We start from the raw sequence: 56,268 nt of genomic DNA, 5'->3' as shown, positions 1-56,268 counted from the left end.
GTCTAGCGTGAGGATCGGCCAGCCAGTCCGATCCGAAATTGCCTTTGACATCTGGCTCTTGCCGGCCGCCGGTATCCCATTGACGAGCACCGCCCGCTTACCGCTTCGACCGGTGGCTGCCGATGCATGGACTGAAACCGCGCCAGGAAACGAGAGTGCTGCAAGACCAGCGCCGATCACGCCGGCATCGTCTGCGAGTTCTGCCGCCCGGACTGACGTCTGAAACCATGCTGCCTGTGCTGGAGCATATGCGAGCGCGCGCTCCGCAGCTTTGCCAAGTCCGCCACCCAGCAGCACCATATCTGGATCGAGGGTGGCGGATATCGTATCAATCGCCGCCCGCAAGGGTCCGGCCCAGGCACAAAGCACCGCTAGCGCTTCTTTGTCGCCCCTTTCGCCCAAGGCAAGGATCTGGTCTACCGGTGTGTCTGCTGCATATCCTGCTTCGGCTACATGACGCCGCCACGCTGTGCCCGAACTCTCCGCTTCGACACAACCGCGCCGCCCGCAAACGCATTCCCGCCCATGCCGATCGACCGTGATATGTCCTAATTGCCCGGCAGCTCTGCTACCTCGCACAATCGTTCCATTCTCTGAAATGGCACCGCCAATGCCCGTACCGATCGTGAACATCACCACATTGCCGTGACCTCGTGCAGCTCCAATGGCAATTTCGGCCATGAGCGCCATGCTGCAATCATTGTCGATGATCACGGGGCGGCCGGTAGCCGCTTCGATATGATCGGCGACTGGCACGCAGGAGAGATCGAGATACCCACCCGATAATACCTGGCGCTGCCGCTGATCGACACGCCCGGGAATACCGATACCGATGGCCTTTACAGCGGGCCGGTCAACCCTCCGGATAAGATCGACAATTCGCGCTAAGGCGATTTCAGGATCTGGGTGGCTCTTCTCCGAGACCTTTTCGAGAATTTCCCCGTGAGATGATATGCGCGCGGCACGCAGATTAGTGCCACCGATGTCGACTCCGATAGCCATTGCACTGTCCGGCATAGGGATCATCCGATGGGTCAGGCCGCTTTGTGAACGCCGACGTTGCGGTACCTGGCAATAACAGCCTGGATTTCGCGCAGCCGCGGTACGGCGACAGTTTCAAGTTTTTCGCGGGTGACCATGCGGTCCAGCGAAATGCAATCCTTCCAGAGCGACCGTCCTGCAATCACCCCGGACGCCCCGTTCTGCATCGCGATCTCGACCTGTCCAAGAAATGTTTCATGATCAACACCAGCCGACAATACCGCCCAAGGGACATCTCCGGCAAGTTCGGTGACAGTGGCGCAGGCCTCCGGTGAGCCCGGATAGGGCAATTTCAATACCTTGGCGCCGCAATCCAGTGAAATCCGGGTGCCTTCCTCGACCAGCCATGGAACCTTTGCCGCATAATCCTCAGCGCTTTCGCTATCAAGCCGATAGGTCAGGAACTCGACGACCAAAAGCAGGTCCTCCCTGGCAAAGTCTTCGATGCTCTGGCGCAGGATCGCGATGTTGTGTGTATTGGCTTCCGGCTTGTCGGCGCGCAGATAAACCATGATCTTGCCGCCGGTCGCTCCCAGTTCACGTACTCGGCGTGCCGTGATGTCGGGGACGAGCTTCGACAGCCGGTAACCTTCTGGCGAAGTATCCCAGCCCGAAGCATCGAGACCAATCAATAGCGCCGTATCGCGAGCAATTACACCGTCATCAACGAGATGGGGTACGGCGCAGATGGGATCGACCAACACACAGGAGGCCTTGCTTGCAAGATAACGGGTGATATCAGCCTTTGTCTGGCCAAGAACATCATTGCCGATCTGAGCCTGTGCCTCCGGATCAGTTGCCAGCAGGGTGCGCATGCCGCCGCGCTGATCGCAGGCAATCACCATCATTGCGCCATCCGGACCGCAAATCTGTTGATATCCGCGTAATTCCGCTGTTGTCATCGTCGCCATAGCGCTCTCCTTATGTCGGCCTTTCAGACGAAAGGTGTTTCGAAAAATGTTGCACGTTGCCATCAAAGATCGGGTCCGCAGGGCATGACAGGCACTCACAGCCCCACGATCCTCCATCTGGCGGGTCACGGGGCAATAGTGCTTCTATCGGTGCCGCATTGCGGATTTTGGAATTTTGAGCGACAACATCTTCAACGCTGATTATCGTGTAACACGTTGCAGAAAGGAATTGCAAGCTGTCAACGCAATCTATCCAGGATACGACCGCCGCATCCAAAACAATGCTGCATATGGTCGCCAAGCTGCATTACGAGGCGGAGATGTCGCAGGTGGATATCGCCAAGCGCCTCGGTGTGTCGACGGCGACAATATCGCGCCTCCTTCAGCGAGCGCGTGCCTTGGGCATTGTGCGCATCGAAGTGATTGATCTGATCTCTCCAGAGGAAATCACCGCGGAACTGGTGGATCGCCTGGGTCTCAAAACGGCCGCCGTGGTCGAAACGCCAAGCGCGGGCGCACTCGCTTCCCTTGCGACACCGCTTGGCGCGATGCTTAAGGAAGCCGGCCTTGGAGCCGGTTCCGTTTTCGGTATCGGTTGGGGCCGGGCCATTCGCGAAGTGGTGCGCGCCGGTCTGCCGCGCATTCCCGACATTATTACGGTCCCGGTCACGGGCGGCATGCAACTGTCAGCGCCGCATTTTCAGATTAACGAATTTGTCCGCCTGGCGGCCGAGCAAATGGGCGGCACACCACATTTCCTGCACGCGCCCTACCTTTCTTCGCAAGAATTGCGTGAGGCGTTCTTGAACGACGCGTCGGTGAAGGAAATCCTGGCGCTTTGGGATCGCATGGATGTAGCGATCGTCGGTATCGGACTGCCGCACGCCATCAACCCGCCGGAAGCAAGTGCTGCTACTCCAAGCGAACAGGCGCTGACAAGGGCCGTCGGTGACGTCATTCGCCACTATATTGACGAAAATGGCGCGGTACTGCACTGGGACGGCGAAAACAGCATGATAGCCGCATCTCCAGAACAATTGCGGGCGACACCGCTGGTCATCGGTGTCGCAGCCACTGCGGAAAAAGCACCGGCAATTATCGGCGCGGTTCGTGCCAGGATGATCAATGCACTCGTCACTGACACCAAAACAGCACAGGCTATTCTCGACAGCCTTCCCGCCGCCTGAAACCTCCAGGGCACGGAATGATGATGGTGGGTGGACCCGACACCATCTTCCGGTACAAGTGGCAATCAAAAACGCTTTATAAAACAGCAAAAAAGTGCAAAAAAATGCACGAAATTATTTTCTGGAACGAATTGCACTTGACGAGTGGATAGTATCGACATGATGATGTGCTACCGGACAGATCGAGGAATTGTCAGGGAATTGATGTCAGTTTGAACTTGCTCACCCAGGGAGGAAACCATGGAGCGCCGTTCATTTGTCAAGGCTGCCGCAGCCTTGACGCTCGTTTCTGCATTTGCATTGGCGGGCGCACCTGCCAATGCGCAGGATAAGAAATTTACCATTGCACTTGTTCCGGGTCTGACAACGGACGCGTTTTACATCACCATGCGAAAGGGCGCAGAAGCCGCCGCAAAAGCCATTGGTGCTGAAATCGTCTTCCAGGGCGCTCCGGATTTCAACCCGGTCACCCAGGTGCCAGTGCTTGACGCCGTTATCGCGAAAAAGCCCGATGCCATCCTGATTGCGCCGACCGACAAAGACCAGTTGGTCCAGCCCCTGAAAAAAGCGGCTGATGCGGGTATTCCGGTTATTACGGTTGATACATTCATTGGTTCCGGTGTCTACCAGACCGGAGCAGGCGACTCGGATTTCCCCCTCGCCTATATCGCTTCCGATAATATTCTCGGTGGTGAAATCGCCGCCCGTGCGCTCGCCAAGGCCGTGGGCGAAAAGGGCAAGGTCTACGTATCCAATGTGAAGCCGGGCATCTCGACAACCGACCAGCGCGAGGAAGGCTTCAAGAAGGAAATGGCAGCCAATCATCCGGGTATTCAGGTGTTGGAAACACAATACAACGATAATGATGCCAACAAGGCTGCTTCCCAGCTTCAGGCCGTGTTTGCGCGTAATCCGGACCTCGTCGGCGTCTTTGGCGCCAATCTGTTCTCGGCACTTGGCGGCGCCAATGGCGTGCAACAAGCCGGTGAAACCGGCAAAATCAGAGTCGTTGCATTTGATGCCCCGACCAGTATCGTTGATAATATCAATAGTGGTCTCGTCGATCTCGCCATCGCCCAGCATCCAGCCGAAATCGGCTATTTTGGCGTTATGTCGGCCTATGCGCATCTGACAGGAAATTCCATTCCGACCTCGATCGGCACGGGATTTACCGTCATCGACAAGACGAACGTAACCGACCCGAACGTCGCGAAATACATCTACTCTGACTAATTCGGACATGGCGACCGGTGCTCTTTGAATCCAGAGAGCATCGGCACCTGACAACATCCTGTTTTTAAACAACCATGCTGCGGCTACGCACCGTGTATTGTATTCGGATATATCGATGACATTGACCAGCCTTGAACCGCCGCAAGCGGAAAAATACGTAGCGCCGCAAGCAGATCACGCTGACCAGACCAAGACCTATCTGGCGCGCGTTGCCCAGTTGCGTGCCTGGCTTTTCCTGGCCGGATTGCTCATCACCTTCGAGATATGGTCACGTATCGCCTTTGGCGGGACCTTTGTCTTTTCTTCGTTCAATTGGCAGTCCGTAGCCGTTTTCGCCGTCGCGCCGCTTCTGCTTGCCGTTGGACAGACTTTCGTCATCATCTCCGGCGGCATCGATCTGTCCAGTGGGTTCATCATGGGACTTGCGGCGGTCGTCGCGGCCCATATGACGAATATTGCCGGCCTCTATATGCCGCTGCCCTTCGCCATGCTTTTCGGCATTCTGGTCGCTGTCCTTGCTGCTGGTGTCCCTGGCATTGTCAACGGGCTCCTGATCTCGCGCCTCAAGGTGCCCCCCTTTATTGGCACGCTCGGCATGTTCGGCGTCGCCCGTGGAACGGCTTTTCTCCTGGCGGGAGGCACCACCGTTCCGGTGAAGAACGAGCACTTTGCCATGCTCGGCAATGGCCGCTTCTTTGGCATTCCCTATCTCGTGCTGGTCACGGCGGTCTTCGTCCTGATCATGCATTATCTTCTGAGCCAGACGCGTTTCGGCCAGCATAATTATGCGATCGGGGCCAATGCTCAGGCGGCGCGCCGTGCCGGTATCGACATCAAGGCGCATCTCCTCCGTCTCTACATTCTATCGGCCATGTGCGCTGGGCTCGGAGGCGCTCTCTATGCCGCCCGCTTCACCGCCGGCGCCGCTCAGGCGGGTGAGCCGCTGCTGCTCGACAGCGTTGCCGCGGTCGTCATCGGCGGGGCAAGCCTCTTTGGCGGTTCGGGCTCGATTCTCGGCACGGTCGCCGGAGCACTTGTCATCGCCGTTATTCAGTATGGCCTCGTCTTCCTCGATGTCGAACCGTTCTGGCAGTTTATCGCCGTCGGTATCGTGATCATCATTTCCGTTCTTATCGACCAGGCGCAGCGCCGGTTCAGCGGAGCCAAGCAAGATGAATAGCACCACCCCTCTTCTCGAAGTCCGCAATCTTTCCCGTCACTTCGGTGCAGTCCGCGCGCTCGACAATTGTTCCATGATCGTACGCCCAGGTGAAGTCGTGGCACTTGCCGGTGATAACGGTGCGGGCAAGACCACGATGATCAAGGCGATCTCGGGCGTCTATCCGCCGACATCGGGAGAAATCCTCATCGAGGGCAACCCTGTTTCCTTTTCCTCACCTCAAGATGCGCGCGGCAAGGGTATAGAGACGATCTATCAGGACTTGGCGTTGGCCGACAACCTTACCATCGGAGCCAACATATTCCTTGGACGCGAGCCCATGCGTAAAGCCTTCGGCTTCCTGCCGGTACTGGACCGCAAAGCCATGGCGGAAGCCGCCAAGAAGACAATGGCCATGCTGGACTTCCATGTGAAGCGGCTCGATGCACCGGTCAGCAATTTTTCCGGCGGCCAACGGCAAGCGGTCGCAATCGGCCGGGCCGTTTACTGGAACGCCAAGATTCTGATCATGGATGAGCCGACCGCCGCCCTTGGTGTACCTGAACAGCGCAAGGTAGTAGCACTGATCAAGTCGCTCAAGGCACAGGGCCGCGGGGTGATTTTCATCTCCCACAATCTCCAGGATATTTTTGCTGTCTCAGATCGCATTGTTGTTCTGCGCCGCGGAATTGTCGCCGGGGAAAGAAAGATCAGCGAAACGACCCATGACGAAGTGGTCAAGCTCATGATCGGCGGTTAGGGGCCGCCGCTAACATTTCCCCATGAGTGTTGGCGTGGCCCGCGCTGGTCACGCTTGGGAGTTCGCCGCTTTCCAGGCTGTGGCAGCATCCTCGATCGTGCTTTTAGCTTCCGGGATGTAACGTCCCATGCTTACAAAGCCATGGATCTGATCCTGCAAATGACGATGCGTAACGAGAACGCCCTCAGCTCTCAGCCGATTGGCATATTCCATTCCTTCGTCGCATAGCGGGTCATAAGCTGCGGTCACGATGTAGGTGGAAGCAACACCCACAAGACTGGCAACGCGCAGCGGGGAAACGCGCCAGTCGTCAATATCGGTTGCATCGCGAATGTAATGGTCCCGATACCAGCGCATGGTTGATGCCGTCAGCCCGTATCCCTCGCCCTTTGTCCGGTAGGAGGTATGTTTTTGAGCAGCATCGGTGTTGGGATAAAACAGTATCTGATAATTCACCGGCGGAACATCGCCATTGCGCGCGGTGAGTGCAACGACGGTCGCAATATTGCCGCCGGCACTGTCACCCCCGACGGCAATGCGCGCGGGATCAATTCCCAGCGATCCTGCCTGATCGAAGACGAACCGCATTGCGGCAACGGCATCATCGATACCTGCAGGAAATTTGTGCTCGGGCGCCAGCCTGTAGCCGACCGAAATGACGATAGCGCCGGCGGCATTAGCCAGGGCACGGCAGACAACATCATGCGAATCGAGACCGCCGACAACCCAGCCACCACCGTGAAAATAGACAAGAGCAGGCAAAGGCTTTTCGACCGCCGCGTCCCTTCCGCGATAAAATCTTATTGGAATCGGTCCGTGGGGACCCGGCGCCGTTAGATCATACGACGTGCCCACCTCTGGCGCTTCGGGCTGCCACAGCGGATTGCCCGCGTTGAAGGCCGTGCGTGCCGCATGCACCGTCAAGGTCTCGAATGGTGCACCGCCGATTTCACGCTGCATGGCGAGTACGCGTTGCGCACCTTCATTCAGTTCCATGATCACAAGTTCCTCCCTCGTACCGGCTACACAAGTTCAGGCACCAAGAGCTGCTGCTTCATCTTCGGGAAGTGCCGCCGGTTGCACTCCACTTCCGGGAATATCGATTGCCTTACCGGTTGCGCCCGCTTCGAGGATTGCTTCCATGACCTCCAGTACGTGCAGCGCCAGATCCCCGGATGCACGCGGTTTGCCGCCAGTCGCAATCGCATTGGCGAGGTCAGCGACACCAATCATGCGGTAATTTGCGCGATCAGGCGCGTTGAATGGCCAATTGATCTGACCGTGCAGGCTGTCCGCTGTTGAAAACTCCTGCCATTCGCTGCCCCGTTCGCTCAGCGCCAGCACGCCGCCAAACGTATCAGGATCAGGCAAACGCAGCGAGCCCTCGGTACCGTGTAACTCGATCGGATGATTGGAGTGCTTGAACACATCCCAGCTCATGCCAATGCTGATAACTGCACCGTTGACGAATTCGACCACTGCTTGAATCGTCGTTGGTGTACCAACCTTGAAACTTGTACCCTTGAACGGTCCGTCGGCTGTGATCAGGCGCTCGGCTGAAGCTATACTGGACATCGCTACAACACGTTTTGCCGGGCCAATGAGATTAACCAGCATGGTGATGTAATACGGCCCCATGTCGAGAACTGGTCCGCCGCCAGGCTGATAGTAGAATTGCGGGTTTGGATGCCAATGCTCCATTCCGCGGCCCATCATGAAAGCGGTGCCAGTAACGGGGCGGCCAATCCTGCCGCCATCGACAAATCGGCGCGCCAAGCGGCCGGCGGCACCAAGAAATGTATCCGGCGCCGAACCTATCAGCAGATTACGGCTGCGGGCTTCAGCCACGAGCGTGCGCCCCTCAACGGCGGTGACAGCCAGCGGCTTTTCGGTGAAGACATGTTTGCCCGCTGAAAGCGCCGACATCGAGATATCGAAATGGGCTGTCGGGATCGTTAGATTTAGAACCAGATCGATATCTTCGGATTTCAGGAGCTCATCCACCGATTGAGCGCGTATGCCATATTCGCTGGCGCGAAGCTGCGCCATGTCTGTCGAAATATCCGCGCAGGCAGCGAGCTTAATACCGCGAAAAAGTGCGGAATTGCGCAAATAAGTCATGGAGATATTGCCGCATCCAACGACACCGATGCGAAGGTTTCTGCGTGAAGTGCTCATTGCAGGCTGTTTCCTCTTGGCTCTTGAGCCATCCATTTGAAAATGGATTCAAATAATTTGGATTTATGCGCTCTTTTGCATTCTTGCGCCAAGCCGCGCCATCACTCAAGTCAAAAATGCGACTTTATGCAATTTTATGCAGCAATATGCTTGACTAATGCGCACATTACCGCATACTCCCGTTCCGGTGACATTTCACCTTACTCTGGGAGGAGAGGACTATGTCTGACAAGAAATCCGATACGATTCTGAATAATTTACCGAAATCTGCATCGAAGCTTTTGACCGTTGAAACTGGCAGACGTCAATTCCTGCTTGGCGCGGGGGCATCCGCCGGTGCCCTGGCGTTCGGGCTCCCCCGGCCCGCTCGTGCACAAAGCCGCACGGAGATCACCTTTGCCAGTGCAAAATTCTTCGGCAAAGAAACCATTTCCGATGTGGTGAATGCCTATAATGAGGCGCAGAGCAAGGTTCATGTCACCTATGTCGAGCTGCCACCGCCAAGTGCATCTACCGAAGTGCACCAGGCCCTGGTGCAGCAGCTTGCCCGCCGCACAGGTACACCGGACGTCTTTACGCAGGACGTGGTCTGGATTGCCGAATTTGCCGGTGCCGGCTGGGCACTGCCGCTCGACCAATACTTTAATGCAGACACACAGAAACAATATTTCCCCGGCACGATCGCTGCCTGCACCTATGGCGGCAAACTGACTGCTTTGCCCTGGTTCGTCGATTCCGGCATGTTGTTCTATCGCAAGGATCTGCTTGAGGGCGCCGGTGCGAAAGTACCGGAAACCTGGGACGAGCTTGCAACGGCAGCTGCCGAGATCCAGAAGTCAGGCAAAGCCAAGTTCGGCTATCTCTGGCAGGGCAAGCAGGCTGAAGTTCTCGTTTGCGATGCCGTCGAGGTGATCGCGTCCAATGGTGGATCGATTCTCTCGCCAGATGGAAAAACTGGCATTCTAAACGATGCAAAGTCCATCGAGGCCATTCAATTCCTCTACGACACGATCAACAAGACCAAAATCAGCCCGGCGGACGTTCTCAGCTGGGACGAGGAGCCTTCTCGTCGACCATTCACAGCCGGCCAGTCAGCGTTCCTGCGTAACTGGTCCTATGTTTACGGAATCGCGCAGGACAAGAAGGAATCCCAGGTCGTCGACAAGGTAGGTGTCGCTCCCCTGCCGCACTTCGCAGGCGGGAAGAGCTCGGCCTGCCTCGGCGGTTATCAATATGGTGTCAATGCAGCGACCAAGAACCCCGAAGCTGCCATCGACTTCCTGACCTGGATGTCTTCGGCTGAAACACAGTTGCGCTACGCCCTTCAACTCGGCATCGCCCCAACCCGCCCCGACGTCTATGAAGATGCGAAGCTCGGAGCGGAACAGCCCTTCATGAAGCAGCTGAAAAGCGTCTTCACTGGAGCAACGCCACGGCCCGTTACACCAACTTATGCCCAGGTGACACTTGCCATCCAGTCCGGCGTATCGCGCGCCCTCGTCACCGGTAAGGTCAAGGAAGAACTCGACGCAGCCAATGATCGCATAACCAAGATCGTAGGATGAACACGCGCAGCATCTCCCCCGCAGCCGGCCCCCTTACCGGGGCCGGCTTGTGGCCAGCATCATGGACGCCGATCCTGCTTCTGGTACCGGTGTTCGTCGCCTTGGCGACCGTGTCGGTCTATCCGATCATCAACGGGTTCTGGCTCTCGTTCACCAACACATCCCTGGCTTTGCAGCAATCGGATTTCGTCGGCTTCGAGAATTACGTGTCGATGTGGGGCGATCCTCTATTCTGGAACGCATGGTATCACACGGTCTATTTCACACTCGTTTCTACCCTGCTGGAAACCATTCTCGGCCTTGGCATGGCACTCTTGCTATACGAACCCTTCACGGGCCGCTCGATCGTACGCGCAGCCATGCTTGTTCCCTGGGCGATGCCCACAGTCGTGACATCCAAGATGTTCGGCTGGCTCTTTGACGGCCAGCACGGCCTGATCAACTATCTCCTCCGCTCCGTTGGGCTGATCAGCGAGAACGTCAACTGGTACGGCTCCGTCGACAATGCACTTGGCACGATCATTTTCGCCGACGTGTGGAAAACAGCGCCCTTCATGGCACTCCTCATTCTGGCTGGCCTCCAGACCGTTCCGAAATCGCTGATCGAGGCGGCACATATGGATGGCACCAATGCCTGGCAAACGTTCTGGCATATTCGTCTGCCACTCTTGCTGCCGACCATGCTCATCGCAGGTCTCTTCCGTGCGCTCGATGCCTTCCGTGTCTTCGACCTGGTCTATGTGCTGACAGGCGGCGGTCCTGGGGATTCCACCGAAGTCCTGTCCACACTCAGCTACAAAACCATGTTTTCGACGCTGCAATTCGGCTACGGCTCGGCACTGTCGACGGCCATGTTCATTACGGAAGCGCTTCTCGCCCTCGGCTTCGGATTTTTCATTGTACGTCAGATGCGGAGGCAGGGATGATGCGCAGCGAGACCTTCCGCAAATTGTTTGTCTATGCTGGCGCAATCCTGATCGTCGTCTGGTCGGGAGGGCCCTTCATCTGGCAATTCCTGACGTCATTGCAGCAGGATGCCGCGTTGACGGCAGAAACGCCTTCCTTCTGGCCTTCACCGCTGACCTTCGAGCATTATTACAATGTGTTCTTCGTCAAGCAGTTCCAGTACTATATTCTGAACTCGATCATCGTGGCCGGGCTCACCACGCTGCTTTGCTTGGTAGTTGGTGCGCTTGCTGCTTTCTCCTTGTCACGGCTCGAGGTCAAGAACCGCTTCGGCATTCTTGGACTCATCCTCTCCGTCTCGATGTTCCCGCAAATCGCAATCGTCGGTCCCCTCTATCTGATCGCGTCCAATCTTGGGCTGCTCGATACCTATCTTGGTCTCATCATTACCTATCTGGCGCTTGGTCTGCCCCTGGTGACCTGGGTGCTGTTTGGCTACTTCGAAACCTTGCCGCGCGAGATCGACGAGGCAGCGCGCATGGATGGCGTCGGGCCAATCGGGCTGCTGGTACGCATCATCCTGCCCATGTCCCTGCCAAGCCTTGTAACCACTGGGCTGCTCGCCTTCATCGCTGCCTGGAACGAGTTCATGTTCGCGCTCGCCTTCACCTCGACTATTGATCATCAGACGATCCCGGTCGGCATCGCGAATTTCACCAATCTCTACTACCAGCCGTGGGGCGATATTTCCGCGGCATCGGTTGTGGTCACCGTGCCCCTGGTCGCGCTGGTTCTGATTTTCCAGCGTCACATCATCGAAGGGCTTACGCAAGGAGCAGTCAAGGAATGAATGGCGTGTCGTCAATCCAGAACAAAACGTTGAAGGTTGGCTGCCAGACCTTCACCTGGGAAATGCTGGGCAACAAATGGAGCGGCGGTCCCGACGATCTTCTCCACGCCATCGCAGGTGCAGGCTATGCAGGCATTGAGATAACCGACACGATGATTGGTGATTATTTCGGCAAGCCAGCCGCCTTTGCGAGCGCGCTCAAATCTCACGGCCTGACCCTTGTTGCCTATGCATGCGGCAGCGACAGCGGCTTCACCGAGCCGTCGGCGCTTGCCGACGATCTGGCTTCCGTCGACAGAGCATTGGAATTCGTTGTCCAATTCCCTGGAGCACTGCTCTCCTATGGCAGCGCGACGATCATGAATCCCGGTCCGATCGATGACAAATTCAAGGTCGCAGCGGAGTTCTACAATAGTGCGGGCGAACGTGGAAAACGTGCTGGCGTCGAGGTGGCCCTTCATCCGAGTTCCCACCACAATACACTTCTTGGAACGCGCGCCGATTATGATCGCATCATGGCTCTGACCGACCCGGCGCTCATCGGATGGGTTCCGGACACGGGCCACATCCTGCGCGGAAGGATGGATATTCTCGATACCATCCGCACCTATCTCGGCCGCGTCCGCTACCTGCATCTGAAAGATGTCGATACCAGCGGTAAATGGGCGATGCTCGGTGAAGGCGTTTGCGACACCCGAGCTATTGTCGATCTCGTCGCCGGTGCCCCCAACTTCAACGGCTGGCTAGTGCTTGAAGAGGAATCCGATACGGCAGCGGCTGATCCCGCCGCAGGCGTCCGCCGCAACCGTGAAACCATGCGTCGCCTGGTCGCCTAAGAGTAGAGGTTTGTGAAATGTTGACAAAGCAAGAACGCCGGCTGCGGATTGGTGTCCTCGGCGCCGGGCCCATAGCCCAGTTCGCCCATCTGGAATCCTGCGTGAAAGCACGCAACGCCGATCTTTACGCAATCTGCGATGCTGCTCCCGATCTTCTGGCGCGTATGGCTGCGACATACGAGCCTGAGCGCACCTTTGACGACTTTGCGGCAATGCTGGCCGATCCGGATGTGGAAGCCGTGATCGTTGCCACTTCCGATCCCTTCCATGTACCGATGTCGATCAAGGCCCTCGAAGCTGGCAAGCACGTACTCTGCGAAAAGCCGCTCGGCGTCAGCGTCGAGGAGGTGGAGGAACTGCGTGACGTTGTCAAACGCACGGGCCGTATTCTGCAGGTCGGGCACATGAAGCGTTTCGACCCGGGGCTCGAGGCCGCACATGATTTCATCCAGAACGAGATGGGCCAGCTTCTCGCCTTGAAAGCCTGGTACTGCGACAGCACTCATCGCTACACGATGACAGACGCAGTGCAACCGCTGCCTGTCACCAGCAATCGGCAGCGCAAGCCCCATGGCAATCCAAAGGCCGATCTCAGGCGTTACTATATGCTCGCCCACGGCAGTCATCTCGTCGATACAGCCCGTTTTCTTTGCGGGGAAATTGTTGAGGTCCGCGCGAGATTGCTCGAACGTTTCGGAGCCTATTGCTGGTTTGTCGAGACCGAATTTGCCGACGGCACACTTGGCCATCTCGACCTGACTGTGGCCGTGCGCATGGATTGGCACGAAGGGTTTCAGCTCTACGGCGAAAACGGCAGTGTTTTGGCCAAGACCTATAATCCCTGGTACTACAAATCGAGCGATGTCGAGATATTTTCGGAGAAAGACGCGACATATCACCGGCCGCTCGGCGCGGATGGACATTTCTTCCGGCGCCAGGTCGAGGGTTTTGCCGAAGCCGTTTTGACCGGCAAACCAATGCGCGGAGCTGACATTGAGGATGGCCTTGCCTCTGTGCGCGCCATGGCCGCAATTGCCGAATCCGCTCGAACGGGCAAGGCTGTCAGTGTTGCCAGCATGACCGGAGCCGTCTGATGCAGGTGGGCATTTTCGCCAAGACCTTCCCGGGTACGGAACCTCTATCTGTACTGAACGCAGTGCGCTCGGCAGGGTACGATTGTGCGCAGTTCAACATGGCCTGCTGCGGCTTGCCCGCAATGCCCGATGCGATCGCCAACGAGACAATCATGGCAATAGAGGAGGCGGTAAAGACGTCAGGGGTCAAGCTCGTGGCGCTCTCCGGGACCTACAACATGATCCATCCGGACAAAACCGTACGGAACGAGGGACTACGCCGCTTGCAGGTGCTGCTCGAAGCTGCGCGCAAGCTCAATATCCCGCTGGTGACGCTTTGCACCGGTACGCGCGATGCCGAGGATCAGTGGAGACACCACCCCGATAACGCCGCGCCGGAAGCCTGGTCGGATCTCATCAGCGAGATGGAAAGCGCCGTCCGCATGGCCGATTTGCTGGGTGTCGATCTGGGCATCGAACCCGAACAGGCGAATGTCGTTACGTCGTCAGAGGATGCAAAGAAATTGATCGACGCGATCGGGTCAAAGCGTATTCGCATCGTCCTCGACCCGGCCAATCTGTTCGAAGTTGCGGATCGTCTGCAAGCACAACGGATTATCGCCGAGGCGATCGATGTCCTCGGTCCAGCCATCGCCATGGCACATGCGAAGGATCGTCATCCGGATGGAAGTTTTGCGACGGCCGGCACCGGCGTGGTCGATTTTGCTGATTTCGTCGCGCGCCTGAAAGCCGCAGACTTCAAAGGCGCGGTGGTAACCCACGGTCTGTCAGCGAATGAAGCTCCGGGCGTTGCCGCCTACCTCCATGGGCTGACCGGTCGATGAGCACGACAACCTTGATCCGCGACGACGTCAAACTCAACCTCCTCGATAGTGGCAGCGGCTTTCCGGTGGTCTTTCAGCATGGGCTTGGCGGCGATGAGGCGCAAGTTGCCGGAAATTTTCCTGATGGCCCCGCCTATCGCCGCCTTACGCTCGAATGCCGTGCCCAAGGCATGTCGGAGCCCGGCAATGCGCGGCCATTTTCAATCTCGATGTTCGCAGCTGATATCCTTGCTGCCTGCGATGCGCGGGGCATCAACCGCTTTGTTGCGGGCGGCATTTCGATGGGTGCGGCGATTGCCCTGCATCTTGCGGTTTACCATCCCGAGCGGATCGTCGGGTTGGTGCTGGCCCGGCCTGCATGGCTTTTCGACCCCGCACCAACCAACATGCGCCCGTTCTCGGAGGTTGCAGCCGTGCTGAAAACCGCGTCGTCTGACATGGCGCGTGAGGATTTCGCGGAGTCGGCGACGGCGCGCGATCTCGCGTTGGTAGCGCCCGATAACCTTGCATCTCTGCTGAAATTCTTTGATCGTTCCGACCCTGCCATAACCTCTGACCTTCTTGGCGGCATCGCCAATGATGGCCCAAACGTAGCACGCCATCAGGCTGCTGCGATCAATATCCCAGCTTTGGTTATCGGTCATGAGATCGACTACGTTCATCCCATCGCTTACGCGCGGGAGCTGGCATCTCTCATTCCAGGTGCGAAGTTCGTTGAAATAGCACCAAAAGCCACGCAGAAGCCCCTGCATGTCGCCCAGTTTCGCCACGCGCTCGACACTTTCCTGCAACATATTCTTGCATCCGAGGAGCATCCTTCATGACCGCGAAAACCGCCCCTGCACGCGACTGGCTGAAGGCCTTGCCGCGCGACCGCCTGCTTGGCGAATTCTCCCTGTGGTCAGCCGATCTTGCCAATCTCGAACGGGATGTCGCGCGCACGGAACCCTTCGTTGACCTCTATCATATCGACGTTGCCGACGGGCGCTTTGCACCCTCCTTCCTGTTCTTTGCAGATCAGGTGGCGCGCATCCGCGCCTTGACGACGAAGCCACTGCATGTCCATCTCATGGTCGAAGGCGACATCGTGCTTGAACAGATCCGCCAGTTCGCGGAAGCTGGAGCTGATCTCATCACCGTTCACGCCGAGAACGGCACGGTAACCGGCGAGGCATTGGCGCTGATCAAGCAGCTTGGCGTCGAGGCCGGCATCGTCCTGCGGCTGGAAACACCGGTCGAAGCGCTCAAGCCCTGGCTTAACGATGTTGCCTTTATCACCTTGCTTGGTACAGCGATCGGCGTCAAAGGACAGGGGCTGTCCGATGAGGCCTGCCCGCGTCTCCTGGCCGCACGCAGATTATTACAGGATGCCGGCCGCGAGGATGTTCGTCTTGCAGCTGACGGTGGCATTCGCGAGACGACGGTACCAAAGCTGCGGGCTGCTGGCGCGGAAACAGTCGTGCTGGGCTCGTTGGCTTTTGGCGATCCGGACCTCAAGGCTCGCACGGGCTGGCTGCATGGGCTGCCAGTTGCAGAGGCGGCACAGTAAATGCACTGCGCGCTCGCCATTGATTTGGGTGGAACGGAGCTGCGTGCAGCTATCGTCGACAGAAATGGCCAGTTGATCGCCTTCGCGGCGACACCTACTGATGCGAGAGGCGGCCCGAACGCTGTCATCGCACAAATCGTCTCATTGGTCGACCAAGTGCGGGTGGAAGCGGGTTCCTGCTCAATTATGGGCTTGGGGATTGGTTCAGCTGGCCCGCTTGATCCGTTAACGGGTACGGTCATTGCACCGCCCACATTGCATGGCTGGCGTGACGTACCTCTGGCGGCAATTCTGCGCGATCGGCTGGCAATGCCGGTGCTCCTGGAGAACGACGCGAATACGGCGGCGCTCGGCGAATGGCGTTTCGGTGCGGGGCGCGGCACACAATCGATGGCCTTTGTGACCGTTTCGACCGGCATCGGCGGTGGCATCATTGCGGATGGCAAGTTGCTGCACGGCCGCCGAGGCCTCGCTGCCGAAATCGGCCACATGACAATTGCGGCTGATAGCGATGAGCTCTGTGCCTGCGGCGCACGCGGCTGCTGGGAAGCAATGGCCTCCGGCACGGCGCTATCGCGCGACGCAACTCGATTGGCTGCATCCGGCGAGGCGTCCCTGCTCAAGAAACTGGCGGGTTCCGGGCCGGTTACGGGGCATCATATTGCCCAGGCCGCGCATGAAAGTGACAAGATTGCGTTGTCGCTCCTTGCCGATGAGGCGCGATGGTTGGGGATCGGTCTTGCCAACCTTCTGCATCTCTATTCACCGGAACGGCTCATCATTGGCGGCGGTGTCGGCAACCTGCTTGAGCTGATGCACGAAGGTATTGAGCGTGTCATCAACGAACGCGCGATGTCGGCTTATCGGGATGTTCCAGTCATTGCGGCCGAACTCGGACGCAATGCCGGTCTCATTGGCGCGGCAAGCATGATCTTCAACGGGCAGCACAAGCCCGAACCAGAAGCGATTCAATAGGAGGGAACCATGGCAACGCTGACACTGAACGACATCAAGAAGACCTACGGTACGGTTCAGGTGATAAAGGGCGTTGACCTCGAGGTTGCAGACCGTGAATTCGTCGTTTTTGTCGGCCCGTCCGGTTGCGGCAAGTCGACGTTGTTACGCATGATTGCTGGGCTCGAGAAGATTTCTGACGGTGAACTTCTGATCGATGGCATTCGCGCCAATGAGGTTGGCCCCGCCGATCGCGGCTTGGCCATGGTGTTCCAGTCCTATGCGCTCTATCCCCACATGACGATTGCGGAAAACATGGGCTTTGCATTGAAGATCGCCGGCACACCGAAAGCAGAACGCGAGGCAAAGGTGAAGGCTGCGGCGGAAGTGCTGCAATTGGGCCCACTGCTGCAGCGTCATCCGAAGGAGCTTTCCGGTGGCCAGCGGCAGCGTGTTGCCATTGGCCGGGCAATTGTCCGCAATCCCAAGGTGTTTCTGTTCGATGAGCCGCTGTCGAATCTTGATGCCGCTTTGCGCGTCCAGATGCGTATCGAACTGATGCGCCTGCACAAGAGTCTTGATGCCACGATGATTTATGTCACGCATGACCAGGTCGAAGCCATGACGATGGCGGACAAGATCGTAGTCCTCAACGCGGGCGAAATCGAACAGGTCGGATCGCCGCTCGACCTCTATCATCATCCCAGGAATCTCTTCGTCGCTGGATTCATCGGGTCGCCCAAAATGAACTTCCTGAAAGCCGAGATAGCTCAATTTGACCCCAGGGGCGTCACACTGACTTTGCCCGATCGCGCCCCGCTCAACGTCCCGGTGGAGCCACGCGGGGTAACCCCAGGAGCCGAGGTCACCATCGGCATCAGGCCTGAGCATCTGCGAATCGATCCGAAGGGCGAGCTACACGGGCAAACATTGATTGCTGAGCGGCTTGGTGGACTTACCGTTCTGCACGTCGATGTTGGGGGGACTATGATCCTGGTCCAGACCGAAGGTGACAATCCAATCCAGCCTGGAGAAGCAGTGCGCCTGTCCTTTGAATCCGATTCTGTGCATGTCTTTGATGCGAACGGAAATGCGCTGCCCCATCTCGCCAGGCACCCACTCCTGGCCGAAAAATTAAGGGTGTCTTAGGACATTGTTCGACCAATTGGGGTAAAGTTGCGTAGTGGGATCAGCCTTCGCAAATCAGTATCTGGACTCCCGCCTGATCGAGAGCCTCCGCTATTTCCTCTGGCGGTTTCGCATCGGTGACGACGTATTGAATACGATGAAGCGGCGCAATATTGGCAAATGCCGTGACGTTGAATTTACTGCTATCAACGAGCACGATGGTTCGCTTCGCGACATCGATCATACCTGCAGTCGCCGTAGCTTCCTCAAGGCGTCCCATTGAAATGCCGGACGGCGAGATTCCGGTAACCCCAATGACCGCCGAGTCTGCGCTGATACCCGAGACTGAGGGAAATCCGATCGTCCCTATCGTGACCTGCGAGACGGACCAATAGGTGCCGCCGATAATATGGATTGAGCTGACAGATGGTTCAGGTGTGATCGGTGGCAAGCGCAGATTGTTCGTCACGACCGTCAGATTGCGCCGCTCCGTCAGCGCGGCGGCAAAATAACACGTCGTTGAGCCGCCATTGATAATAAGAGTTTCGCTGTCACGCACCAGATTTGCCGCAGCCTGTCCGATACGGCGTTTCGCGTCGACATGCTCGTCCATTCGCAGGCCGAACGTTGTATCCACCCGGACAAGCTTGGCGTTGTGAACAGCGCCGCCGTGCGTGCGGACCAGAAGGCCACGTTGTTCGAGCAAATCCAGATCCCGGCGGATTGTGTCGCGCGATACATCGAACAGCACCACGAGTTCGGCAACCGTGACTTGCCCATGTTCCTGAAGGAGTTCGATCAAGCGGTTCTGACGCATGGCAGGCAATGCGTTGCTGTTCGTCTCGGAAACGCCTTGGGAAGGGTTGCGGGAATCATTGTATGCCATGGCGAATAGTTTACAGCTTTGGCCCGACAACGCCACCCAGCAGTCATTTCCGCTCGCTGTTTTCCGTTATGATCTCAGAAGCGCGACGCGGTGCTGTTCCGCCACAATTCAGAATCTGTATTGACGAGCTTACGTGCGGGAATTCGGCATTCTAATGCGTGGCTTCGGCATAGATATCAAGAACACGTGTGATGCTGGCGATCAGAAGGTTATGCGCTGAGGTCTTGAACGAACCGTCAGCAACAGTGGAATCCAGGTGGCCCAGATATTGGCTGATCAAAGGACGGGGGATGTCTACGCCCTCCAGAGCCGTCATCAGCGCACTGGTAGCATCCTGCGCGATATGCGACGGCCAATAGTAACGGATGCGATCGCTGAAGGAAAAATGGCGTTGGATCCTCTGTTCGGCCACTGATCCCGGATAGTAATTCTGCCAGTTGCCGGGCAGTGCCAGCATCGCCCGCTCCATCGCCGATGGCAGGCTTTCGCGTGCTGGATCGGGCACGAGTATATCGGCGATATGACTGAGGCCGTAAAGCGCTTCGCGCAGCGCAAACGTCAGCCACGGACCGACTTTAAGGATCGCAAACCCATCCCCGACAAGCGCTTTCAAAGCCTCAACTGACTGGTAGTCAGTTGAGTGGGCCTCGAACACGAATTGAGGCATATCATCAAGTGCAGCGACGAGTTCTCTGGCATTTTCGGGTTTATACGCGACGACATCGGCATTGCCAAATTCTACACCCGGCTGGACCACGACACCTATTGCGCGCGAAAAGGCCTCGTTCAAACCCAGCTTTGCAAAGGCGGCGCGATGAATATCGACGGTTTTGAGGGCACTCTCGGGCGTCGTTACGTGAAGATGGTCGAGCGCTTCAAGAGCACCGCCGGGAATCGGAACCTCTGTTCCTATGATGTAGACAGGTTTCTCGCCACCTGTCCGCTCGACCGCAACTTCAGCGATGCGTGCCAGATCGGCCGCACGTGACGCGATTATTTGATCGGCAAGACCTGCAAGCTCGCCCGCACAGGCCATACTGGTATCCAGGTGAATCTTGGTGAAGCCCGCGGACGCGAAGGCGTCCATCATCACCGATGCTTTTCGCATCGCTTCATCCGGAGCAAGATGTTTCCAGGGATTAGGCCCAAGATGGTCACCACCGAGAATGAGGCGATCGACCGGGAAGCCCACCTTTTCGGCAATGTCCTCCACAAAGTGTCGAAAACCAGTGGGGGTCATTCCCGTATAGCCACCGTCCTGATTAACCTGATTGCAGGTCGCTTCGATGAGAACGTCCCTATTGTGGGTCTTGCCGTGCAGTAAAGCCGCCTCGATAACCAATGGATGCGCCGAGCAGATCGACGTGATGCCACATCGTTTCCCAGCATGCCGCCGTGCCGGTATGCGCAACATGTTTTCCAGCGCGGCGCTCATGGCTCTGTCCTCCGTGCCGCGGTTTTGATAAAGGTCTCGACGCCTGCAAGAGGAAAAATACCTTCCATCGGCCCCTTGCACGTAACGGCCAATGCTCCGCAAGCCGTCGCAATTTGCAACGCCTCTTCCGTCGCCGCACCACGCAACCAGAACGAAACAAAACCTGCACCGAAGCAGTCCCCCGCGCCGGTCGGATCGATTTCTGTAACGGCAAACCCAGGCGAAACGAGACGTCGGGCTTTGTCATAATAGACCGCGCCCTCCGCACCTTTCTTGATGACAACCGCCGACGGTCCGCGATCCAGCATCTCCTTGACGGCAGACGCCTCGTCGCTCGCGCCAGTAAAGATAAACAACTCTTCCCCGCTCGGCAGGAAGACGTCAGTCAGCGCCAGGACATGATCGAGCGCTGCCCGCATGCCGGGCAGATTGATCATTTCCTTTCGGATATTGGGATCAAAGGAAACAGTGCCGCCCTTCGCCTTTACCGCGTCAATCCCAGCTCGTACGGCGGCAATGGCACCCTCGGAAAACAGCGAGGAACCCATGACGTGAAAATGGTCGGCTCCAGCAAGCAGCATCTTCGCGGATGGACCCACCTCGATCAATCCGGCGGCGCTGTTCTTGATATTATAGACGAAATGACGACTGGAATCGACGTTGTAGGTGACGAAAGCCGTACCGGTAGCGCATCCGGGGTGAACTGCGATCGCTGAGACGTCCACGCCGCAGCTCAGGAGTCGGTTGATGTTCAACTGGCCGAAATCATCGTCACCCACCGCGCTGATAAGACCGGCCGGCTGGCCAAGCCGCGCTGCCTGCGCGATGAATATCGCTGGCGCTCCTGACGGGAAAGGCCCGATCAATGGCCCTGGCTCAAAAAAGCTCTGCCCAATGCGCTCCGCCATGATCTCGACAACGATTTCTCCGGCACTCAGAACTTTTTTCATGGACTCCGGATCTTCTCCCTATAGCCGGTTTCTCGACTCTTCCCGAGAACGTGCCCGCCAGATCTCAAGAAGTTTATGCCTATGCTCCATCTTTTATCGCGTCAATAAAGAAATTAGCGCGCGGAATTTTCCATCGGCTTGCCGCGCATGATCAAGCCCACGAACTGCGGACCCCCCATCAAATTTGCGGCGTGAGAAGACCACTCTGCTCGTCGATTGGCTCAGCGTCGTTGGCCGTATGAGTGGCGTGTGTCAATTTGCATTCTGGATTAAGACGCTGTTTCGCGATCAGGGCACCACTACTACATAACATGAGCCTTCAGCAGCGCCTTGCGCCCCTCACTGTATGAGCAGACGAGCGCACCGAAGACGGCAGCAACGGTCACGGAATAAGGCAGCATTGGTGCCTAATAGGCAGATGTTTCGCCGTTGGCGTCCTGCAGGTCGAACAGTCGCGAGAGCTCCAATTCGACTGCGGTGAAGAAGGCCCCGACCTGCTCATCCTGCTCGTCTTCCGGAACGCCGATCTTGGCCAAGTGCCGGAACAGCCCATCTGCAACCTGGTTTCGGTAGGCTTCTGCTTGCCGGTCTGTCGCCTTGTCCATGATCTTTGCCGCCACGTCGCGGACCTTTGTTACTCGTCGTGTCAGAGGAAATGGAATGACTTGGCATGGCATTGAGGATTCGGCTTCGAACATGCTCATTTTTCTTCCCGGTCCGGCAAGACTTTGCCTGGCAATTGATTCGCCTGACGATAGCGGAAATTATCCTAACAATTTGTTTCGACAGGCCTTTGGCCGGGTTCGCAATTTCGCTACGGCACAGTTACGTAACGAATTCCGCATCGCAAGCTGGCAAACAGATTGTGCGTAACGAGACCATAATGTTGCCGGTTACGGCATGCACGCTTATCAAGTTGGGGTAAAGTGATTCGCATTCGTTACGGCGCAGACAAGCAGACATGGCACTCAGCAATGCAGAGAGGCAGAGGCGGCACCGCGAACGGCAGAAGCAAAAACTCGCCGCTGCTGCGCCCGACCTTGCCGCGCAATATGAAAATGTAGGTGCTGACCTGCGTGAGAAACTCTACACTCTCATCGAGGCGGAAAATGCCCGCCGCGGGCGTTACGTAACTGGACGACCCGTAGAACAGACGGACTTCCGCCGCGTCATTCTCGACATTGCCCTTAATGAAAATCGCTCAGGCATCGCCGACGCGGCACGCATGGTCCTGTTGCAGGCGCTGTGCATGGGCGAAAGTTCGGAGAAGGAAATTCTTGAAGCACGCCGGCACAAGGAAGCCCTGGCCGCCAGGAAAACTGAAAATCGCGAAGTAAAGGAACAGGTGACACCCCTCGTCCATTATGTGCGTGTTCCAAATTTCGGCTGATGCCTTGTTTTACTTCTGTTCCCGTCTTCTGTTAGCCTGATGAGACACAACACTCTCAAACGCTGCAACAACCATGAGGACAAACCCCATGACGCATCCGGCCTTTTCACGATCCAATGTGGCAGTCGTCACCGGGGGTGCATCCGGTATTGGCCTTGCCGCGGCCAAGCGTTTCGCCGCCATGGGGTTGAAGGTTGCCATGGCTGATCTCGCCGGCGAAAAACTCGAAAAAGCCCATGGCCTGGTCGCTAAGCACACCAAACCGGAAAGCGTCATCGCCATCGCGACAGATGTAACCAGCGTCGATAATTTGCAGCACCTGCGACAAACGGTCGAGAAAGAATTCGGCGGCGTCGATATTCTGATGAACAATGCCGGCATTCAGCCCGGCAGCGGCATATTCAACACAGACAATTGGGATCGTATCATCGCGGTCAACTTGTTCGGTATCATTCGCGGCTGCCAGGTCTTCGGCCCGAGGATGGTCCTTCGGAAAAAGCCGGGCCTCATCATCAACACCGGTTCAAAACAGGGCATCACCACGCCGCCCGGCGATCCCGCCTATAATGTCTCGAAATCCGGGGTGAAAACCTTCACCGAGGCGTTGCAACATGAGTTACGTAACACCAAGGATTGTCAGGTAACGGCTCACCTGTTCATTCCGGGCTTTGTCTACACGCCACTGACTGCTGGCGTTCGCACCGAAAAGCCTGCTGGCGCCTGGACGCCTGAACAAACCGTCGATTTCATGCTGGACCGTGTGTCAGCTGACGATTTCTACATTCTCTGCCCGGACAATGATGTGGTCCGCAGTCTGGACGAACGGCGTATCCTCTGGTCGGCCAATGACATCATCCAGAACCGCCCGCCTTTGTCGCGCTGGCACCCCGATTATGAAAGCGAATTTGCCGCTTTCTTGAAAAAGGATTTGTGAGAGGCGACCCCTGGATCTGGATCGGAGCTCGGAGGATTGATGTCGTAAGCAAACCTTGCGCCTTGAAGTGGCGGATGGTCCGGTTCTATGTTGAGGCATCGTTCCGTTGAACAATGTGGATTCACCATGACCTCATCACCCAAAATCCCCTCCGTTGATCCCGTCAAGCTCGATCGCCTTGCGGAAGTCGCCGTCAAGATCGGCCTGCAGCTGCAGCCCGGCCAGGATCTTCTGATCACCGCCCCGCTTGCGGCACTGCCGCTGGTACGCCGCATCACCGAACACGCCTACAAAGCGGGGGCAGGACTGGTGACTCCCCTTTACAGCGATGAAGAAGCAACCCTCATGCGCTACCGCAATGCGCCGGATAACAGTTTCGACCGCTCCGCCGGCTGGCTCTATGAGGGTATGGCCAAGGCTTTCTCCGCAAATACCGCGCGTCTTGCCGTTGCCGGCGATAATCCGATGCTGCTTTCCGCGGAGGATCCGGAAAAGGTTGCTCGCGCCAACAAGGCACAGTCGCGAGCCTATCAGCCAGCGCTGGAGAAGATCGCCGGTTTCGATATTAACTGGAACATTGTGTCCTATCCGAACCCATCCTGGGCAAAGCAGGTGTTCCCCGATCAGGATCCGGAGGTTGCGGTCACCATGCTGGCCGACGCGATCTTTGCCGCCTCGCGTGTCGATATTGACGATCCGGTCAGCGCCTGGCGCGACCATAATGCGTCCTTGCGCAAGCGGACGGAATTTCTGAACGCACGGACATTCTCGGCTCTGCATTTCAAGGGGCCGGGCACGGATCTTACCGTCGGCCTTGCAGATGAACATGAATGGCACGGCGGCGCTTCCGTCGCCAAGAACGGCATTACTTGCAATCCGAACATCCCTACCGAGGAAGTGTTCACAACGCCGCACGCACTTCGTGTCGATGGCCATGTGTCCAGCACCAAGCCGTTGTCACATCAGGGCACATTGATCGAGAATATCAAGGTGCGCTTCGAGGGCGGCAAGATCGTCGAGGCCAAGGCCACGCGCGGCGAAGAAGTCTTCAACAAGGTCTTGGGAACTGACGAGGGTGCGCGGCGTCTCGGAGAAGTGGCACTTGTCCCGCACTCCTCACCTATTTCAGCCTCGGGCTTGTTGTTTTTCAACACGCTGTTCGATGAAAACGCCGCCAGCCATATCGCCCTTGGCCAGTGCTATTCGAAGTGCTTCGTCAACGGCGGGGAGCTGACGCCTGAAGAGGTTGCAGCGCGCGGCGGCAACAAGAGCCTCATTCACATCGACTGGATGATTGGTTCCGGCGAAATCGACGTCGATGGTATCAACAAGGACGGTTCGTCGGTTCCGGTAATGCGCAAGGGCGAATGGGTCTGATTGTTCATTTTAGGATATAAAAAATCGCCACCGCAGGTGCGGTGGCGATTGGTTATTTCGGCCTATTTTCAGGCGACGAGACGTCCAGCTGATTCTGCCTGAGCGTAAGCCTTGCCAAAGCGATTGGCGAGGAATGCATCGAGTGCGATATCTTCCTGCTTGATGAAGCCCTGCTGTGACAGGTCGCCCTTTGCCAGCATGTCGAGCACGGCACAGATGGCCGATGCCGTGGTGATCTGGATGCCGCTATAGAGCTGCGCACCTATGTGGCCACTATAGACCTTGTTCGCATAGGTCTCCTGCAGGAGACGGCCCTTCTTGCGGCCGCTGACCGTGACGAAAATCACGACAACGTCCTGCAGGGTCGATGGCAGGGCGTTTTCCAGAATGTCCTTGAAGACGTCGCGACGGTCGCGCAGCCCAAGGTCATTAAGCAGCGCCTTCATGATGGCCGCATGGCCGGGGTAACGGATCGTACGATAGTTGAGCGTACGCACCTTGCCGAGCAAGGTTTCGCACAATGTGCCCAGACCGCCGGAGGTGTTGAATGCCTCATAGGTCACGCCGTCAAGCGAGAATTCCTCGCGTTCTTCCAGCGGCGGCACTTCCGTTAATTCGCCATCGACGATAGCTTCGCAGGGCTCGCAATATTCGTTGATGACGCCGTCCGTGCTCCAGGTCAGGTTGTAGTTGAGCGCATTGGATGGGTATTGCGGCAATGCGCCAACGCGCATGCGGACGCTTTCCAGCGTATCGAAGCGCTTGGCCAGATCATTGGCGACGATCGAGATAAAACCTGGCGCCAGACCGCACTGGGGAATGAAAGCGGTCTTTGCCGTAGCCGAAAGCTGCTTGACGATGCGCGTGCTGGCCACATCTTCCGTGAGATCGAGATAATGGACGCCTGACTTGGCGGCGGCTTCAGCAATGCGGGTGGTCAGGTGAAAAGGCGCAGCACTGAGCACGGCGAATTTGCCATCGAGAACCTGTTCCAGCGCGCCAGCTTCTGCGATTTCGATCTGCTTTGTCGCAACAACAGAAGAAATCTCAAGCGCCTCGAGCTGGCTCTGTGCCCGGTCGACAACGGTAACGTGGTAATCTCCGGTGTTCGCAAGAAGATTGGCGATCGTCCCGCCAATTTTCCCTGCCCCTACAACAACGATCTCTTTCATCTGATTCCCCTTGGAAATAAAAACTTATATGAATTTCGCAGATTGCTCGGCGAAATGAAGTATGTAAACTGACGATATGACACTCTAATTTTAAACAATATGCCGAGTTAATTTGTCATTATGCTGACAGAAGCCGATCATTCCCTGCTCTCGTTGCTGCGGGAGAACGCCAGGGCCTCGACAGCCGATCTTGCACGCAAGCTCGGTGTATCGCGTACCACTGTGCAAAGCCGCATCGAGCGACTGGAAAAGCGCGGCATGATCCGTGGATACAGTGTTCAGCTATCGCCGGAATATGAGCAAAACCTGGTCAAGGCGCATGTGCTCGTGACCGCTGTGCCCAAACTGGCGACCAAGGTTGAAGCGGCTCTGCGGAAAATCCCATGGGTGAGGACCTTGCATTCGATCAGTGGCCAATTCGATATGATCGTCATCGTCGAAGCGCCATCAATCCAGGAACTCGACAAATTGCTGGATGAGATAGGGGCCCTGGAAGGCGTCGAACGCACCATGTCGTCGATCATTCTCTCCACCCGCATCAACCGCTAAGAACACCTTCGTACATCCTTCTTGACTCTTGCCATCATAGGATTCCATAATAGAACATATCATGAACATTGAAAGGCCACCGTAGTGACAACCGTCGATCTTGCGGCGTTGAGGCGCGACATTGCGTCTCTGAGTGAGCAGAATACGCTGGCCGCGCATCGCTCCGCCTTTGACTTCGGTGACGATGCCATTGACCGCGTCTTCCGGGATGGCCTGCAGCGCGGCGCCGTACACGAAATCTTTGCGGACGAATCCGGTGATGCTGGCGCCGCAACGGGGTTTGTCATTGCTCTTGCCCTGCGCGCCTCTTCGGATCAAAGCCCAATTCTGTGGGTGGAAGAAGATTTTACAGCGCAGGAACATGGTTTCCCCTACGCACCCGGCTTGCAGAATATCGGTCTTGATCCGCAGCGCCTCATCATAGTGCGTTGCACCTCGCCGCAGGATGTTCTGAAAGCCGCCTCGGATAGCCTCGGCATTCGTGGCACGGGCGCCGTCATCATCGCGCCATGGGGCAATCCGAAGTGCCTGGATCTCACTGCCTCACGCAAATTGCTCCTGACAGCACAACAGACGGATGTGCCCGCCTTCCTTCTGAGGCTGGGCGCTAGCCCGGGTGAAAACGCGGCGGTCACTCGCTGGCTGATCCGCGCCACCTCTTCTCAATCAAGCGGGGCCAATGCACCAGGTCATCCGGTGTTTGACGTCACGCTCATTCGTAACAGGCAAGGCATGACCGGCCATTGGACCCTGCAATGGGAAAGTAATGTTCATGTTTTCAAACAGGTCGAACCGGTTTCTGGCGCTGTGGTTTCCACACCTGCCTACCGACCGCCTCAAACGCGAAAATCCTGGGCGCAGCCATACTGACCAGCACCTGATCGTGGTGGACAAACTCGCCAATGCCCTGCGGCTGACCGCTGTCGATGAAAAAGCCGCCAAGGCAGGCCTTTACAAAGGCATGGCCTTGACCGATGCGCGTGCGCAATTCGAGCATCTGGATATCGCTTTCGCCTCGCCCCGCAAGGATGCCGCGCTATTGGAAAAGCTGGCCGATTGGTGCGACCGCTATACACCGCTTGTCGCGCTTGATGAGCCGCATGGCCTCATCCTCGACATGACTGGCTGTATCCATCTTTTTGGCGATGAGATCTCTCTTTTAAAGGACATACACAGGAGGTTTCACAAGCTTGGCATTATCGTTCGCAGCGCGTTTGCTACCAATGCGGCCGCTGCAAGAGCGCTCGCCCGTCATTCAGCGGGCGGCATTATCAGCGAGAACGATCAAGGGTCTAGATTATTCGCTTTGCCGCTTCACAGCCTCGATATCGAGGAAGCACATCTTGCCGGGCTCAAGCGGGCCGGCTTGCGGAGTATTGGCGATGTGGAGGTGCTGCCCCGTGCAGCTCTCACTGCTCGTTTCGGTGTAAATCTGGTGAACCGCCTCGATATACTGTTCGGACGGGCTGGCGAGCCCATTTCCCCACGCCGCCTTGTCCCGGTTTGCATGGTCGAGCGACGCATGGCCGAGCCGCTCATCGCCATGGAAACCATCGAGCATGTGCTTCTATCCTTGAGCGACGAACTCTTCCGCCGTCTGCAGCAACGAGTGGAAGGTGCGCGCGAGGTCGAAGCAAGTTTCTTTCGCGCCGATGGTGATGTGCGCCGGATCAGCATCCAGACCGGGCGGCCTGTAACCGAGACGAAGACCCTCTTCCGATTGCTAAAGGAGCGACTCTCCACACTTAGCGACCCGCTCGATGCCGGTTATGGGTTTGACATTCTCCGGCTTGCAGTAGTCCGTGTCGAGAGACGCCAAGCCATCCAGAAGAGCCTCGACAACAGTGCGCAGGAGACAGAAGAAATCAACACGCTTGTTGACCGGCTTTCCATACGGCTTGGCAACGCCCGTGTCCTTCGCCCTGTTCCTGTCGACACGCACATTCCCGAACGCGCTGTTTCGCTCGAACCCGCTGCCAGGACAAAACAGGATAATGCACTTGAATGGTCGCCGGATTTTCATCCGGGCAATCCGCCAGAGCGCCCCATAAGGCTGTTCCAGCCTCCGGAACGTATCGATGCCACCTTTGAAGTGCCAGACGCCGCGCCGGCGCAATTTGTCTGGCGTCGGGTCCGACACACCATCGTTCTGGCTGAAGGACCGGAACGTATAGCGCCAGAATGGTGGCGCGAACATGCGGGTGCTCTGACTCGGGATTATTATCGGCTGGAGGATAGTTCCGGGAAGCGCTTCTGGGTCTACCGTGAAGGATTGATTGAACGCGGAAACCCTAACCCCCGCTGGTATCTGCACGGGCTTTTTGCGTGATCACCATGCCGGATTACACCGAGCTTTCCGTCACCAGCAATTTTTCTTTTCTGGAAGGCGCCTCCCAGCCGCAAGAACTGGTGAAGGCTGCCGCACTGCTCGGCCTCAATGGCCTTGGCATCGCCGACCGCAATACATTGGCCGGTGTGGTGCGCGCCTATTCGGCCCACAAGGAACTTAAGGAAAAGACAGGCAGCCCCCTACAACTGTTCATCGGGTGCAGGCTGGTGTTCATCGACGGCACACCCGACCTTCTCGTATATCCGCGCAACCGCTTCGCCTATGGCCAGCTCTGCCGTCTTTTGAGCGAAGGCAAGATACGCGCCGCCATCAAGGGCGAATGCCATCTAATATTCGAGGATTTCCTATTTCGTGCAAAGGATTTTCAGATAGCAGTTATGGCACCTGCCAATGCAGATAAGAACCTCGCTGCGTTCCTCAAGAAACTCTCTCTTGCAGCGCCGGGAGCTGTTTGGCTTGGCCTTGCCATGCCGCATAAGGGGGCAGACAGGCGGCATGGCGAACGATTGGCGCGCCTTGCTGCCGAGGCCAATGTTCCTCTTCTTGCCCTCAATGATGTGCTCTATCATACCCCGGCCCGACGGCCGCTCCAGGACGTGCTGACCTGCATTCGCGAGCATGTCACCATCGATACGGCCGGACGCCGATTGGAGAAGAATGCCGAACGGCATTTGAAATCGCCAGATGAAATGCGGCGTCTCTTCCGGCATTTCCCCGCTGCTGTTTTGGAAACGAAGCACTTCATTGAGCCAATCAACTTTTCCCTCGACCAACTGAGATATGACTATCCCGACGAGCCGGTGCCGCCCGGCAAGACACCGCAACAGCATTTGATTGATGAGACATGGAAAGGTGCGGCAAAGCGCTATCCTGAAGGCATTCCTGATAAGGTTTGTGAACTTGTGGAAAAGGAACTGGCACTGATCGGGAAGCTCAATTACGCGCCCTATTTTCTGACAGTCTATGACATCGTCACCCATGCCCGTTCGCTGAATATCTTGTGCCAGGGACGCGGGTCGTCCGCCAATTCCGCCGTCTGTTATTGCCTCGCCATCACCGCCGTTGATCCGGTCAAGATCAATCTACTGTTCGAGCGCTTTCTTTCGGCGGAGCGCAAGGAACCACCGGATATCGATGTCGATTTCGAGCATGAAAGGCGCGAAGAAGTGATGCAATGGGTATACGAGCGCTATGGACGCGACCGTGCTGCCATTGTTGCAACCGTCATCAGCTATCGTCCGCGCAGTGCCATCCGCGATGTTGGCAAGGCTTTGGGATTGACGGAAGATGTCACCGCTGCGCTTGCCAACACAGTTTGGGGCAGTTGGGGAACGACAGTTGAAAAGAACGAAGTGCGCCAGGCCGGGCTGGACCCCGATAATGTCATGATACGCTGTGCCGTCAGGTTGGCGACGGAACTGATCGGCTTTCCGCGTCACCTTTCCCAGCATGTCGGTGGTTTTGTCCTGACCCAGCAGCGGCTCGACGAAACCGTGCCGATCGGCCCCGCTGCCATGGCAGATCGCTCCTTCATCGAATGGGACAAGGATGATATTGATGCGCTCAACATCATGAAGGTTGATGTGCTGTCGCTCGGCATGCTGACCTGCATCCGCAAGGCCTTTGATCTTATTCATCTGCATGGTGGTAACCGCTTTGAATTGGCGACGGTCCCTCAGGAAGATTCAAAAGTTTACGATATGCTTTGCAACGCCGATTCTCTCGGCGTTTTTCAGGTGGAAAGCCGCGCCCAGATGAACATGCTGCCGCGGCTGCGACCGAGAAAGTTTTATGATCTTGTGATCGAGGTAGCCATTGTCCGTCCCGGCCCCATTCAGGGCGACATGGTTCACCCCTACCTGCGCCGGCGCAATAAAATAGAAAAAGTCGACTATCCCTCCCCTTCTCCCAAACATGGCGATAAGGATGAATTGCGCAACGTTCTCAAAAAAACCCTCGGCGTTCCCCTGTTTCAAGAACAGGCAATGCGCATTGCCATCGAAGCGGCAAGATTCACCCCTGACGAAGCGAACAAATTGCGCCGTGCCATGGCGACTTTCCGCAATGTCGGAACCATTCACACTATGCAGGAGCAAATGGTGGAAGGCATGGTTCGCCGCGGTTATGAGCGTAGCTTCGCCGAGAACTGTTTCAACCAGATCAAGGGCTTTGGTGAATATGGGTTCCCCGAAAGCCATGCGGCGAGCTTCGCCATCCTTGTCTACATTTCCTCCTGGATCAAATGTCACCATCCAGCGGCCTTCGCGGCTGCATTGTTGAATTCGCAGCCCATGGGCTTCTACGCTCCGGCACAGATCATCCGCGATGCGCGCGAGCACGGCGTCGAAATGCGACCCGTAGACATTAATTTCAGCGAGTGGGACAACACACTGGAACGCGTTGAACCTGCAAAGCTTGCGTTGCGTCTTGGTTTTCGTCAGGTCGAGGGATTTTCGAAAGTCTGGGCAGACGAAATCTGTGCAAGACGCGAACATCACTACACCGGCATTGAAGAATTGCGCCGTCTGACGCGGCTGGAAAGGCGCGCCTTTGTTCTTCTAGCCGATGCTGATGCGTTTCGTTCGCTCGATATTGACCGGCGCGAGGCGCTCTGGGCAGTCCGCCGTTTTCCTGACAATGAAACGCTGCCCCTGTTTCAGGCTGCTGAAACAAATGAACTGGCAAAGGAAGTCGAGACCAGATTACCGCTAATGAAAATGTCGGAGCATGTAATTGCCGATTATGAGGCGACGCGTCTTTCGCTCAAGGGTCATCCAATGCAATTCCTGCGTGAGAGGTTTATCGCGCAAAATGTCTCGACCTGCAGGCAAGCAAACAGTTTGGGCAATAATCGTCGGGTAAAGCTCGCCGGCGTGATCACCGTCCGCCAGAGGCCCGGCAGTGCCAAGGGGGTTGTGTTCATGACCATCGAGGATGAAACGGGTATCGCCAATATCATAGTCTGGCCAAAATTGTTGGAGAGATATCGCAAGGAGGTCATGGGGTCACGCCTGATATTGATCGAAGGCACAGTCCAGAGCGCTGAAAATGTCGTGCATGTTGTCGCCAGAAAGCTCTTTGACCGCACCGAGGATCTTTATCGTCTTTCCGAGCAGCGCCCCGCGCTGCCTGTGTCACGTAGCGACGAAGTACTTCACCCTGTTCCGGATCAGCCGAGGGCCAGTCATCCACGCAAGGTGCGCATTCTGCCGAAATCGAGGGATTTTCATTAATTCAAGCCTGCTTGCTCTCCTTGGCCAGCGCCGCCCTGTCAATGGCCGTGATCATGCAGATTTCGAGATCGCCCAGGCCATCCTTGATCTCGGACACCGAAATACCAGCAGCTTCCGCATCAGCCGCACACTTTGCGGCCAGTTGCTTCGGTCGCCGGTCGTGATGCGCCATATCCGCCGGACGGCTGGCATCCACATTGGTCGAGATCCAGTTATTGACGAAATCGATCGCTCTTTGGCTCATATTTTCCTCCTTGGCATAGCCAATCCCTTCCGGACAAAACTTCCGGAAGCCGAGAAGGTTGCAAAAATCGCCAACTAGGCGGCTTCATCGGCCCATACCTTGAACTTCGTCAAGAGGTTTGGGCCAAATATATTCGTCAGAGGCACATCCGCCGCGTCGCGCCCATGCGCAACCTTGATCCGGCCTATACGCGGCTCATTATTGCGCGGATCGAAGGTGTGCCATTGCCCACCGAGGTAAACCTCCATCCATGCGCAGAAGTCCATTTCCGCGTGCGGCAAGGGTATGCCGATATCGGTAATATATCCAGTGCAATAGCGTGTTGGGATGTTCAGGCATCGGCAAAAGGCCACCGCAAGATGGGTGAAATCACGGCATACACCACGTCCCTCGAAATATCCCGACGAAGCGGTGCGTGTGGGATTCGAATGTTCGTAGCCGAAGACAATATGATTATGTACAAAGTCGCATACTGCCTGAACACGCCGCCAACCCTCGGGCTCATTGCCGAACAGGCGCCATGCTTCTTCGCTCAGCAAATCGGTTTCGCAATAGCGGCTGCCCATCAGATAAACGAGAGTATCATCGGGCAAATCCTGAACGCGATGTTGGACGGCATCCAACACAATGGGATCCGGTAAACCGCTATCGTTCACAATGGCATTTGTCGAACACATGAATATGCCGGGTGCCGCGAGGACGCGATTGCACCAATTGCCGAACTGGTCGTGATACCCACCGACACTGGCGCCAAAAGTGGCGTGGAATACCTCCACGCCTTCCAAATCCGCAAATCGTGAATGATGGACGTTCAAAATGGCAATCAGAGGCGTTTCCTGCGCAAACTCGAAAGTCAGTTCACACCCCACATTGATTCTCATCGGCAGGTCCTCTTAAAAGTTGGAATTCTGATCTCGATACAAAAAACACAGCACGACAGACTATTGGATAAAAAGCAACCGGCCCAAAATGGACCGGCTGAATCTGACGGCATCAAGGGTATCAGGCCCTGTCGACAACCTTTTTCACAGCATCCTTGGCTTTGCCTTTAGCCTGCTGGGCGTCACCCTTGATTTCCTGCATTTTTCCTTTGGCCTGCATGCTCTTTGAGCCGGTCATCTTCCCGGCGGCCTGCTTGATGTTTCCCGCCGCCTTGTTGGCCATTCCGGAAACTTTGTCACTTGTGCTGCCCATGGGTAGCCTCCCTGAAACGTTCACTTACCAGAGCTAAACGGCACAAACTTTCTCTTGGTTCCGCTTAAGTGAATTATTTGCAAATTATTGAAAAAAATGGAGGAAATCATAGTAGCAGAGACGGCCCGGCACCCACGGGGGAACAGGTACCGGGCCTCATGCTACTGATCAACGCTTCGATCAGCTTCAGGAAAACGTAACAGGCATGTCTTGGTTCCGGTGAAAGAGAGGCACTGGTATAAAATGCGAAATCAAGCTTTTGTCATTCGCAAACCCGCTCAATCGCCGCCTGAATCGACGATTCAACATGGCAGTTGCGTGTCGCTCCTACGATCTTCTCACCATCGACCTTGTCTGCGCATTCCGCCCAGAAACCGATGATGATCTTGATGCGCGCGTTGCGCCGTCTTAACCGGCGGACAAGATAGCGTGCATGAGCGACCGAGGACGTATTGAGATAGCTCACATAGATGGCACTGACGCCAGCAAGATCGAGCTTGCCGATATTGGCGGCCTCGAGCTCATCGTGAGTAATATCGTGGACATCGAAGTCTTCGCGCTCGAGAATATCGCCGACGATCACCGCGGCCGCATCGTCGAGATCGCCGCGCCCGCCGGCGGAGATGATCGTCTTCTGCTTGTCTGATTTCGGCTTTTTATTCGCTGGTGCGTCGTTCTGGTCAACTTCCTCAGCGTCCTCTGCCTCGTCTACTACGTCCTGGTGATCGGAAAGGTTCTCGACCAGCAGGATCATGCTTTGTGCCACACGCGCCCGCCGCGCCGCATCGAGGACACCTCTTCCCCTGTCATACTCGGCTAGGAATAGCGCCGGAATGGCGACCGCCGCATAATAGTCCGCGATTGCTGACGATTGCAGATATTCTTCGGCCTTCTCCGTCGCCTCATCCGGATCACCAGACAAAAGCCGTTGATAAAGCTGTTGTGGCGGCAGCAGCACCGGTTCATTTCCGAGCAATACATCGAGGAATTCGAACGTTGGTACATGCCGTCCGAGAACCACGAGGCAGACCGTAAGGGGCGTGGAAAGAATGAGCCCGATTGGCCCCCAGATCCATGTCCAGACAATCGCCGCCATCAAAATGGCAACGGGTGAAAGGCCAGTCTTCGAGCCATAGAGCAGCGGTTCCATGACATTGCTGCTGATCAGCTCAAGTACGACGAACAGCGTGGCTGTCCAGACCAGAAGCATCCAGCCAGGGTCGACTGCAAGCGACAGAATCAAGGGAAAAGAAGCTGCGATTATTGGCCCGATATAGGGCACGAAACGCAGCACGATCGCCAGCATTCCCCACAACATCGGATTGGGTATGCCGATGAACCACAGTCCGATGCCGATCGGGACGCCGAAGCTGATATTGATGATCAATTGCATCAGCAGATATTGACCAACGCGTTTTCCCGCGTCGTGCAGCGCCGTCGTCGTCCGGTGGATGTCGCTCGCCCCGACCAGCTTGATGAAGCGATCACGCAAATCTTCCCGGCGCATCAACATGAAGATGACGACAACGATAACGATGCCGATTGTCGCCATCGGCTGGATCAGTGGCCCCGCAAATGTCTGTAGGAGGCTCAGCGGATCAGGTGGCGGATAGCGGATCTCCACAGGAACAGGCTTGTTTGGGTCCTGTCCGCGCAAAGGCGGCTTCTCCTGCTGCGTTTCAACATTCTGTGGGGGTTGCCGCTGTGGGTCGGGATTCTTGACGTCATCGCCTAGGGTGAATCGCTCGACCTCATCGGAGCGACCTATTTCCTCACTGAACCGCTTGAACATGCGCGCGCCTCGGTCGAAGATGCTGTTGCCCGATTGCGCATCCTTGATCGTGCGAATCTTTGTCTCGATATTGTACTGATAACTGGGCAAGTTCTGCGCCAATACGGTAAGCTGGCTCACCACGATGCTGACGAAAATGAAAATCACCAAAAATGCTGTCACGACCACGCTTATAACCGCAACAGCCTTTGGGACGCCGGAACGGTACAGACGAGTGACCAACGGTGACAATGCAAACGTCAGAAGCAGCGCCAGTGCCAGCGGCACGAAGATATCGCGGGCAAAATAAAGCGCCGCGACAATGGCAATTGCCACAACGACTGGCGGAAACTGCGTCCGGCTGCTCGCGTCCCCGGAGCTAGTTGTGTAAATCGACCTTTGCGTGACCCGCTCGACGGCGCGCGGCGACTTCCCTCCGACATTCTCAGAAGGCATGAAAGTCCCCCGGCATGAAATTCATGGATACCCGTCTCCGTTGAAACCGGGACAGGAACGAAGTCGGCTCAGTTTGGTTGCATCTGCTTCGCGAATCTTCATGGCGGCCCAATGGGAACCAGTAGCCGGTTGGAACCAAAACTCAATTGGCGTGTTTCGGCACTGTACAGTTTCCCAATGGGAGGAAAAAATGCCCATTACGACAATTCTGATTATCATTCTTATTTTGGCGTTGGTTGGCGTCTTACCGACTTGGCCGCACGCCAGAAATTGGGGGTATGGTCCGTCCGGCCTGCTTGGCATCGTTCTTGTCGTGCTTTTGGTACTGCTCTTGATGGGCCGCATTTAGCGGGACCGTTTTAAACCTCCCCCTGATGCTCAGGGGGATTTGTGAAGGAGTTTTCTGACATGATGCGTGGTGCTTTGCTTTGGCTCATTGGCTTGCCGCTTCCGATCATCCTCATTCTATGGCTTTTGGGCTATCTGTCGTAGAAGTTGTAAACGCGCGAGCCGCTGCAACCATGCAGTGGCTCTCGTGGCATGGAACAAATCACTGCAACTGGCGTTTCCGGACCCTATACAGCTGTTTTCTCAAGGAGTTCTCCCATGGCTACTGCCACTTCAAAAATTCGCAAGGCAGTCGATGATGCGACTGACACCAATCCCGATTTGCAAGCGCAGGTTGCTGCGTTGAAGGAAGACATTGCGAATATTGCTGCAACACTCGCTAAGATCGGTAGAAATTCTGCGAAGGACGCGACACGCAGTGCAGCCAACTCCTATGAAACCGCGAAGCTCCGCGGCGAGGAGACACTGGATGATATTCGTTCGCAAGCACGCGAGCTCGAAGATCAGCTTGCCGAGACTGTTCGCGAAAACCCTTTGACAACGATTGCTGTCGCCGCCGGTGTAGGCTTCCTTCTGGCACTGATTGCCCGCCGCTGACATGTTGAAACTGTTGACACCGTTTTTGACCAGCCTGGCGGCCGGCGAGGTCGGTCTAGCTGTAACCAGAGCCAAGCGACGGGCGATCTTCATGGCTGCCGTAGCGATCCTTGCGGCGATCGGCGTGTTTTTCCTGCTAGTCGCCGCCTATATCATTCTTGCCGAGCGGTATGGGGAAATGCGCGCTTCCCTGACCCTTGCCGGATGCGCTTTCGGTTTGGCAATTTTTGCCTATATCATCATGAAGATTTCCGAAGCCGCTACGCGCAAGCATCAGCGTAATCGCAGCGCGATCGACACATCTACCCTTCTGACAATCGCCGCACTTGCGGCTGCACCAACCGTCCTGCGTTCAAGGGCGCTGCTCATGCTTGCGGTTCCGGCGATTGCATTTGGCGGTCTTTCCCTGCTGACCAAGAAGAAGAGGCCACGGCCAAGGGATACCTCGTCAGCGGGCGACGGGATTTAAATGGTCGCGATCGGCATGGAGATCAAAGCCTCCATACCGGTTTCGGGATAACTTAACCTGACGCTGCTCGACAAAACCTTGTCCAGGCTGCGCTCGATCAGTCTCTCCCCCAGCCCCCGTATCTGCGGCGGAACCACTGGTGGACCGTTGGATTCGATCCAATGGATAACAACGCGGGATTCGTTCAACCCTGTCTCCAATTGCCAGGAAACCCGTACACGCCCGCTAGCAATCGAAAGAGCACCATGCTTGGCAGCGTTGGTGGCAAGTTCATGCAACGCAATGCCCAGACCAAGGGCATGGTCGGGTGGCAGCACCATATCCTCGCCGGAAAGTTCGATCTGTGCGGGATCATAAATGGCATAGGGCTCCACTTGCTTGGCGATCAGATCGACCAAGCCAATACCGCTCCACTCACGATCGGAAAGCAATGTATGGGCTTCGGAAATCGCGCGTAAGCGTCCTGAGAACGCCTCCATGAACTCCGCGGGATCCGATGTGCGATTTAGCGTCTGTCTTGCCAGCGATTGCAACATCGCCAGTGTATTCTTTACCCGGTGATTCAACTCTCGCAGCAGAAGCCGCGTTTTCTCGGCTGCATTCTTGGTGTCGGTTATATCGATATTCACACCAACCGCGACAACCGGCTTCCCCGCCGCATCCCGCTCGAAAATGCGTCCGCGGCCAAGAAGCCATCGACCTGATGAAGCTGCGCGAAACTCACCGACATAATCTTGATTATGTACAAGCGCCCGGATGAAGGCAGATTTCATCCTGGGGAAGTCGTCTGCGTGCATTGCGCGAAATACGTCTTCGCCAGTCATGGGTTCGTCGTCGCGCAAACCCAACATGGAATAGGCCATCCTGTTACCTGTGAATATTCCTGTGCGCAAATCCCAAACCCAACTGCCGACATTGCCCACTTCAAGCGCCATCGCGCTGCGATCTTCGTCCAGATGCAGTGTTGCAATCGCATCAGCACCCAGGCGGGAATCTCGTTTAAGCTCGATGAGAGATCCTGCAAGTTTGGCCGATTGCACAAGCTGCTTCTGCTGCATCAGGCCGAATTCAAGTCTCGGCTCATCCGACATCACACTCAACGCGCCTATGCATTCACCCGAAACACAAATCGGCGCGACGGCGACAAATCGTATCTTTGGTGAATGGGTAACCGCATCGATTTCAGCAAAACGAACATCTTCAGCGGCATTGAGGACGACCAGACAATTCGGCTCAGGAGCAATGAGTGAACTCGCCTCGATTATCCAGATGTTCGCGGCACCAAGGCCACCAGTGCGAGATAATACCCGGCTCTGCCTATCATGGACCAGCGAGATTTGCGCGCCACCTGTACCAGACATGGAGAGTGCCAGTTCCGTCAAACTGCTCAGGTCACTGTCTTGCTGGACCTCAAGCGTTCTCAACGTCGAAAGAACATCGCGACGAGACGCTCCTGATAAATATTCGAACGTGTTTTCTGAAATGTCCCTTGCTCTCATATCTACGCGACGTCCCTCAATGAGGCGCCCTATACTCAAAATCGAAACGCTTTCCCCATCAACGCAACCATTTCGGCTTTGTTCCTTGTGGGGAACAATTAATCGGCAGCTTCGTTTCTGTTCAGCGACCAAAGGAGACCGACATGCAGGAACCCAACGACATTCTTTCCGACGAAAGTCTGAGCAGAATTCAAAAGATTGCCAAACTGGAAGAACTCTTGAGCGAAGCTCGGGGCCTGCAACGCGCGGCCACGGAAGGCGGCATGGATCCGAACGATGGCGTGACTAGGAATTTGCGCGATATCGAATTGGCTCTTGATCAATTGAACGCCGCGACACCTGAGACAGGCGCAGCGACGCTCTGACTGAACTGATTATTCATCGACTTCTGCATCGTCTGGGGGCTCTACCTCAGTGAGCGACGGGAAATCGAGGGTCACTATCGTGCCGCCACCGGGATTGGCAGAATAGGTGGCCGATCCGCCGAACTGTTGACAAAGCTGATTGACAATGAGCGACCCCAGACCGGGTGACTGCCTGTGCGGCCTTTTCGGAATGCCAACACCGGTATCTGCAATCTTCAATCGCAATATGCCATCATCGCCGTGCCAGAGATTGATTCTTATTTCTCCTGATCTCCTGCCCGGAAATGCATGTTTTATGGCATTCATCGTCAATTCTCCGATGATAATTCCAAGTGTCGTTGCGTCGCGAGAGCTGAGGTTGATTGGCGCAAGGTCGGCTTGAATACTGATATCGCGATCATGGACGTTAGCTTCTTTGATGTCTGCGATAACATCAGGCAAATACTCATCCGCTCGCACTGTTTCGTGATCCGCTCCAAGCCGCAAGCGCCTATGAGCGGACGATATTGTTTGGATTCGGTCGCGAGCCGCTCCAAGTGCACCGCGGATTTCCTCGGAGGACACGTCGCGCATCTGGATACCGAGCAGTGACGATACCGTCGCAAGCGAATTTCCGATGCGGTGATCCGAGTCCTGCAGCAATGCTTCCACACGCGCTCTTTCCCGCTTTGCGACAAGCATGGCCTTTTCCAATTCCGCCGTCCGGCTCTGCACCATGTTTTCAAGAAGGGATTTTTCGGAAAGCAGGGCTGACTGACCTTCCGTCAGCCTGCGGACATAGCGGCTCGTGCGGCTTGCAAGAATGAAAGCCAGGATGAGCGCGCCGCCAAGCGATGAAAGCGATGCGATTGTGAGCCAGCTTCTCATCCCGTCCATTGCAATATTTCGCTCGATTAGCCTTCGATCTTCTTCACCAAGGAAACCGTCGATAGTCTTGGTGATCTCATCAAGCTGGCCAATGCCGAAACTCGGTCCAAGAGAAGCCAGAGCCTCGGCGTCCTTGCCTGTAAGGGCAAACGAAACCGCCGTCTCAACCGTTGCTTGCTTTTCCTTCACCATGTCCCGGATTTTGGTTACCATGGCCTGCTGGCGCAGGTTGTCCCTGGTCATTTCCGCAAGGGTATTGAGATTCTCGTCCAGCCGTGCCGCCGAATTCCGGTAAAGATCGAGAAATTCCGCATTCTTGGTCAGGAGGAATCCGCGCTGGTTGCTGTGAGCCTCATTCACGAAAGCCAGCAAACTATAGGCCTGTTCGCGTACCTTGTAGGTGGCGACGACATCATGGATCTGATTGTTAAAACTGCGGGCGAGAATAATGGTCGAGCCAGCCGCACCAATGATCAGGCCGAGCGATAGCATAATCGCCAATCCCCTCAACGGCCTTTGGGAAAAATTCAGAACAAGTTTGCGCCACCAAAGCAAAAAATATTCCTTCCAATCCATGAACGGCCCATACCCATTCAGAGGTTCGCGACTGCCCGAAGCAACGGATCGTTTATTGAACATCCTTTGTTTCGGGTCGCTAACCATTCAAATATACGGTCGAGGCGTAGCCGGCAGACCTTGCCATCCCGATATATCCATCAGTATTTGTTCATCAAGAACTTCGCACCCCCGGTCAAGCCAGCGGAGCGCGCCTCGGCTTGCGAGTTTTTTCAACGTCTTGTTGGTGTGAACGATCGACAGGCCAAGCGTATCCGCCACATGCTGTTGCGTTACCGGTACCGTCAACTTGCCGCTTTTGACCATTCCCACTGATTGGGCGCGTTGAAAAATAAAGGCAAAGAGATAAGCTGCCCGTTCCAGCGCAGTGCGTCTGCCCACGCTCAACAGAATTTCGTCAAGCATCTGCTCCTCGCGGGAGGCAAGCCAGGTAATGTCATAGCCAAGGGCGGGGAAATTGCGAAACAGATTTGCCAGGTTGTCGCGCTGGAACATGCAAAGGATCATCGGCGACAACGCCTCGATAGAATGCTGCATTTTTTTCATCACAGACCCTTGCAACCCGATGAGGTCCCCGGGCAAGACATAGTTGAGAATTTGCCGACGGCCGTCATCCAGTGTCTTGTAACGAAAGCCCCAGCCAGAGAGCACTGTAAACAGGTGCGCGCTGTTGGCGCCTTCCACGAGAACAGTGGTACCGGTATCCGCAACAAGTTCCCCCATCTTGAAGCTGGAAAGGAAAGACACTTCGTCTTTCTCGTGCCGCTGGAAGTGCGAAAAATCCTGCAATGGACATTTTTCGCAGGGAAACTGCCGTGCCGCTGCTGTCGTTTTCATCCTAGCTGCTCAGTTGATCATTGTGCGACACGCTATCATGTCACTTGCAATTTGCTTCAGATTTCTTTGCGATTGATATGTCTTAGTTAAATGACACAATGACACGGGTGCGCGCATAGGTGTTTCTTTGGTCGTGAACGCGGCCTTGGGAGTATCACCTATGGAATTGACCGGCCTGCGGTTACTGGCCCTGGAAGATGAATACCTGATCGGGCTGGAACTGGAACGCATCGCCGAGGAGTGCGGGGCGAAATCCATTCATCTGGTCTCGGCCATAGATGAGCTCACCATCTGGATCGACAGCAAAGCTGAGTGCGACATTGCAATCCTTGAGGTTCAGGCACGCCGCGTTTCCTCCTTGCCGCTAGCCTCGATTTTGCAGCAGCGCGGCGTCCCTATCGTGTTTGCCACTGCTTATGACCAGCAAAGGGATGGCGTTGACGGATTTACCGGCACACCGGTCGTTGTGAAACCTTACGGAAAAAACGAGATAATGAAGGCAGTGACTTCCATCCTGGGCTCCAGCGAGCCAACTAGGGTCAGGCAAACTTGTTTGATGTAACCTGTGTCGCTATTGAATCAGGGCCATAGTCGACTTCGCCCTGTACCTCGAGCAGTTCCTGCAAGCGCGTCCTGGCACGGCTCACGCGGCTCTTAATCGTTCCAACTGCGCATTCGCAAATTTCAGCCGCCTCTTCATAGGAAAAGCCCGAAGCTCCAACAAGAATTATCGCTTCACGCTGGTCATCGGGAAGCTTTTCAAGGGCTTTGCGGAAATCCTGAAGGTCAAGCGCCCCATATTGCGCTGGGTGAACGGAAAGCTGTTCGGTAAAGATACCATCCGAATCCTGAACTTCGCGCCCGCGCTTGCGCATCTGGCTGTAAAATTCATTGCGAAGGATGGTGAACAGCCAGGCCTTGATATTTGTACCGGGTTCAAATGAATCCTGCTTGGCCCAGGCCTTCATGATCGTGTCTTGGACGAGGTCGTCCGCCCGGTCCGGATTACCGACAAGCGAAACCGCAAACGCCCGCAACTTGGGCAGAGACGCAATCAGGCTTTTCTTGAAATCGCTCGATTCATGTACCATTCGGCGGCCTGTTTATTTGGATGATTGTGCATGATTGCGTTCAGCCTCATCAAGCTTCTCCAGAAGATCCAGAAAACGAGCCGGAATTTCCTCCTCCTGTACCGATGCAAAAAGCGCGCGTAGCTTCAAACCAATTTCTGTCTCCGCATTCTTGATGTCGCGGCGACGGACACGCCCCCTTTCGGGAGCGGCAAGGGAGTTCTTTTTGGCGTTCATCATCTAATCTTTGCTGGTGGTTCGTCGCTGCGTTGTTCATGAATTTACGGCCGGGGCACATTAATGACGACAATACCTGACCAAAGGAAAAGTTCCGTTACGGGGAACTTTTTTTTTGCGAATGTGTTCTGGTTGTGAACTCTTTCGTCATCTTGATACCCCCATCGATAACAGGGAACTCGCCATAATGTCATTGTCCACCAGGATAGCCCCACATCTGCCCTATCTTCGCCGTTTCGCCCGCGCCATCACTGGCTCCCAGTCTTCGGGCGATGCCTATGTAGCGGCAACACTGGAAATCCTTATTACGGATGTTTCCCTCTTCCCCAAGACAGCATCGGATAGGGTGAGCATTTATAGATTGCTGATTCAGCACTTCAACTCCGTCAATGTTCGCCCCCTCGAACTAAAATCGGAGTTCGGCTGGGAAAAACACGCAGCTGCCAACCTGACGGCCATCGCGCCCAAGGCCCGTCAGGCCTTTTTGCTGATCAGCCTCGAAGGCTTCAGCCAGGCAGAGACGATGGAAATCCTCGATGTCACGGAGAGCGAACTTTATGAACTTCTCGACGAGGCATCCGTCGGCATTTCGAAGCAGATTGCCACCGATATTCTGATCATCGAAGACGAACCACTGATCGCCATGGATATCGAGCACATGGTCGAAAGTCTCGGGCACCGCGTGGTCGGCATTGCCCGAACCCGCAACGAAGCGTTGAAAATCTATTCCGCCACCCGCCCAAGCATGATCCTTGCCGATATCCAATTGGCAGATGGAAGTTCCGGCATCGATGCGGTGAACAACATACTTAGCCAGGACTCAATACCTGTCATCTTCATCACAGCCTTTCCCGAACGCTTGCTGACAGGCGAAAGACCAGAACCCACATTCCTCGTCACGAAACCCTTCAATCCGGATATGGTCAAGGCTTTGATCACACAGGCCTTGTTCTTCAAGGAAAACAGCAAGGCAAAGGTGTAAGCAACAAGCATCACTTCCGTCGGGTGAGGGAACAAAACGGCGCTCCATCCGTTTCGAATCTGACAGAACAGGGAGATGATAAATGCTTTACTACGCTGTAATTTTTCTGATCATAGCACTTGTTGCAGGCGCTTTGGGATTTGGTGGTATCGCCGGTGCGTCGGCAGGTATCGCGCAAATTATATTCTATGTGTTCCTGGCACTGTTGCTGATCTCGCTTATCGCTAGCATCATTCGCCGGGCATAAATGCCTGCTATCGGAATAAAAACCGCCAGCCCTGCGCTGGCGGTTTTTGTTTCCTGCACTTCAAGCTCGGAGAAACCGAACTTGGGATTGCGGCAAATTATATTTTCGTAGTAGGTGACCATGACACGAAGCGCGAGGCCCAAAGTGTTCTGGCGAAATTTCAGCAGTGCCTTGCTCGACGGCCCAGCGATCAATTGGACCTCCCTCGCCCGGCGGGCACCTCGGGCCATCATTGCCTATGTCGCAATCCTCATCGCCCTGCGTCTTAGCCTTTCACCCTTTATGGAAATTGACGAAGCGCAATTTGTCGGCGAAGTGGGATTTGCCTGGAATTATGGCAACTCCCATCCGCCCCTCTACAACTGGCTGGTCCGTCTGGCGCTGGAACTTACCGGATGGAACTGGGTTCTCGCTGTAGCTTTGGTAAGGCTTTCCTTACTTGGACTTTATCATTGGCTTTGTTTCGACTCGGCACGCCGACTTGGAGGTGGCCGCGCCGGCATTCTGGCGTTGGCTGCTTCGGCGCTTCTGCCTCAAATTGTCTGGATGTCGATCCAAACCACGGCCCATACGATTCTGGTTATTGTCGCATCGGTTGGTATCATCCATTCCCTTGCCTTGATGCGGTCCGGCAAGGGCATTGGTGCCTATGTCTGGTTCGGTATCTGGACTGCTGTTGGCGCTTTGGCCAAGTATAATTTTTTCATTTTCCTGACCAGTTTTTTGATTGCGGCGTGGATGACAAAAAGCATCCGCCGGCAGCTGTTTCGCCGGCCCATCTGGATTTCGATCGCGATCTTTGTGGCCGCCTTCACCCCCGTGGTCATTGCGTCCCTTAACGCTCCATTGGCAGCTACGGCCGGCAGGATGGCCAAGCTCAGCAACGCAATTGGTTACCTCGAATCCCTTGATCTGCCGCACCTCGGAATTGACGGGCTTCTCAGTCTTCTGATTTCGACTTTCCTCTGGTCGGGACCGGCAGTCATCGTCTTTCTTATTGGCCAGGTAAGAGACCATCCGCGTCCTGCACCAGATGGCGACGCCGATGTTCGCAAGGTTCTTTTGCGCACGGTACTCATAGGTCTCGCCGCCTTCGCCGTGCTTGTTTTTGCGGCCGACTACCATTCCGTCGCCGAGCGCTACATGGCGCCGATCCTCGCACCCACAGCTATCCTGATTGCACTGTACCTGCCGCAGATTCTCGGCGCACGAAACCTGTTGGCTATATCTGGCGCGCTCTATCTGGTTGCTCCGGTTGCCGTAGCAGGCATTGCGCTCTTTGGCACTGAACGGTTCAATTTTCCGTTTGATGCGGTCAGCTTGGCCATTCGCGCCCAGAACCCCTCTCCCGCAAGGATTGTCTCCAATCGCCAGGACGATGCAGCGAATGTAGCTGCCCTGCTCCATTGGCCGCCTGAGCGGGGCGGCGCACAGGATATTGTTCTCGTCTGGCAGGGAGGCGATGCACCTGGCGACAATGCCCTGTCGCACCTGCCCGAGGATGCAGAGCCGATCGGACCGGTGACGCGGGTTACCGCGCCAACAAGAAACCAAAGCGGCAAGCTCAGAACCTTCAGCTTCCAGCGTTATTCATCTCAACTACCCTTACCGGATCAGAGTAGCGGCGGATAAGCCAGAACACGCCAACCGTATCCAGGAATGCGACGACAGCACGATCAAAGAAACCGTACTTCGACACACCTGCAAGGCGCGGTCGATCTTCTACATCGACTTCGATCACCGGAAGACCGGCCCGGCGCGACAAGGCCGGAAGAAAGCGGTGCATATTGTCAAAATAGGGGAGGCTCTGCGCTACACTGGCAGGCAGTATTTTGAAACCACACCCGGCATCCCTGCAATCATCTTTCAGCAATCGCCTGCGGACGAAATTGGCAAATTTCGATGTCAGCAATTTCACTGCACCATCATTGCGTCGCTTTCTTATACCCGCGAAAAGCGCCGGCTTTGAGCTCTGGACCCGTGGCCACAAACGAACAATATCCACCGGGTCGTTCTGCCCGTCACCGTCCAGCGTTGCGATCCACTGCCCGTTTGCCGCTTGAAAGCCGCTGACAAGCGCCCGCGACTTGCCGGTACGTTTTTCATGGCGGAGCACGCGAACATGGTTGCCGCCATTCATCGCCTCCTCGGCAGATTCATCTGTGGAACCATCGTCGACGACAATGATTTCATAGGTCGGCCCGGAAACCAGGGCTGAATTGATTTCCTTGACGAGGGAGCCGATATTTCCAGATTCGTTGTGGACAGGAATTACGATTGTCAGATCGGGCATATTCAGAACCATTGTGAGCCGGTGAATCACTTGCGAATTGCGCTTGGCCGGTCTGTATTCACTATAGTGCAAGAAGATAGGTGGACAGCAATTTTACGCAAGAGTACGGTCGCGCCGCAATTCCGCCATGCCGATCGATACAAAAATGAATGGCTTTCGACCCGGCTGGTTTATGGTTAATGCTTCATTAATCGAACTTTTCTTAAAGTCGGGATCAAACCATTCCTATGCTCCGGTCCGGCAATGAAATTTGAGGCACACAAGGCAATTTTGGATTCAGGTAAACACGCCCTCTCATGTGTCGTTGTCCTGACGCTTGCCCTTGTCTGTGCATCCCCGGCCCGGGCACAAGAAATGGTGCAGCCGCCGAACCAGCAACTTGCCCCGGAATCCCTGGACGCGAAGCGGGCGCAAACGCTCAAGGAGCTTGAAGATCTAACGGGCCAGATATCCCTGTCGTCAGAACGTGTAGCCACGCTCGACAACGAAATTGCCGCCCTGAAAAAGGATCAAACGTCAATTACTGCAGCGCTCATCCAGTCTGCCAAGACGGAGAAGAAGCTGAGCGAGGACATTGCCAGCTTCAGTGAAAAACTGACTGGCCTCCGCGAGCAGGAAGACGGGATCAAGAATTCGCTGAAAGAGCGGCGGGGCGCACTCGCCGAGGTGCTGGCTGCGTTGCAGCGCATGGGCTTGAACCCGCCGCCTGCTCTTCTCGTTCGTCCTGATGACGCCCTCGCCTCGGTCAGAAGCGCGGTTCTGCTCGGCGCCGTGGTCCCTGAAATGCGCCAGCAGACGGAGGTCCTGATAGCCGACCTTGAGGAATTGACCCGGATTAGAACCTCGATCTCCGAAGAACGGGGCCGCCTGACTGCAGCACTGTCGAGCCAGGCAGAGGAGAAGAAACGCCTTGATCTTCTCCTGACCGAAAAACAGAAACTGCAGACAACATCGGAAGGAACGCGGCAGGCAGAACAGCAACGCGCCGAAGATCTGGCCAAACGAGCCACTTCGCTCCGCGATCTCATTGCGTCCATGGAACAGGACATGCAGGAAGTCAAACGAGCCGCCGATGCCGCCAGTGCCCAGGAACAGCAGAAACTGGCAGCGAGTCAGCAACGTGCTGACGATTTTGCCTCCAACCAGGACCGGCTTTCGGCGCAGGTTAATTTCGCGTCGCTGAAGGGCCATCTTTCCATGCCAGCTGTGGGCAAACTGGTGAAGCATTTCGGCGATGACGACGGATTGGGCGGCGCCGTGCAGGGTGATACACTGGAAACGCCTGCCGGTGCGACAATTACGTCACCGACAGATGCAGTTGTCCTTTATGCTGGCGCATTCCGGTCCTATGGACAGCTCTTGATCCTTGATGCCGGGAACGGATATCATGTTGTTTTGGCAGGGATGAAAAAGATCAATGTCTCCCAGAATCAGTTTGTATTGGCGGGAGAGCCGGTCGGTGTGATGAACGAGCAACTTATTGCCAGTACCGCACCTGTTCCGATGGGAAATGGAGCTCCAATGCTTTACATTGAGTTCCGAAAGGATACAAAACCTGTTAATCCCGCTCCCTGGTGGGCGGCACGGCTTGCTGGAAGGACCGCAAATGATACGTAGGTTATCGCTTCTTATGGCTGGAGCACTGCTGGGTGCGACGGCAATGGTCGTTGTGCAGGGTGCTCTGCCCACAACCGCTGCAGAAGCTGCGGGCACCGACACCTATAAACAGCTATCAATTTTTGGTGATATTTTCGAGCGCGTTCGCGCCCAGTATGTCACGCCGCCGGATGACAAGAAGCTGGTCGAAAGCGCCATCAACGGCATGCTGACCTCGCTTGATCCCCATTCGTCGTACATGAACGCCGAACAGGCTCAGGACATGCGCGTCCAGACCAAGGGCGAGTTTGGTGGCCTCGGCATCGAAGTCACCATGGAAAACGAGCTGGTGAAAGTCATCGCTCCAATCGAAGATACTCCCGCATCCAAGGCCGGTGTACTCGCCGGCGACTACATTTCACAGATCGACGGCACCGAAGTGCGCGGCCTGACCCTGACAGACGCCGTCGACAAGATGCGCGGTGAGGTCAACACGCCGATCGAACTGACGCTCATTCGTCAGGGTGCCGACAAGCCAATCAAGCTGACCATCGTCCGTGATGTGGTCAAGGTCAAAGCCGTCAAGTACCGGGTTGAAAATGACGTCGGCTATGTCCGCGTTATTTCGTTCACCGAACAGACATTCGACGACCTGCAGAAGGCAATCAAGGATATTGAGAGCAAGATCCCCGATGACAAGCTGAAGGGCTTCGTCCTCGACCTGCGCCTCAATCCGGGTGGTCTGCTCGATCAGGCAGTTGCCGTTTCCGATGCTTTCCTCGACAAGGGCGAGGTTGTGTCGACGCGCGGTCGCGATCCGCAGGACATTACCCGCTTCGATGCTCGCGCAGGAGATCTGACCAATGGCAAGCCATTGATCGTTCTGATCAATGGCGGCTCGGCGAGTGCTTCGGAAATCGTGGCAGGTGCGCTGCAGGATCATCGCCGTGGCACAGTCCTTGGTACCCGCTCATTCGGCAAGGGTTCGGTGCAGACGATCATTCCGCTGGGTGAAAACGGCGCGCTGCGTCTGACGACAGCGCTGTATTACACGCCTGCCGGCAAGTCCATCCAGGGCAAGGGCATCGTACCGGATATCGCAGTCGAGCAACCATTGCCAGATGAGCTCAAGGGACAGGATATTACCCGCGGTGAATCGGATCTGAAGGGCCATATCAAGGGCGCTCAGGAAGATGCGGAAGGTTCTGGCTCCATCGCTTACGTGCCACCGGATCTGAAGGATGATCTTCAGCTCATTCAGGCTTTGAAGCTTCTGCGCGGCGAGCAGGCGAATGCAGCCTTTCCGCCGGACCCCAAAAAGGGTGTACCTAACTGACATGCACAAGGGGATCAGACTTTCACATTTTAGTCTGGTCCCCTTGGCTTATCGGCCTTTTGAATACCCATCCTTCATCTCTCCCCGCATCGGCCAGAACGCGTGAATTCCGATATTAACCGGCCGCTGGGGCAAAACAGCCAAAGGCCCAGCAAGAAAACTGACAAAAAGACGGCAATCCGCTGGCTTCTGCCTTCCGCGGCTGTTCTCGGCATTGTCGGTCTGGCTTCGCTTATCGCCTTCACCAGTCACCAGGGTTTTCGCCGCCCCGTTCCCGAGGCGCCGAAGCCGCAGGTCGCCGACGTTCCCCCAGCGGCACCTAAAGCCGAAGCCGCATCCGGACCGGCAGGTGATACCAGCAGCTCGCCCGGAAACATCGCTGCTCCCCAAGGCGGCCCCAAGATCATCGTTGTCGGCGACCCGACGAAACGCGCGCAGGATCCCCGCACCGCGCATCTGCCAGAGCAGGATATGCTCGAGCAGAGCCCGCAAGGGCCGCTACCGGTCGTCGCGCCTGACGGACGTCGCCCCCTCGACGTCTATGCCCGTCCCTGGTCCGGCGCACGCGGTGCCCGCGTTGCCATCGTCATAGGCGGACTCGGCCTGTCACAGACTGGCTCACAACAGGCAATTCGGGCGCTTCCGGCGGAGATAACCCTGGCTTTCTCGCCGGAAGGCAACAGCCTCGGCCGCTGGATGCAGGCGGCTCGCCAGGACGGCCATGAAATCCTCATGCAGATTCCGCTGGAGCCGTACGACTATCCACGCGTCAATCCAGGCCGCAACACGCTGACCGTCGATGCGCCGCCGGCAGCGACGCTGGAAAATCTGCACAGGGCCATGGGTCGCATCACGAATTACACCGGCGTGATGAATTATATGGGAGCCCGTTTTACCGCTGACGCCAACGCAATGACGCCTGTTATCCAGGATCTTTCCAAACGCGGCCTGCTTTATCTCGACGATGGTACCTCCGCGCGCAGCCAGGCCGATGCTATTGCTGCGCAGCAGGGCACGCCATTTGCCGCCGCCGATGTGCTGATCGATTCCACACAGAATCGCGGCGCAATCCTGAAGAAACTTGACGAGCTGGAGCGCATAGCCCGCGCCAAGGGTACGGCAATAGCAACGGGCTCCGCTTTCGAGGTCACAGTGGAAGCAGTCACTTCCTGGGTTAATGAAGCCAAGGCCAGAGGCATCGAGATTGTGCCCGTGTCCGCCCTTGTACGTGACCCCGAAAGAGGTTAGCACCGGCGCAGCCAGCGATTTGGAGCATCTACATGAGCAAAAACACCAAGCCTGCCGATCCGCAAACCCTGCCCTATCGGCCCTGTGTTGGCATCATGGTGCTTAACCAGGAGGGTCTTGTCTGGGCCGGTCATCGCATCGTCATTCAGAATGACGAAATGGATGGAGCGACGCAGCTCTGGCAGATGCCGCAAGGCGGTATCGACAAAGGTGAGGATCCTGAACCTGCAGCGCTGCGCGAACTCTATGAGGAGACCGGTATGAAGACCGTCACTCTTCTCGCGGAAGCGCCAAACTGGATAAATTACGACCTGCCACCCCACCTTGTCGGCTTGGCATTGAAGGGTAAGTATCGCGGCCAAACCCAAAAGTGGTTTGCCTATCGCTTCGAGGGCGACGAAAGCGAGATCGCGATAAACCCGCCGCCCGGTGGACATACAGCCGAGTTCGACCGGTGGGCCTGGAAGCCCATGTCGCAACTTCCTGATCTTATCGTGCCCTTCAAGCGCAGGGTCTACGAAGAAGTCGTCGCTGCTTTCCAGCATTTATCGGGCTGAATCCGGCAATAAAAAAGCGGGCCCAAAGCCCGCTTTAATAATAAAATCGATTCTGATCTCAAGCAGCCTTGATGGCTTCCTCAAGTGTCGTCAGTTGGCCGAGAAGATCTTCTGCCTTGGCCCGGTCTTCGCGAGTTGTCGCGTCTTCAAAGTCTTCCTTGGCGTCCTGTATGCGGCGCTGCAATTCATCAGCCTTTATATCGGTGACGTGTACCGCCGATTCCGCGAGGAGCGTGCAGCCATCCGGCGTCACATCGACGAAACCACCGAATACGACGTAGCTGTCCGGCTTGCCGTCAGGCGTCTTCACGGTGACAACACCCGGCTTCACGGTTGCCATCAGCGGTGCATGGTGCGCCATGACCGTCATGTAACCTTCCGTACCCGGAACCACGACTTCAATGACCTGTTCCGAGAGGAGTAGGCGCTCTGGTGACACGAGTTCGAACTGGAAGGCTTCTGCCATGATATTCACTCAATCCTAAAGGTCTTGACCAAGGTGGACATGGCGGGCCGTAGCCCGCTTGTCGTCTTAAGATCAGGCAGCCTCTGCTGCCAGACGCTGTGCCTTTTCAATCGCTTCGTCGATCGAACCGACCATGTAGAACGCTGCTTCCGGCAGGTGATCATAGTCACCGTTGCAAAGACCCTTGAAGCCCTTGATGGTGTCCGCAAGATCAACCAGCTTGCCCGGTGAACCGGTGAAGATTTCAGCAACGAAGAACGGCTGCGACAGGAAGCGTTCGATCTTGCGGGCGCGAGCGACCGCGATCTTGTCTTCTTCCGAAAGCTCGTCCATGCCGAGGATGGCGATGATGTCCTGAAGCGACTTGTAGCGCTGCAGGATCGACTGAACCTGACGGGCTGTCTGGTAATGCTCGTCGCCAACGATCAGCGGATCGAGCATGCGCGATGTCGAGTCGAGCGGATCAACAGCCGGATAAATACCCTTTTCAGAGATCGCGCGGTTGAGAACCGTCGTCGCATCAAGATGCGCGAAGGAGGTCGCAGGTGCCGGGTCGGTCAAATCGTCGGCGGGCACGTAAATGGCCTGAACCGAGGTGATCGAACCCTTGTGCGTCGTGGTGATGCGTTCCTGCATCTGACCCATGTCGGTTGCCAGCGTTGGCTGATAACCCACGGCGGACGGGATACGTCCAAGCAGAGCGGACACTTCGGAACCGGCCTGCGTGAAGCGGAAGATGTTGTCCACGAAGAACAGAACGTCCTGGCCCTGATCGCGGAAATGCTCGGCAACAGTCAGACCCGACAGCGCAACACGGGCACGGGCCCCTGGCGGCTCGTTCATCTGGCCGTAAACGAGAGCAGCCTTGGAGCCTTCGCCGCCCCCTGCCTTGTTCACGCCGGATTCGATCATTTCGTGGTAAAGATCGTTGCCTTCGCGCGTACGCTCACCAACACCAGCAAATACCGAGTAACCACCGTGCGCCTTGGCGACGTTGTTGATCAGTTCCATGATGAGAACCGTCTTGCCGACGCCGGCACCGCCGAAGAGGCCGATCTTGCCACCGCGTGCATAAGGTGCGAGCAGATCGACGACCTTGATGCCGGTAACGAGGATCTGGGCTTCCGTTGACTGTTCGACATATTCCGGAGCTGGCTGGTGGATACCGCGGGTCAGCTTGGTGTTGATCGGACCAGCTTCGTCAACCGGCTCACCGATAACGTTCATGATGCGGCCGAGGGTTTCCTCACCGACCGGAACCATGATGGGCGAACCCGTGTCATAAACCACCTGGCCCCGAACCAGACCTTCGGTCGAGTCCATGGCGATCGTGCGGACGGTGTTTTCACCGAGATGCTGCGCAACTTCAAGAACGAGGCGGTTGCCGAGATTGTCGGTTTCCAGCGCGTTCAGAATCTGCGGAAGCACACCGCCATCGAACGAAACGTCGACAACCGCGCCGATGACCTGGCTGACGCGACCAGCAACGCCGGTTGCCTTGAGCGCAGTCTTTGGCGTAGTAGCCTTTGCTGCCGGAGCGGCCTTGGCGGCTGCCTTTGGTGCCGCAGCTTTGGCTGCTGGCTTGGCAGCGGCTTCGGCCTTTACGGCTGCCGTTTTGGCGGCGGCTGCCTTCGGTGCAGCGGCCTTGGCGGCTGCGGGTGTTTTCGGGGTCGCTGCTTTTGCCATCGATCCTTACCTTCGCGATTAGAGCGCTTCCGCGCCCGAAATGATTTCAATCAGTTCTTTGGTGATCTGGGCCTGACGCTGGCGGTTGTACGACATTGTCAGCTTGTTGATCATGTCACCGGCATTGCGGGTTGCGTTGTCCATGGCGGACATGCGCGCACCCTGTTCCGATGCCGCGTTTTCAAGGAGAGCGCGGAAAACCTGGACGGAAATATTGCGCGGGATCAGATCGCCGAGAATGGCTGCCGGATCCGGCTCATATTCATAAACTGCATCGCCAGCAGTTTCTGGCTCGGCATCACCGATGGCGCTGGCCGGAATCAATTGCTGCGCAGTCGGTATTTGTGCAATCACCGACTTGAATTCCGAATAGAACAGCGTGGCGACGTCAAACGCGCCTTCGTTGTAGAGGCCGATGATCTTGTGACCGATCTCGTCGGCGTTGACGAAGCCAACCTGTTTGACTTCACGCAGGTTGACGTGGTCGATGATATTCTTGCCGAGATCGCGGCGCAGAATATCGGCGCCCTTCTTGCCGACAGTGATAATCTTGACTGTCTTGCCGTCCGCAACCAGCCTGCGTGCGTGATCACGCGCCAGACGCGCGATCTGCGCGTTGAAGCCGCCGCAAAGACCGCGTTCGGAGGTGCAGACGACGAGCAGATGCACATCGTCCTTGCCGGTTCCGCTCATCAGCGCAGGCGCATCATCGCCATCCACATTGGAAGCGATGTTCGCCAGAACCGCAGCCATGCGCTGCGAATAGGGGCGAGCGGCTTCCGCAGCTTCCTGCGCACGACGCAGCTTCGCCGCGGCGACCATCTGCATCGCCTTGGTGATCTTCTGCGTCGCCTTGACCGAGGCGATCCGGTTTCTCAGATCCTTTAACGAAGGCATCCGTTCATCCCGTCAGTGGTTTTAAGCGAAAGACTTGGCAAAGGCGTCAACTGCCGCCTTAAGCTTGCCCTTGATGTCGTCGCTAAGCTGCTTTTCCTTGGCGATCGCGTCGAGAACGTCCTTGTTCTCAGTGCGGAGCCATGTGAGCAGGCCCTGCTCAAACTTGCTGACCTGATTGACGGCAAGCTTGTCGAGATAGCCGTTGACGCCCGCATAGATCACAGCGACCTGCTCTTCCGTCTTCAACGGCGAGAACTGGGGCTGCTTCAGGAGTTCGGTCAGACGCGCACCGCGATTGAGCAGACGCTGCGTCGACGCATCAAGATCGGAGCCAAACTGTGCGAAAGCCGCCATTTCGCGGTACTGCGCCAGCTCACCCTTGATCGAGCCAGCAACCTGTTTCATCGCTTTGACCTGCGCGGCGGAACCGACGCGGGAAACCGACAGACCAACGTTCACCGCAGGGCGGATACCCTGGTAGAAAAGATTGGTTTCGAGGAAGATCTGGCCGTCAGTGATCGAAATCACGTTGGTCGGAATATAGGCCGACACGTCATTTGCCTGGGTCTCAATGACGGGCAGCGCGGTCAGTGAACCGGCACCATTATCGTCGTTGAGCTTGGCAGAGCGCTCGAGCAGGCGGGAATGCAGATAGAAAACGTCGCCGGGATAAGCTTCGCGGCCCGGCGGGCGGCGCAGCAGCAACGACATCTGGCGATAAGCCACGGCCTGCTTGGACAGATCGTCATAACCGATCAGCGCATGCATGCCATTGTCGCGGAAATATTCACCCATCGTGCAACCGGCGAACGGCGCGAGATACTGCATTGGAGCAGGATCTGAAGCCGTTGCGGCGACGATGATCGAATATTCGAGAGCGCCACGCTCTTCGAGAATTTTAACGAACTGCGCTACCGTCGAACGCTTCTGGCCGATGGCGACGTAAACGCAATACAGCTTTTCGCTCTCGCTTCCAGAATCGTGAGCCGGCTTCTGATTAAGGAAAGTATCGAGAATAATCGCGGTCTTGCCGGTCTGGCGATCGCCGATGACCAGCTCACGCTGGCCGCGGCCTACCGGGATCAGCGCGTCAATGGCCTTGAGGCCGGTCGACATCGGCTCATGCACCGACTTGCGCGGGATGATGCCTGGCGCCTTGACGTCAACGCGCGAGCGCTGCGTTGCCTTGATCGGACCCTTGCCATCGATCGGATTGCCGAGCGCGTCAACAACGCGGCCGAGCAGTTCCTTGCCAACAGGAACGTCAACGATGGCACCGGTACGCTTGACGGTGTCGCCTTCCTTGATGTCACGGTCCGAGCCGAAAATAACGACACCAACATTGTCGCTTTCCAGGTTCAGGGCCATGCCACGGGTACCACCCGGGAATTCGACCATTTCACCAGCCTGGACATTGTCCAGGCCATATACACGAGCAATACCGTCACCGACGGACAGAACCTGACCGACTTCGGAGACTTCAGCCTCCTGGCCGAAATTCTTGATTTGCTCTTTCAGGATTGCGGAAATTTCCGCGGCGCGGATGTCCATCAGCCGACCTCTTTCAGTGCAAGCTTAAGCGAAGAAAGTTTTGTGCGAAGTGAAGTGTCGATCTGGCGGGACCCCAACTTGACGATGAGACCTCCAAGGATCGACGGATCAACAGTGACATTGATTGTCACGTCTTTGCCGGCGACGCTTTTCAGCGTGGCCTTCAATTCTGTTTCCTGCGCTGCCGACAGGGCATGCGCAGAAGTAACATCGGCCGTAACCTCGCCGCGATGTTCGGCAGCGATCTGGCGGAATGACTGGATCATGGCGGGCACTGCGAACAGGCGCCGGTTCTGCGCGACGACGCGCAGGAAATTACCGACGAGGCCGCCAATCTTGGCTTTGTTCAGGATAGCGGAGATTGCCTTGACCTGATCGTCGGATGAGAAGACCGGGCTGGCGATCAGCCGCTTCAGATCGGCGCTGCC

57 protein-coding genes (2 of these 57 running past the window's edge) are annotated in these 56,268 nt (G+C 56.4%); 33 read left to right on the top strand and 24 right to left on the bottom strand.

Going from position 1 to position 56,268, the window contains the following annotated elements:
* Window positions 1-1,002 carry the 5' portion of an ROK family protein gene (locus BLM14_RS00535; protein ID WP_237143423.1) on the bottom strand. It extends 456 nt beyond the left edge of the window, so 1,002 of the gene's 1,458 nt are visible here — the first part of the coding sequence; its start codon is at window positions 1,000-1,002; its stop codon lies beyond the left edge, outside the window.
* A 32-nt stretch (window positions 1,003-1,034) separates the two neighbouring features.
* Window positions 1,035-1,952 carry a tagatose-bisphosphate aldolase gene (locus BLM14_RS00530; RefSeq protein ID WP_099997622.1) on the bottom strand — a complete coding sequence of 306 codons (918 nt, stop codon included), beginning with the start codon at window positions 1,950-1,952 and terminating at the stop codon, window positions 1,035-1,037.
* Window positions 1,953-2,233: 281 nt separating this feature from the next.
* Between BLM14_RS00530 and BLM14_RS00525 the strand changes: the two genes are divergently transcribed.
* From BLM14_RS00525 to BLM14_RS00510, 4 genes are all read left to right on the top strand, one after another.
* Window positions 2,234-3,139, top strand: coding sequence for a sugar-binding transcriptional regulator (locus BLM14_RS00525; protein WP_099997621.1), 906 nt, complete (start codon window positions 2,234-2,236; stop codon window positions 3,137-3,139).
* Window positions 3,140-3,379: 240 nt separating this feature from the next.
* Entirely contained in the window at window positions 3,380-4,372 is a 993-nt protein-coding gene (locus BLM14_RS00520; protein ID WP_099997620.1) for an ABC transporter substrate-binding protein, read from the top strand.
* A 115-nt stretch (window positions 4,373-4,487) separates the two neighbouring features.
* A complete protein-coding gene (locus BLM14_RS00515; protein WP_418314193.1) occupies window positions 4,488-5,552 on the top strand; it encodes an ABC transporter permease subunit in 1,065 nt (354 codons plus the stop codon).
* Window positions 5,545-6,291: an ATP-binding cassette domain-containing protein gene (locus BLM14_RS00510; RefSeq protein WP_099997619.1), complete on the top strand. Its 747-nt coding sequence runs from the start codon at window positions 5,545-5,547 to the stop codon at window positions 6,289-6,291. The genes BLM14_RS00515 and BLM14_RS00510 overlap by 8 nt, the downstream gene beginning before the upstream one ends.
* A gap of 48 nt (window positions 6,292-6,339) precedes the next feature.
* Here BLM14_RS00510 and BLM14_RS00505 read toward each other — a convergent pair whose 3' ends face one another.
* Window positions 6,340-7,287: an alpha/beta hydrolase gene (locus tag BLM14_RS00505; RefSeq protein ID WP_099997618.1), complete on the bottom strand. Its 948-nt coding sequence runs from the start codon at window positions 7,285-7,287 to the stop codon at window positions 6,340-6,342.
* A gap of 36 nt (window positions 7,288-7,323) precedes the next feature.
* A complete protein-coding gene (locus tag BLM14_RS00500) occupies window positions 7,324-8,469 on the bottom strand; it encodes a Gfo/Idh/MocA family protein (RefSeq protein WP_099997617.1) in 1,146 nt (381 codons plus the stop codon).
* A 221-nt stretch (window positions 8,470-8,690) separates the two neighbouring features.
* Between BLM14_RS00500 and BLM14_RS00495 the strand changes: the two genes are divergently transcribed.
* The 10 genes from BLM14_RS00495 to BLM14_RS00450 are packed head-to-tail and all read left to right on the top strand — an operon-like array spanning window position 8,691 to window position 18,196.
* Complete coding sequence (locus tag BLM14_RS00495; protein WP_099997616.1) at window positions 8,691-10,034, top strand: ABC transporter substrate-binding protein; 1,344 nt, start codon at window positions 8,691-8,693, stop codon at window positions 10,032-10,034.
* Window positions 10,031-10,960 (top strand): carbohydrate ABC transporter permease, encoded by a 930-nt coding sequence (locus BLM14_RS00490; protein ID WP_099997615.1) that lies wholly within the window; start codon window positions 10,031-10,033, stop codon window positions 10,958-10,960. The genes BLM14_RS00495 and BLM14_RS00490 overlap by 4 nt, the downstream gene beginning before the upstream one ends.
* A complete protein-coding gene (locus BLM14_RS00485) occupies window positions 10,957-11,790 on the top strand; it encodes a carbohydrate ABC transporter permease (RefSeq protein WP_099997614.1) in 834 nt (277 codons plus the stop codon). Before BLM14_RS00490 ends, BLM14_RS00485 begins: the two co-directional genes overlap by 4 nt.
* A complete protein-coding gene (locus tag BLM14_RS00480; protein WP_162293127.1) occupies window positions 11,787-12,626 on the top strand; it encodes a sugar phosphate isomerase/epimerase family protein in 840 nt (279 codons plus the stop codon). The genes BLM14_RS00485 and BLM14_RS00480 overlap by 4 nt, the downstream gene beginning before the upstream one ends.
* Before the next feature lie 17 nt (window positions 12,627-12,643).
* Complete coding sequence (locus tag BLM14_RS00475) at window positions 12,644-13,720, top strand: Gfo/Idh/MocA family protein (RefSeq protein WP_099997613.1); 1,077 nt, start codon at window positions 12,644-12,646, stop codon at window positions 13,718-13,720.
* Window positions 13,720-14,544, top strand: a complete 825-nt coding sequence (locus tag BLM14_RS00470) for a sugar phosphate isomerase/epimerase family protein (RefSeq protein WP_099997612.1) — start codon at window positions 13,720-13,722, stop codon at window positions 14,542-14,544. The genes BLM14_RS00475 and BLM14_RS00470 overlap by 1 nt, the downstream gene beginning before the upstream one ends.
* Window positions 14,541-15,368: an alpha/beta fold hydrolase gene (locus tag BLM14_RS00465; RefSeq protein WP_099997611.1), complete on the top strand. Its 828-nt coding sequence runs from the start codon at window positions 14,541-14,543 to the stop codon at window positions 15,366-15,368. Before BLM14_RS00470 ends, BLM14_RS00465 begins: the two co-directional genes overlap by 4 nt.
* On the top strand, window positions 15,365-16,093 hold the full coding sequence (locus BLM14_RS00460) for a ribulose-phosphate 3-epimerase (protein WP_099997610.1): 729 nt from the start codon (window positions 15,365-15,367) through the stop codon (window positions 16,091-16,093). Before BLM14_RS00465 ends, BLM14_RS00460 begins: the two co-directional genes overlap by 4 nt.
* Window positions 16,094-17,068, top strand: a complete 975-nt coding sequence (locus BLM14_RS00455; protein ID WP_099997609.1) for an ROK family protein — start codon at window positions 16,094-16,096, stop codon at window positions 17,066-17,068.
* Between the two features lie 9 nt (window positions 17,069-17,077).
* Window positions 17,078-18,196 carry an ABC transporter ATP-binding protein gene (locus tag BLM14_RS00450; RefSeq protein ID WP_099997608.1) on the top strand — a complete coding sequence of 373 codons (1,119 nt, stop codon included), beginning with the start codon at window positions 17,078-17,080 and terminating at the stop codon, window positions 18,194-18,196.
* Between the two features lie 40 nt (window positions 18,197-18,236).
* On the opposite strand, the gene BLM14_RS00445 is transcribed toward BLM14_RS00450, so the two are convergent.
* From BLM14_RS00445 to BLM14_RS00430, 4 genes are all read right to left on the bottom strand, one after another.
* Window positions 18,237-19,061, bottom strand: coding sequence for a DeoR/GlpR family DNA-binding transcription regulator (locus BLM14_RS00445; RefSeq protein WP_099997607.1), 825 nt, complete (start codon window positions 19,059-19,061; stop codon window positions 18,237-18,239).
* 151 nt (window positions 19,062-19,212) lie between these two features.
* Window positions 19,213-20,496 (bottom strand): D-tagatose-bisphosphate aldolase, class II, non-catalytic subunit, encoded by a 1,284-nt coding sequence (locus BLM14_RS00440; RefSeq protein WP_099997606.1) that lies wholly within the window; start codon window positions 20,494-20,496, stop codon window positions 19,213-19,215.
* A complete protein-coding gene (locus BLM14_RS00435) occupies window positions 20,493-21,446 on the bottom strand; it encodes a sugar kinase (RefSeq protein WP_099997605.1) in 954 nt (317 codons plus the stop codon). Before BLM14_RS00435 ends, BLM14_RS00440 begins: the two co-directional genes overlap by 4 nt.
* Before the next feature lie 407 nt (window positions 21,447-21,853).
* Complete coding sequence (locus BLM14_RS00430; protein ID WP_099997604.1) at window positions 21,854-22,150, bottom strand: DUF6074 family protein; 297 nt, start codon at window positions 22,148-22,150, stop codon at window positions 21,854-21,856.
* Window positions 22,151-22,407: 257 nt separating this feature from the next.
* On the opposite strand from BLM14_RS00430, the gene BLM14_RS00425 reads away from it, so the two are divergent.
* From BLM14_RS00425 to BLM14_RS00415, 3 genes are all read left to right on the top strand, one after another.
* Complete coding sequence (locus tag BLM14_RS00425; protein ID WP_099997603.1) at window positions 22,408-22,836, top strand: hypothetical protein; 429 nt, start codon at window positions 22,408-22,410, stop codon at window positions 22,834-22,836.
* 88 nt (window positions 22,837-22,924) lie between these two features.
* Window positions 22,925-23,770 (top strand): SDR family NAD(P)-dependent oxidoreductase, encoded by an 846-nt coding sequence (locus tag BLM14_RS00420; RefSeq protein WP_099997602.1) that lies wholly within the window; start codon window positions 22,925-22,927, stop codon window positions 23,768-23,770.
* Window positions 23,771-23,896: 126 nt separating this feature from the next.
* Window positions 23,897-25,147, top strand: a complete 1,251-nt coding sequence (locus tag BLM14_RS00415) for an aminopeptidase (protein WP_099997601.1) — start codon at window positions 23,897-23,899, stop codon at window positions 25,145-25,147.
* Between the two features lie 68 nt (window positions 25,148-25,215).
* Here the strand turns inward: BLM14_RS00415 and BLM14_RS00410 are convergent, their stop codons facing one another.
* Entirely contained in the window at window positions 25,216-26,319 is a 1,104-nt protein-coding gene (locus tag BLM14_RS00410; RefSeq protein WP_099997600.1) for a saccharopine dehydrogenase family protein, read from the bottom strand.
* A gap of 120 nt (window positions 26,320-26,439) precedes the next feature.
* Here BLM14_RS00410 and BLM14_RS00405 point away from each other — a divergent pair, with 120 nt between their 5' ends.
* The 4 genes from BLM14_RS00405 to BLM14_RS00390 all read left to right on the top strand — a co-directional run bounded on the left by BLM14_RS00405 (window position 26,440) and on the right by BLM14_RS00390 (window position 32,451).
* Window positions 26,440-26,868, top strand: a complete 429-nt coding sequence (locus tag BLM14_RS00405) for an Lrp/AsnC family transcriptional regulator (protein WP_099997599.1) — start codon at window positions 26,440-26,442, stop codon at window positions 26,866-26,868.
* Between the two features lie 84 nt (window positions 26,869-26,952).
* A complete protein-coding gene (locus BLM14_RS00400; protein WP_099997598.1) occupies window positions 26,953-27,738 on the top strand; it encodes an ImuA family protein in 786 nt (261 codons plus the stop codon).
* Window positions 27,739-27,751: 13 nt separating this feature from the next.
* Entirely contained in the window at window positions 27,752-29,197 is a 1,446-nt protein-coding gene (locus BLM14_RS00395) for a Y-family DNA polymerase (protein ID WP_099997597.1), read from the top strand.
* 5 nt (window positions 29,198-29,202) lie between these two features.
* Window positions 29,203-32,451 (top strand): error-prone DNA polymerase, encoded by a 3,249-nt coding sequence (locus tag BLM14_RS00390; RefSeq protein ID WP_099997596.1) that lies wholly within the window; start codon window positions 29,203-29,205, stop codon window positions 32,449-32,451.
* Window position 32,452: 1 nt separating this feature from the next.
* On the opposite strand, the gene BLM14_RS00385 is transcribed toward BLM14_RS00390, so the two are convergent.
* The 4 genes from BLM14_RS00385 to BLM14_RS00370 form a co-directional block, all read right to left on the bottom strand.
* A complete protein-coding gene (locus BLM14_RS00385; protein WP_099997595.1) occupies window positions 32,453-32,695 on the bottom strand; it encodes a DUF768 domain-containing protein in 243 nt (80 codons plus the stop codon).
* Between the two features lie 74 nt (window positions 32,696-32,769).
* On the bottom strand, window positions 32,770-33,576 hold the full coding sequence (locus tag BLM14_RS00380; RefSeq protein WP_099997594.1) for a transglutaminase-like domain-containing protein: 807 nt from the start codon (window positions 33,574-33,576) through the stop codon (window positions 32,770-32,772).
* Between the two features lie 121 nt (window positions 33,577-33,697).
* Window positions 33,698-33,889 (bottom strand): CsbD family protein, encoded by a 192-nt coding sequence (locus BLM14_RS00375; protein WP_099997593.1) that lies wholly within the window; start codon window positions 33,887-33,889, stop codon window positions 33,698-33,700.
* A 262-nt stretch (window positions 33,890-34,151) separates the two neighbouring features.
* Window positions 34,152-36,116, bottom strand: a complete 1,965-nt coding sequence (locus tag BLM14_RS00370) for an AI-2E family transporter (RefSeq protein ID WP_099997592.1) — start codon at window positions 36,114-36,116, stop codon at window positions 34,152-34,154.
* A 190-nt stretch (window positions 36,117-36,306) separates the two neighbouring features.
* Between BLM14_RS00370 and BLM14_RS00365 the strand changes: the two genes are divergently transcribed.
* The 3 genes from BLM14_RS00365 to BLM14_RS00355 all read left to right on the top strand — a co-directional run bounded on the left by BLM14_RS00365 (window position 36,307) and on the right by BLM14_RS00355 (window position 37,530).
* A complete protein-coding gene (locus BLM14_RS00365) occupies window positions 36,307-36,465 on the top strand; it encodes a DUF3309 family protein (protein ID WP_099997591.1) in 159 nt (52 codons plus the stop codon).
* Between the two features lie 257 nt (window positions 36,466-36,722).
* Window positions 36,723-37,061 carry an ElaB/YgaM/YqjD family protein gene (locus tag BLM14_RS00360; RefSeq protein WP_099997590.1) on the top strand — a complete coding sequence of 113 codons (339 nt, stop codon included), beginning with the start codon at window positions 36,723-36,725 and terminating at the stop codon, window positions 37,059-37,061.
* Window position 37,062: 1 nt separating this feature from the next.
* The gene (locus tag BLM14_RS00355) at window positions 37,063-37,530 is read left to right on the top strand and encodes a hypothetical protein (RefSeq protein ID WP_099997589.1); all 468 of its coding nucleotides are present in this window, start codon (window positions 37,063-37,065) and stop codon (window positions 37,528-37,530) included.
* Here the strand turns inward: BLM14_RS00355 and BLM14_RS00350 are convergent.
* The gene (locus BLM14_RS00350; protein ID WP_162293126.1) at window positions 37,527-38,891 is read right to left on the bottom strand and encodes an HWE histidine kinase domain-containing protein; all 1,365 of its coding nucleotides are present in this window, start codon (window positions 38,889-38,891) and stop codon (window positions 37,527-37,529) included. The two genes, BLM14_RS00355 and BLM14_RS00350, sit on opposite strands and share 4 nt — an antisense overlap.
* Before the next feature lie 281 nt (window positions 38,892-39,172).
* Here BLM14_RS00350 and BLM14_RS00345 point away from each other — a divergent pair, with 281 nt between their 5' ends.
* Window positions 39,173-39,394, top strand: a complete 222-nt coding sequence (locus tag BLM14_RS00345) for a hypothetical protein (RefSeq protein ID WP_099997587.1) — start codon at window positions 39,173-39,175, stop codon at window positions 39,392-39,394.
* 9 nt (window positions 39,395-39,403) lie between these two features.
* On the opposite strand, the gene BLM14_RS00340 is transcribed toward BLM14_RS00345, so the two are convergent.
* Together BLM14_RS00340 and BLM14_RS00335 are read right to left on the bottom strand one after the other, a co-directional pair.
* The gene (locus BLM14_RS00340) at window positions 39,404-40,753 is read right to left on the bottom strand and encodes a sensor histidine kinase (protein WP_162293125.1); all 1,350 of its coding nucleotides are present in this window, start codon (window positions 40,751-40,753) and stop codon (window positions 39,404-39,406) included.
* A gap of 171 nt (window positions 40,754-40,924) precedes the next feature.
* Complete coding sequence (locus BLM14_RS00335; RefSeq protein ID WP_099997585.1) at window positions 40,925-41,674, bottom strand: Crp/Fnr family transcriptional regulator; 750 nt, start codon at window positions 41,672-41,674, stop codon at window positions 40,925-40,927.
* Between the two features lie 160 nt (window positions 41,675-41,834).
* On the opposite strand from BLM14_RS00335, the gene BLM14_RS00330 reads away from it, so the two are divergent.
* Window positions 41,835-42,236 carry a response regulator gene (locus tag BLM14_RS00330; RefSeq protein WP_099997584.1) on the top strand — a complete coding sequence of 134 codons (402 nt, stop codon included), beginning with the start codon at window positions 41,835-41,837 and terminating at the stop codon, window positions 42,234-42,236.
* Here the strand turns inward: BLM14_RS00330 and BLM14_RS00325 are convergent.
* Both BLM14_RS00325 and BLM14_RS00320 read right to left on the bottom strand, forming a co-directional pair.
* Window positions 42,214-42,765 (bottom strand): RNA polymerase sigma factor, encoded by a 552-nt coding sequence (locus BLM14_RS00325; RefSeq protein ID WP_099997583.1) that lies wholly within the window; start codon window positions 42,763-42,765, stop codon window positions 42,214-42,216. The genes BLM14_RS00330 and BLM14_RS00325 overlap by 23 nt on opposite strands.
* Before the next feature lie 12 nt (window positions 42,766-42,777).
* Window positions 42,778-42,981, bottom strand: a complete 204-nt coding sequence (locus tag BLM14_RS00320; RefSeq protein ID WP_100000949.1) for a NepR family anti-sigma factor — start codon at window positions 42,979-42,981, stop codon at window positions 42,778-42,780.
* A gap of 187 nt (window positions 42,982-43,168) precedes the next feature.
* On the opposite strand from BLM14_RS00320, the gene BLM14_RS00315 reads away from it, so the two are divergent.
* The 3 genes from BLM14_RS00315 to BLM14_RS00305 all read left to right on the top strand — a co-directional run bounded on the left by BLM14_RS00315 (window position 43,169) and on the right by BLM14_RS00305 (window position 45,842).
* Window positions 43,169-43,963, top strand: a complete 795-nt coding sequence (locus BLM14_RS00315) for a response regulator (protein ID WP_099997582.1) — start codon at window positions 43,169-43,171, stop codon at window positions 43,961-43,963.
* An 82-nt stretch (window positions 43,964-44,045) separates the two neighbouring features.
* Entirely contained in the window at window positions 44,046-44,210 is a 165-nt protein-coding gene (locus tag BLM14_RS00310) for a DUF1328 domain-containing protein (RefSeq protein ID WP_027231091.1), read from the top strand.
* 144 nt (window positions 44,211-44,354) lie between these two features.
* On the top strand, window positions 44,355-45,842 hold the full coding sequence (locus tag BLM14_RS00305) for an ArnT family glycosyltransferase (RefSeq protein WP_157929464.1): 1,488 nt from the start codon (window positions 44,355-44,357) through the stop codon (window positions 45,840-45,842).
* Here the strand turns inward: BLM14_RS00305 and BLM14_RS00300 are convergent.
* Window positions 45,784-46,503: a glycosyltransferase family 2 protein gene (locus tag BLM14_RS00300; RefSeq protein WP_237143422.1), complete on the bottom strand. Its 720-nt coding sequence runs from the start codon at window positions 46,501-46,503 to the stop codon at window positions 45,784-45,786. The genes BLM14_RS00305 and BLM14_RS00300 overlap by 59 nt on opposite strands.
* Before the next feature lie 354 nt (window positions 46,504-46,857).
* On the opposite strand from BLM14_RS00300, the gene BLM14_RS00295 reads away from it, so the two are divergent.
* The 4 genes from BLM14_RS00295 (at window position 46,858) to BLM14_RS00280 (ending at window position 51,240) form a co-directional block, all read left to right on the top strand.
* Window positions 46,858-48,120 carry a murein hydrolase activator EnvC family protein gene (locus BLM14_RS00295; protein ID WP_418314248.1) on the top strand — a complete coding sequence of 421 codons (1,263 nt, stop codon included), beginning with the start codon at window positions 46,858-46,860 and terminating at the stop codon, window positions 48,118-48,120.
* Window positions 48,110-49,435: a S41 family peptidase gene (locus BLM14_RS00290; protein WP_099997578.1), complete on the top strand. Its 1,326-nt coding sequence runs from the start codon at window positions 48,110-48,112 to the stop codon at window positions 49,433-49,435. Before BLM14_RS00295 ends, BLM14_RS00290 begins: the two co-directional genes overlap by 11 nt.
* A 102-nt stretch (window positions 49,436-49,537) precedes the next feature.
* Entirely contained in the window at window positions 49,538-50,683 is a 1,146-nt protein-coding gene (locus BLM14_RS00285) for a divergent polysaccharide deacetylase family protein (protein WP_204251975.1), read from the top strand.
* A gap of 32 nt (window positions 50,684-50,715) precedes the next feature.
* Complete coding sequence (locus tag BLM14_RS00280) at window positions 50,716-51,240, top strand: RNA pyrophosphohydrolase (RefSeq protein ID WP_099997577.1); 525 nt, start codon at window positions 50,716-50,718, stop codon at window positions 51,238-51,240.
* Window positions 51,241-51,298: 58 nt separating this feature from the next.
* Here BLM14_RS00280 and BLM14_RS00275 read toward each other — a convergent pair whose 3' ends face one another.
* The 5 genes from BLM14_RS00275 to BLM14_RS00255 form a co-directional block, all read right to left on the bottom strand.
* A complete protein-coding gene (locus BLM14_RS00275) occupies window positions 51,299-51,706 on the bottom strand; it encodes a F0F1 ATP synthase subunit epsilon (RefSeq protein WP_099997576.1) in 408 nt (135 codons plus the stop codon).
* 72 nt (window positions 51,707-51,778) lie between these two features.
* Window positions 51,779-53,392 (bottom strand): F0F1 ATP synthase subunit beta, encoded by a 1,614-nt coding sequence (gene atpD / locus BLM14_RS00270; protein WP_099997575.1) that lies wholly within the window; start codon window positions 53,390-53,392, stop codon window positions 51,779-51,781.
* A gap of 18 nt (window positions 53,393-53,410) precedes the next feature.
* Window positions 53,411-54,289, bottom strand: a complete 879-nt coding sequence (locus tag BLM14_RS00265) for a F0F1 ATP synthase subunit gamma (protein WP_099997574.1) — start codon at window positions 54,287-54,289, stop codon at window positions 53,411-53,413.
* Between the two features lie 21 nt (window positions 54,290-54,310).
* A complete protein-coding gene (atpA, locus tag BLM14_RS00260; protein WP_099997573.1) occupies window positions 54,311-55,840 on the bottom strand; it encodes a F0F1 ATP synthase subunit alpha in 1,530 nt (509 codons plus the stop codon).
* Window positions 55,840-56,268 carry the 3' portion of a F0F1 ATP synthase subunit delta gene (locus tag BLM14_RS00255; RefSeq protein ID WP_100000947.1) on the bottom strand. It continues 132 nt past the right edge of the window, so only the last 429 of its 561 coding nucleotides appear in the window; its start codon lies off the right edge, out of view; it ends in the stop codon at window positions 55,840-55,842. The genes atpA and BLM14_RS00255 overlap by 1 nt, the downstream gene beginning before the upstream one ends.

Origin of the sequence: Phyllobacterium zundukense (genome assembly GCF_002764115.1) — a bacterium.
Classification (GTDB): domain Bacteria; phylum Pseudomonadota; class Alphaproteobacteria; order Rhizobiales; family Rhizobiaceae; genus Phyllobacterium; species Phyllobacterium zundukense.
This window is presented reverse-complemented; position numbering and strand designations above follow the sequence as displayed.

Excerpts from the sequence above, each read along its gene's own strand:
- BLM14_RS00530 (WP_099997622.1), bottom strand. The coding sequence starts at position 1,952 with ATGGCGACGATGACAACAGCGGAATTACGCGGATATCAACAGATTTGC.
- BLM14_RS00525 (WP_099997621.1), top strand. The coding sequence starts at position 2,234 with ATGCTGCATATGGTCGCCAAGCTGCATTACGAGGCGGAGATGTCGCAG.
- BLM14_RS00520 (WP_099997620.1), top strand. The coding sequence starts at position 3,380 with ATGGAGCGCCGTTCATTTGTCAAGGCTGCCGCAGCCTTGACGCTCGTT.
- BLM14_RS00515 (WP_418314193.1), top strand. The coding sequence starts at position 4,488 with ATGACATTGACCAGCCTTGAACCGCCGCAAGCGGAAAAATACGTAGCG.
- BLM14_RS00510 (WP_099997619.1), top strand. The coding sequence starts at position 5,545 with ATGAATAGCACCACCCCTCTTCTCGAAGTCCGCAATCTTTCCCGTCAC.
- BLM14_RS00505 (WP_099997618.1), bottom strand. The coding sequence starts at position 7,287 with ATGGAACTGAATGAAGGTGCGCAACGCGTACTCGCCATGCAGCGTGAA.
- BLM14_RS00500 (WP_099997617.1), bottom strand. The coding sequence starts at position 8,469 with ATGAGCACTTCACGCAGAAACCTTCGCATCGGTGTCGTTGGATGCGGC.
- BLM14_RS00495 (WP_099997616.1), top strand. The coding sequence starts at position 8,691 with ATGTCTGACAAGAAATCCGATACGATTCTGAATAATTTACCGAAATCT.
- BLM14_RS00490 (WP_099997615.1), top strand. The coding sequence starts at position 10,031 with ATGAACACGCGCAGCATCTCCCCCGCAGCCGGCCCCCTTACCGGGGCC.
- BLM14_RS00485 (WP_099997614.1), top strand. The coding sequence starts at position 10,957 with ATGATGCGCAGCGAGACCTTCCGCAAATTGTTTGTCTATGCTGGCGCA.
- BLM14_RS00480 (WP_162293127.1), top strand. The coding sequence starts at position 11,787 with ATGAATGGCGTGTCGTCAATCCAGAACAAAACGTTGAAGGTTGGCTGC.
- BLM14_RS00475 (WP_099997613.1), top strand. The coding sequence starts at position 12,644 with ATGTTGACAAAGCAAGAACGCCGGCTGCGGATTGGTGTCCTCGGCGCC.
- BLM14_RS00470 (WP_099997612.1), top strand. The coding sequence starts at position 13,720 with ATGCAGGTGGGCATTTTCGCCAAGACCTTCCCGGGTACGGAACCTCTA.
- BLM14_RS00465 (WP_099997611.1), top strand. The coding sequence starts at position 14,541 with ATGAGCACGACAACCTTGATCCGCGACGACGTCAAACTCAACCTCCTC.
- BLM14_RS00460 (WP_099997610.1), top strand. The coding sequence starts at position 15,365 with ATGACCGCGAAAACCGCCCCTGCACGCGACTGGCTGAAGGCCTTGCCG.
- BLM14_RS00455 (WP_099997609.1), top strand. The coding sequence starts at position 16,094 with ATGCACTGCGCGCTCGCCATTGATTTGGGTGGAACGGAGCTGCGTGCA.
- BLM14_RS00450 (WP_099997608.1), top strand. The coding sequence starts at position 17,078 with ATGGCAACGCTGACACTGAACGACATCAAGAAGACCTACGGTACGGTT.
- BLM14_RS00445 (WP_099997607.1), bottom strand. The coding sequence starts at position 19,061 with ATGGCATACAATGATTCCCGCAACCCTTCCCAAGGCGTTTCCGAGACG.
- BLM14_RS00440 (WP_099997606.1), bottom strand. The coding sequence starts at position 20,496 with ATGAGCGCCGCGCTGGAAAACATGTTGCGCATACCGGCACGGCGGCAT.
- BLM14_RS00435 (WP_099997605.1), bottom strand. The coding sequence starts at position 21,446 with ATGAAAAAAGTTCTGAGTGCCGGAGAAATCGTTGTCGAGATCATGGCG.
- BLM14_RS00430 (WP_099997604.1), bottom strand. The coding sequence starts at position 22,150 with ATGAGCATGTTCGAAGCCGAATCCTCAATGCCATGCCAAGTCATTCCA.
- BLM14_RS00425 (WP_099997603.1), top strand. The coding sequence starts at position 22,408 with ATGGCACTCAGCAATGCAGAGAGGCAGAGGCGGCACCGCGAACGGCAG.
- BLM14_RS00420 (WP_099997602.1), top strand. The coding sequence starts at position 22,925 with ATGACGCATCCGGCCTTTTCACGATCCAATGTGGCAGTCGTCACCGGG.
- BLM14_RS00415 (WP_099997601.1), top strand. The coding sequence starts at position 23,897 with ATGACCTCATCACCCAAAATCCCCTCCGTTGATCCCGTCAAGCTCGAT.
- BLM14_RS00410 (WP_099997600.1), bottom strand. The coding sequence starts at position 26,319 with ATGAAAGAGATCGTTGTTGTAGGGGCAGGGAAAATTGGCGGGACGATC.
- BLM14_RS00405 (WP_099997599.1), top strand. The coding sequence starts at position 26,440 with ATGCTGACAGAAGCCGATCATTCCCTGCTCTCGTTGCTGCGGGAGAAC.
- BLM14_RS00390 (WP_099997596.1), top strand. The coding sequence starts at position 29,203 with ATGCCGGATTACACCGAGCTTTCCGTCACCAGCAATTTTTCTTTTCTG.
- BLM14_RS00385 (WP_099997595.1), bottom strand. The coding sequence starts at position 32,695 with ATGAGCCAAAGAGCGATCGATTTCGTCAATAACTGGATCTCGACCAAT.
- BLM14_RS00380 (WP_099997594.1), bottom strand. The coding sequence starts at position 33,576 with ATGAGAATCAATGTGGGGTGTGAACTGACTTTCGAGTTTGCGCAGGAA.
- BLM14_RS00375 (WP_099997593.1), bottom strand. The coding sequence starts at position 33,889 with ATGGGCAGCACAAGTGACAAAGTTTCCGGAATGGCCAACAAGGCGGCG.
- BLM14_RS00370 (WP_099997592.1), bottom strand. The coding sequence starts at position 36,116 with ATGCCTTCTGAGAATGTCGGAGGGAAGTCGCCGCGCGCCGTCGAGCGG.
- BLM14_RS00365 (WP_099997591.1), top strand. The coding sequence starts at position 36,307 with ATGCCCATTACGACAATTCTGATTATCATTCTTATTTTGGCGTTGGTT.
- BLM14_RS00360 (WP_099997590.1), top strand. The coding sequence starts at position 36,723 with ATGGCTACTGCCACTTCAAAAATTCGCAAGGCAGTCGATGATGCGACT.
- BLM14_RS00355 (WP_099997589.1), top strand. The coding sequence starts at position 37,063 with ATGTTGAAACTGTTGACACCGTTTTTGACCAGCCTGGCGGCCGGCGAG.
- BLM14_RS00350 (WP_162293126.1), bottom strand. The coding sequence starts at position 38,891 with ATGTCTGGTACAGGTGGCGCGCAAATCTCGCTGGTCCATGATAGGCAG.
- BLM14_RS00345 (WP_099997587.1), top strand. The coding sequence starts at position 39,173 with ATGCAGGAACCCAACGACATTCTTTCCGACGAAAGTCTGAGCAGAATT.
- BLM14_RS00340 (WP_162293125.1), bottom strand. The coding sequence starts at position 40,753 with ATGCTATCGCTCGGCCTGATCATTGGTGCGGCTGGCTCGACCATTATT.
- BLM14_RS00335 (WP_099997585.1), bottom strand. The coding sequence starts at position 41,674 with ATGAAAACGACAGCAGCGGCACGGCAGTTTCCCTGCGAAAAATGTCCA.
- BLM14_RS00330 (WP_099997584.1), top strand. The coding sequence starts at position 41,835 with ATGGAATTGACCGGCCTGCGGTTACTGGCCCTGGAAGATGAATACCTG.
- BLM14_RS00325 (WP_099997583.1), bottom strand. The coding sequence starts at position 42,765 with ATGGTACATGAATCGAGCGATTTCAAGAAAAGCCTGATTGCGTCTCTG.
- BLM14_RS00320 (WP_100000949.1), bottom strand. The coding sequence starts at position 42,981 with ATGAACGCCAAAAAGAACTCCCTTGCCGCTCCCGAAAGGGGGCGTGTC.
- BLM14_RS00315 (WP_099997582.1), top strand. The coding sequence starts at position 43,169 with ATGTCATTGTCCACCAGGATAGCCCCACATCTGCCCTATCTTCGCCGT.
- BLM14_RS00310 (WP_027231091.1), top strand. The coding sequence starts at position 44,046 with ATGCTTTACTACGCTGTAATTTTTCTGATCATAGCACTTGTTGCAGGC.
- BLM14_RS00300 (WP_237143422.1), bottom strand. The coding sequence starts at position 46,503 with ATGCCCGATCTGACAATCGTAATTCCTGTCCACAACGAATCTGGAAAT.
- BLM14_RS00295 (WP_418314248.1), top strand. The coding sequence starts at position 46,858 with ATGGTGCAGCCGCCGAACCAGCAACTTGCCCCGGAATCCCTGGACGCG.
- BLM14_RS00290 (WP_099997578.1), top strand. The coding sequence starts at position 48,110 with ATGATACGTAGGTTATCGCTTCTTATGGCTGGAGCACTGCTGGGTGCG.
- BLM14_RS00280 (WP_099997577.1), top strand. The coding sequence starts at position 50,716 with ATGAGCAAAAACACCAAGCCTGCCGATCCGCAAACCCTGCCCTATCGG.
- BLM14_RS00275 (WP_099997576.1), bottom strand. The coding sequence starts at position 51,706 with ATGGCAGAAGCCTTCCAGTTCGAACTCGTGTCACCAGAGCGCCTACTC.
- atpD (WP_099997575.1), bottom strand. The coding sequence starts at position 53,392 with ATGGCAAAAGCAGCGACCCCGAAAACACCCGCAGCCGCCAAGGCCGCT.
- BLM14_RS00265 (WP_099997574.1), bottom strand. The coding sequence starts at position 54,289 with ATGCCTTCGTTAAAGGATCTGAGAAACCGGATCGCCTCGGTCAAGGCG.
- atpA (WP_099997573.1), bottom strand. The coding sequence starts at position 55,840 with ATGGACATCCGCGCCGCGGAAATTTCCGCAATCCTGAAAGAGCAAATC.